The sequence below is a fragment of the Candidatus Chlorohelix allophototropha genome (genome assembly GCF_030389965.1).
Classification (GTDB): domain Bacteria; phylum Chloroflexota; class Chloroflexia; order Chloroheliales; family Chloroheliaceae; genus Chlorohelix; species Chlorohelix allophototropha.
In genome coordinates this window covers 922,745-980,415 of record NZ_CP128400.1, presented here as the reverse complement: position 1 = coordinate 980,415, position 57,671 = coordinate 922,745, and the positions used below count along the sequence as shown (strand labels likewise).

Genomic DNA, 57,671 nt, shown 5'->3' with positions numbered 1-57,671 from the left:
CCTTTGATGAGGCTGTAAATGCTCTGGATGACGAACTGGGAGGAAGGTTGACTCTCAAGTACGCAGGCCCACTTCCGCCGTATAATTTTGTACATTTTAATCTTGGACTATAGGAGTATCAAAAGATGGGACTCATAACCGGAATTGCAAGTAGCCCCTACAAAGGAGTAATGTTTGTACTTGAGCAGATAAGAAAGTCGGTAGATCGCGAACTCTACGATGAGACTGTCTGGCAGCAAAAACTTCTTGATCTCCAGATGCGCTATGATTTGGGTGAAGTAGATCAAGCCGGCTATGAGGCTCAAGAGCAACAGATTATGGAACAACTGGACCTTATTAACTCTCTTTGGTTCGGTGAAACCGACGAAGAAGAGGAAGAGGACGAAGAATATGACACCGGCCAGTTCATTCACAACAACTGATACAGCCCGTTATGTGTTCGGACTAATGCTCGGTACCGCATGCCCCAAATTGGTTGGGTTTGGGGATGCCCCTCTAGAAATAGTTTTTGAGCAAGATGGTATAAGCGCAGTTGGTTGTGAAGTTAGCTTGGATGAATTTGGACAGGATGTGGTTTCCGAGCGTATGGAGGATATGGATTGGGTTGGCGAAATTGCGACAATCCACTTTGCCACATGCGATAAGATTTTCCAAGAGTCCAAAAATTTCTTGCCCTTCCGCCTGTTCACCGTTTTTTCTTCACCACAAGCTGTACAAGATTTATTGACGGCTCGCTTCAAGGATTTCCAGTCAGAATTCCAACGATTAGAAGGTAAAGCAGAATTTGGTTTAAAAATCTGGGCCAAAGAAGAATGGCTGGATACTTTTGCCCTTCGTAATGACAAGAATTTGCAAACTCTCTACGCCCAAACTAACCAGAGTGGCGGAAAAAGCTTTTTCTCTGCCAAGAAATATGAATTGGCTATGGCAGAAGCAAAGAAGAAATTGGCTCCACAACTGGGGCAACGCCTAGCAGGCACTTTGAAGAATGTTTTTAGTTTAAGCCCAGAACAGATGAAAACTCTTTCTTTACCTGCTGTAGGTGTAAAAGGTTTCCTGCCTTTGATTAATTTATCCTTGTTGCTTGGTCGTGATCGTCTCGAAGAATTAAAGCTGATGGCAGAACGACTCGATCGGGAAGCGCTGGGAGGCGGTCTGGTGGAGGCGATTGGTCCTTTGCCCCCCTACTCCTTTATCAATCTGGGCGAAGAGGCTATGTAATGGATCCTCAAATATCATCCCCATTTGATTTTTGGTTGGCGGAGGAGGTTCTGGGGCTGCCTTTGGTGGACGAAAATCAACCACCTGATCCCAAAGAAGAAGTAACCTTACTGGAACTGCTCGATAAGCTCTTGACCAAAGGCGTAATATTAAGTGGTGACCTAACCTTATCTATTGCAGGTGTAGATTTACTTTACATCGGTTTGCGGTTAATGGTTTCTACTGCCGAAAAGGCGGTCAGCGTTGGGGCAGTACGTATGAAAAACGGTCGAATTGTATGAAGCTTGAGATCAGGGCTATCAGAATGAAAACAAGCCAAAACCCGGCGCTTCCAAGTGGTTTCGGGGGTGTTGCAGCAGGTGACCTGATGGCTTTGGTAGAAGTTATTACTCCTGATTTCGACCTGACCGATATTGGGCGATTGCGCCGTTATCAGATGGCTATTAACGTATGGTGGGATAACGGCAATAATGCAATCCTGCCGGTACGAGCCGGTTCGGTTTTTGAAGGACCGGAAGCAATAGGCAAGGTGTTACTTGAAAACGTCGCCGATTACAAAAGCAGTCTTGTAAAAATCGGTAACAAGTTGCAGATGAGCATCAGGTTTGCCATGCAAAACAAGAAGGAGGCGGAACATGCCTTCGTTTCCGGGCAAAATCGTGGGCTGGATTATATGAAATGGCTATCTCAACGGCAGGCGCATGAAGATCAGCAATTAGTGTTGATCGATGCAGCGGTGAAAAAGCTTTCGAAGCTGGCGGTGGATTACCAATATTATACCCCTACACCCGGGGCTACTTTCGCAGAAGCATCTTTCCTTTTACCGCAAGAGAGACTTGCTGATTTTAAGGATATAATTGGAAGTTGTGAAATACCCGTCGTTGTCACCGGGCCTTTCCCGCCTTATGACTTCGTCTGAGGATAATATTAATGAATAATGAATTGTTGATCGAATCGTTGGCAGAAGAATTGCAACAAACCGTCAACGACCATCTAAAAAACGATAAAATCGCGCGGATAGATGCGTCACCAAATGATGTGGAACAAGGGCTAGCCAAACTGGTACTGACTTTAATTGAACTATTGCGCCAGTTATTGGAACGGCAAGCAGTCAGACGAGTAGAGGGCGGTTCCTTGACCGATGCTGAAATCGAGCGAATGGGTGACACCTTTATCCGGCTCGAAGCACGCATGAAAGAATTGAAAGAAATATTCGGTTTACAGGATGAAGAATTGAACCTGAACCTGGGCCCGCTGGGCAACTTACTTTAGATCGGAGATACTCCTATGGCAGTTCAAAGTGGCATTCAAACAACTAACTTGGCAGATATTCTCGAAAGAGTACTTGATAAAGGAATCGTAATAGCGGGTGATATCACAATTGCTTTGGCTCAAGTCGAATTGGTTAGCATAAAAATTCGCTTGGTGATAGCCTCTGTAGATAAAGCAATGGAAATGGGCATTAATTGGTGGCAACAAGATCCTTTCCTTAGTGCAAATGCAATTACACCTAAACAATTGTCCGAAAAAGAAGAAGTGGTGCCGGCGGAATAATTGGTGTGAGCATAGAAGAGATAAGGAAGTAGCTTATGTCAGAAAATAAAAATACCGATAAATTTAGTTCTTTTGATCCAGATTCTAATGATTCTGAAACCGAATCACCGCGCGTCTCTCGCAATTCACGTCGTTCCTCCGGTAGCTCAGCAGGTGGCAATATAAATATGGGTGGCTTTTTCAAGGGGCTTGGTGAAATTGCCGAACGTCTTAGTGAAGTTGTTGAAAAAGCAGAGGAACTATCCAGAAAAGCCAAAGAAGCCGAAGCCAGTGGAAATGAAAGTGGTGGCGAATTAAAATCCGAATTCAATAGCAAGGGCTTTGTGGTAAAGTGGGGCTTCAATAATTCCACGTTGGAAGATAACCCCGGCGCAGCTAGACCTTTCGCCAGTCGCCCGCCTGGTTTTGCCAGCCGTCCGCCTGCTCGTCCTGCTGCTACGCCCGGATATACAATTCCCGCTAAGGATAAAGCAGGGCAGCGCCCAAATCCAAATAATGCCAACCTTACTCCCGTTGCTACCGTCCGAGAGCCGTATATAGAAATACATGACGAGACAGCAGAGGGTCAGATTGTAGTAATTGTGGAATTACCGGGTGTGGCGGAAGAAAAAGTTTACTTTGAAATTCATGATGATATTTTGATAGTGCAAGGTGAAAACACGGATTGCCTCTATGAAAAAGAGGTTATGCTTCCGGCTATGGTAAAAGCTGAACCTGTTAGTCAGAAATATCAAAACGGATTGCTTGAGCTCAGATTAAAGCGAGTCTGAACCCTATAGCCTATAACTGTTGTAATATCAAAATACGGTTTTAACCGGGTTTTGCTAAATTTCGGGTGGCTAAAATGAACGAGACTTCCGACCAAGTTGACACACTAAGTTTGCGCGTAGCCGAAGCAGCCTCAAGAGATACGGGTCGTACTATTGCCAGAGTAGACCCCGATGAGATGAAAAAACTTGACCTAGCTATCGGTGATGTTATTGAAGTACGAGGAACTCGTACCACTGCTGCTAAGGTTTTGCCCGCTTTTGCGGCAGATCGAGGCAAGAATCTGATCTTAATTGATGGGCTGGTTAGAGCTAACTGCGGCGCAACGCTGGATGGTAGGGTTACTATTCGCAAAACCAGCGCTACACCTGCTAAAACCTTGATATTAACTCCCCTGCCTGATTCATCCTCGCCCGATGCAAACAATCAGAATGTGCAAGGGCAGCTTTATATGAAGCATACGCTGGAAGGGATTGTAGTAAAGTCCGGCGATTTGCTGCGGGTTAATTTTCTAGGTAGTCGCTTTCAGGAATTTGTAGTGCAAGAAACGGTTCCAAAAAGCGGCGCACTGGTGATTGGACCTGCCACTGCTCTAAAATTTAGCACAACTCGCGACGAAACACGCACTCGCCCGTTGCGGCGTTCTGGTTCAGGCGTAACCTACGAAGATATTGGCGGCTTGTCAAAACAGCTATCGCATATCCGGGAAATGATTGAGCTTCCCCTCAAATATCCTGAAGTATTCGACCGTTTGGGCATTGAACCACCCAGAGGGGTTTTGCTATATGGGCCTCCCGGTAGCGGCAAAACCTTGATTGCGCGCGCGGTTGCCAACGAAACATCAGCGCACTTTATAAGCGTCAGCGGACCGGAACTGATTCAGAAATTTTATGGGGAAAGCGAAGCCAACCTGCGTAAGGTCTTTCAGGAAGCAACCTCGCATGCTCCCAGTATCATCTTCCTTGATGAAATTGATTCGTTAGCGCCGCGCCGGGAAAATGTGCAGGGTGAGGTAGAAAAGCGCGTAGTCGGACAGTTGCTATCCCTAATGGACGGGCTACAGGGGCGCGGGCATGTGATGGTAATCGGCGCTACCAACCTTCCCAACAACCTCGACCCAGCTTTGCGCCGTCCCGGTCGCTTTGACCGTGAAATTGTCATTGGAGTACCGGACAGACCCGGTCGCCAAGAAATTCTTGAAATATATACTCGCAGTATGCCGCTTACCTCTGAAGTTAACATTGGGCGTTTGGCATCACTCACGCATGGGTTTGTAGGGGCAGACCTTGCTGCTCTTTGCCGAGAAGCGGGGTTGAGTGCGGTACGGCGAGTCATTCCCGACATGGAAACCGCTATACCCTACGAACAGTTCGTCAATCTGAGCGTGTCGATGGAAGATTTTCTCAGTGCCTTAAAGGAAATCGAACCATCTGCTATTCGTGAGGTTTACACTGAAGTTCCAGATGTGACATGGGATAGAGTCGGTGGGTTGGAAGACATAAAGCAGGCGCTACGGGAAGCGGTGGAGTGGCCGCTGATGTACCCGGAATATTTTGCAGAAGCCGATACCAAACCGCCACACGGTATATTGCTATCCGGGCCTCCCGGTTGTGGTAAAACATTACTGGCGCAGGCGTTGGCAACCGAGAGTGAAGTCAATTTCATCTCGATAAAAGGTCCAGAGCTATTAAGCAAATGGGTCGGGGAAAGCGAAAAAGCCGTTCGCGAAATTTTCAAGAAAGCCAGACACGCTGCGCCTTGTATAATCTTTTTTGACGAGATCGATGCAGTTGCACCGGTACGAGGGGCGCGGGTTAATGATAGCGTTGCCGACCGCGTAGTAGCGCAGTTACTCACCGAAATAGATGGTATTGAACGGGCTGCCGGTTTGATTATGATTGCGGCAACCAATCGTCCTGAAATGCTCGACCCTGCTTTGCTACGACCGGGGCGTTTCGATGTCAAGCTAACGATTGGGTTGCCAGATGCGCCTTCCCGCCGCAAAATATTGCAGGTACACACCGCCCGCAAACCGCTGTCCGATTCCCATCTAGTAGAGAATCTGGTATTGCTTACCGAAGGGTTGGTTGGTGCAGAAATTGAAGCTCTATGCAACCGCGCTTCGCTGAACGCAGTACGGCGTGCTGTAGATTTGCGTGTAATTGCCGAAAAAGCGGCTAGGGAAAACGGCACTGAAGTTGACAACACCCATATTAAATTGTTATTAACAGCAGAGGATTTCCAAATTGCGTTAAAAGAAATCCTGGACTCAAAAAATCATTCTTCTCATAACGAATAGTTGAGGGACTGCTAATTGCTAGAAGGGGATATAACACAAGTAGGGGAAAGCGGTGAAAGAGTCAATACCCGTTCCTTATGCAGAAGGAATACGTGTACTTAATCGTACAAAATTCGAAAAAATATATGCGGCGTTCAACCAACAATACCATGGCGATAAATGGCTTGCTCGGCAGCATTGTTCCGAACTTGATACTGAAATTGCCTTTGGGGTGAGCTTCAACTGGAAAGAATATCTTACTTTTCTGGTAGTTAACATTTATGCGGAGTTTGGGGATAACCCTGCGTTGGCATGGGAAGGTCTAAAACGCTGGAACGCGCAAATCATTGAGAAAGTGGCACAAAAATTTATTGCCAGTGGCGATTATCAATCGCTCAATTCTTTTAGAGAGAAAATCCGACTTTTGGAAGAAAAGCAGATGCCTTTTGGTTTCAATAATTAATGCTGATTGAGTAGAATTATAGTAACCTTCAAAAATTACTTGCTGTTTCTTTCAAATAAATTACAGGTAGCTTTTCAGGATGAACCGGCAAATGGTTCATCCTGTTTGGTTTTCGTCGGTGTTACCTTTTCTCGTAACGCGCTACATTATGACGTTGACGTAGTGAAATATGCGTGTTATTATTAATGTTGTGTAAACCTGCGGGCTTAAAACACCAGCAAGTTTATTCTTTTTTTGACTTGAACAACTTGTTTACTAGTTTACCCTCTCCTAACCTCAGCTATCGCTCTGGTCCCCGGAAGGGTATCTTGGTTTTAGATCATATCTTTTGAAGTTAAAAGTTATGCAGAGTACCAACTCGTAGTAGAGAAGTTACTCCGGCACTAAACGGTAAATTATCAGATTGATTAACCGTTATGCCAATACTGTTAACTATCAGCAAAAAATTTGCCGAAAGGAGTTTTACTATTAGCAAAAATCTTCGCGTGAACGAACGTATCCGCGTACCTGAAGTTCGCGTTATTGATGAGAATGGAGAGCAAGCCGGCATTATGCGTACCCGTGACGCACTAAGCATGGCACGACAGCGAAATTTCGATCTGGTAGAAGTTGCCCCTAACGCTCAACCTCCTGTATGCCGTCTACTCGATTATGGTAAATATCGATACGAACAGACCAAAAAAGAGCGCGATGCCCGCAAAACCCAGAAAGTTATTACTGTAAAAGAGATCAGGCTTGAGCCTAAAATAGCAGAGCATGACCTTAAAGTGAAAGCTCGTTTGGCGCGTGGCTTCCTTGAAGATGGCGATAAGGTTAAGATTACGGTACGTTTCAGAGGTCGTGAATTAGCGCATACCGATATCGGTCAGGGTTTGCTGGAACAGCTTATTGAAATGTTAAAAGACATTTCTACTCTGGATCAGTCGCCTCGGATGGAAGGAAAATCCCTTACCATGATTATGGCTAGGGCAGCCAAATCGGAGAAGCCCGTTCGCCCAGAAGGTGCGCCGCGCTCGGCTAATGAAGCGGGAACTCCACCCACTTCCGCTGCTCCGGCTAATGTCCCCGCACAGACACCGCCTACCGTTCTTAAATAAGAAGTTAAATTAAAAATCACAGGGAATACCAATGTTATTCCCTGTGATTTGATTCTGTCAGGCATATACTCCGTATCAGCTTAAGCCTAACTTGTTTTTTCCCAGAAACTATTGAGAGTTTCAATGAGGAGTTCGGGAACTTCCTGCATGGGGAAATGCCCACATTTTGCCAGTTCCGCGTAGTGTGAGCCGGGAGTCATATCCACGAAGGGTTTTACAAACATTGGAGGCGCTACCTGATCGTATTTCCCTGACACATATAGGGTAGGGGAAGTGATTGCCGGACAGACTTCTTTGAATTTCACGGTGTAACCGCTCCAAAGAGTTTTCTCAAGCGTTCGGTTATCGCTACATATTACATCGTTCATCACCACTTCAGCTTCGTGTTCGGCTAAAGGGCGATAAGTGTAACGACGTACTGCAAATTTTCTGGCACGTTTGTATCGGCGCAAAAGGGGTTTTACCGCTATAATCAGCCAAACCATTACCCAGCTAATCCACTTGAAGATCAGGTGAATCCAGTTGTGAGGGTCGTAGTATGCTCCACCGATCACTACCAGCCCGCTGACTCGATCGGGATAGCGTGCTGCAAAACGCATTGCTACCACTCCACCCCAGCTATGTCCTACTAGCCGTATCCGTTGCAACTTTAAATGATCTAGCAGCGCCAGTAAATCTCCCATGTAGCGTTCAATGCTAAAATCGGCGCGTTGTGATTCTGCTTTGCTATCGAATTGTGAAATCCCGAAACCGGGCGCATCATAGGCAAGGCAGGTTATGCCTCGCTGACAATTGTCTTCAAAAAGGGACATCCAATCATCTTGGCTACCAGCCCAGCCATGCACAAAAACAAGGGGGTCGGCAGAGTCGTCCCCCTTAAAGAAGCGATAGCGTATGTTTACGCCTTCTCGTCGGAAATTATTAATTTCTATTTCGTCCCAGCACAATTAATGCCCCCAACGCTCCAGATACCAGACCTAGCCAGAAACCTTGTGTGAAATTGTTGTTTTTTTTGGCTTTATATACACGGTAAGGACGCATATAATTAGCTCCTCTTGGTGAAGAGGGCGGAAACTGCTCCACGCACTGCTGCCAGCAAGGACGCGAGGCGTACCATTGGAGAAACTATTCCCTCACCTACATAAACAGCTGTACCCCGCGCCGTATCGGCGGCTTCGTTGACTTTATCGATTAGCGGGCTAACTTTCTCGCGGGTGAGGTTGTTAAGCACCTGTATCAGGGCGGCTAGTATTGCTACAAGCGCGGTAACGGCGATTAGTAAGCCGCATGCAAATACCGACATCATACTTAATGATACATAGGAGAGTTTTCGCAGAAAATCGGTATCAACCCAAATTAACACCGCGACAAGAGCTGCAATTAATGCGACTACCGCTATGCCACCGAATATTGCGACTTTTTTCATTCAGAGAATGCTCCTTGTGATTTCGTTCCCACTTTTATTTGAGGCTTTATTTTACGAGCGGATCCAACCTTGCAAAAATAACGGGCTTAGTATAGCATAATTTGTATTGGGATGTGCAGGCGCAAGCTCAACTATACACTAACTTCCTCAAAAAAAACTGCCCCTTGGGAGGGGCAGCCAATGGGATAAGCTAATCTTTTTTAATCTCTTCGGCTTCTTCGATTTCTATCACATCGATTGCATCAGTATAGCTTGTAGTTCGCCCTGTCATTCGTCTGAACACCTTCAGCCCATCATTGAGCCAGACATTGAAATCGCTTCCCCATGGTACAAGGGTTTTGAAGATTCCGAGACGATTGACCGAATTAAGCAACCCTGTTGGTCCCATCACAACATGGTCGAGGGTAACCCGAATAGAAAAGCTGATTAAATTACCTTCCAGTACAGTTTCTCCTTCGGGTGTACCCCGTAAGAATTTGAAGAAAAGACGGCGCAATTCCTCAACGCGCGTTAAAACCACCACGCTGGCATTCGGATTGTTGTTATCAAGTCCCACTTGGCAACCCAACCGCATACCCATTTCCAACCTACCGGGGGTTAACCACGCTTTTTCCGCCTCGCTGAGAGGGGAAAGGTTCTCTGCTCCGGAGATAACTCGGCATTCACAGGTTGAGCATGCTCCGTTGCCATTGCACATAAAACCTATATGCGACCCGTTGCGTCGCGCTATATCCAGTAGAAGATCACCTTCTGCGCCTTCGAACTCTTCATCATTGATTACGACTTTAGGCATAATTGGCTCCTTTATCAAATAAAATAAGGATTGCGCCTTACTTGTTATTGTTTTAATACAAATTAAGGCTTCCATGTTGAATGGATTTCGATATTAGGTTAGAATCCACACACTATAGTTTAAGAAAGTGTGAAAAAATGTCAAATCTGATTGAACGTGATGCAGAATTGGAAATTATACGCCGAATTGCTGGTGCGCAAGGGCAGCCTCGCTTGTTGTTAATTCTGGGCGAAAGTGGCAGCGGCAAGAGCGCTTTGTTAAATGAAGCACGCGCCGCCGGTTACTTCGGCGATTCTCGTTATTTTGGCAGTAGTGTCAATAATATTGAGGCTTTGTTGGATGAGATTGATCGCACCGAATATACACGTATAACCGCACAGGCGCGTGAGGTTGAAATTAAAGTGGAATTGGCACAGGTCGAGCTAACCTTGCCCGATCTGACTGCCTCAGACCCATTTGAGCCACGTTTACGGGCGGTTCAGGCTATTCCCCCGGAAGCTCTGCATTATCTAATACGCAAGCTTTACAATTCCTATGATATGTTCGGGCTATCGGAAGATGCGGCGTTGTTTGTCAAAACCGGGCTTGAGCATTTGCTGCAACTGAATGCCAATAATTTGAATCAGTTGCGTGCTTTTGTGAGTAGTAAATTAAAGCCCCACCTTAGCGAGGAAGAATGGATGCTTTATCTACGTCCTGCCGAAACGATGGCGGGGGCGCTTGGTAAAATGCTCGCTGCTAAAGGACGGAATATTCTGTTGGATAATTACCACGAATTCGACTCAGCCCGTTTGTTAGCGCAAATAATCGGCAATGGCGAGCTTTTCTGGGCGTTGGTGGTAGAAACTGAGCCGACATGGGTTTCTAATTTGCCTTCTAATGTTACTGTCGAACGTCTCAGTCTCTCTGCGCTTTCGCAGGAAGGTTTCGATGCCTATCTTGAACAACGCAAATTAGCAAAACCAAACTCTGACGAGGTGTTGCGGCTCTATAAACTGGCTCAAGGGCTACCGCTGGCGCTACGCTTGGTGGCTGATCTTCAGTCTAAAGGCATCTCGTTGGTAAATTTGGAAGCAGCAGCAGCTAGAACTCCTACCAATTCGTTGGAAGGCATTTTCCTTTATTTTGTGGAGGAAAGCGGGCTAATTACTGCATCTCAGAAATCCGCTTTGTTTGCGCTTGCACTCCTGCGCCATTTCCATCCTGATTTTGTCGAGGATTTTGCCTCAAGAGCAGAAGCCGCCGGGTTTCCGATTACCCCTGAGACATTAACGCAATTGGATAGCGAATATCTTTGGCTTTGGGATAGCAGCGCGAACAGTAATAGCCTTTGGAAACCGCTCCATCCTGCACTAAAAGCTGCGTTGCAGAGATGGTTGATGGTGGAAAAGCAAAGGTTCAGTCGTCCGGTTCAGGAAGGCGTGATTGAGTCAGCCCGCAACGCTATAATGGTGCGGCTAACCGCTCACGAACACCAATTGGTAAATCAGTCTGATGATAATGGCAGCCTTTCCACTCGCGCCCGTGACTCTAAATGGGGCGAATTGGTGCTAGATATGGCTTATTATCGTTGGTTGCTGGATGAAGCGGTAGGTTGGCTCTTTGCTCTTCCGCGCGCCCTAATGGCTTTAGCTTATAACCCGTCACTGGCGCAACGTTTCTATGACTTAGCGTTGAGTATTTCCTACTCATTCTATACTGAAGGGCGAGAGTTACTGCCATGTTTGCGCGTACTTCTGGCTGAAAATTACACTATTACTTCGCCCCGTTCTGTTTTTGAGGAAAAACTCAAGGCGCTTGAGGTATTGGAGAGTTTGACTACTACAGAGCGGGGGCGTTGGTTCAAGCAGGAAAATTTGGGGTTGCGGCAGGGTGGCAAGGGTAGCGGAGAGGCAGAAATTCGGGGAATCCTGCGTTGGTTACAGGGTTTTGTACTCGAACAAGCCGGGCAGTATGATCGTGCTGCTTCGCTATATGAGAGTGTGCTATCTACCAACGTAACGATGCCGGAACTGAAAAAGGTCGCGGCGCGCTCCGGGCTTTACATGGTGTTGCGCTATCGCTTGAAAGGGGCGAAGGAATCTGCGCTCAGTGCGCTGCTGCGTACCGTTGAGCTTGATCCAAGCCTCGAACAAGCCTACAAGATATTGTTGTGGCAAGGTATTATCATGAACCGCCCCGATGTTATCTTGCAAGCGGTGCAGGGTCTTGGTAAAACTGAAGGAGCAGCCCCACAGCTTGATTTATACAGCGCCTTTGCGCTTTGGTTACAGGGACGCTTGCCCGAAGCGTTGAGCGCGGCGCGTGCTTACAAAGGTCAGGAGGGTCAGCAATATTTCAATCGCCTGATAGGTTTTGCGGAACTCGAAGCAAATCCAGAAGGGCTTGAACAAATACTTGCCGAACTGTCATAAAATATTCTCAACGGGGAGAATAAAAACAACTCATTGTGGAGTAAAGAGGCAACTATGAAATATTTGAGCGATCCAAGAACGGTAGCGGTGGTGGGTGCGCCACTGGCGTTGGGACAGGACTTGGCGGGGGTAGAAGATGCCCCTACAGCTTTACGCGATGTGGGGTTAGCACAAGCGATTCTAGAGCTAGGCTGGCAAGTTAACGATGCGGGTGATTTGCCTTTTGACCTGCCCCATCACCGAGAATCTGATATTGGTCAGGTGACTTTGGGCAAAGTAAAATACGCCCATGAAGTGGGAACTGCTTGTCACCTTCTTTCTGAAAGAGTGGCTAGGGTTGCCAGTGAGGGTAAATTCTGCCTTACGCTTGGCGGTGATCACAGCATTGCAATGGGTTCGATTAGTGGCGTGGTTAAGACGCGCCCGGATGTGTCGGTAGTGTGGGTGGATGCTCATGGCGATTTCAACACTCCCGAAAGCTCGCCTAGCGGTCACTTACATGGCATGCCGCTTGCCGCTTTAATGGGCAAAATTAATCCCGGTTCAATGCCCGGTTTTGATTGGCTAACGCAATTGCTCAAGCCCGACCATGTGACTCTTATCGGGGTGCGTTCGATTGACCCAGAAGAGCGGGTTTTGCTACGTGAATCCGGCATCAAGGTTTTTACTATGATGGAGGTTGATCGTTACGGTATCGGTAGGGTGATGGAAATGGCGCTGCACGCAATAAACCCAGACGGCAATCGCCCAATCCATCTTAGCCTCGATATAGACGCGCTTGACCCTTATATTGCCCCCAATACCGGCACTAAAGCGCGTGGTGGCTTGAATTACCGTGAGGCACACTATATCTGTGAGGCGTTGGCGGAAACGGGCGCATTAGTCTCTATGGATTTGGTAGAAATCAACCCGCGCTTGGGTTATCTTGAAGATAGGCACAATCTCGCGCAGGGTGGCACTACTTTGCAAGAGGATGCCACCGTTGAAATGGGCATAGAGTTGGTGGCTTCGGCGCTTGGCAAACGGATACTCTGATTCAGGTGCTTGAAAAGTGCAAGGGACACTACCTCCGGTGTCCCTTTAATTCGCCCCAAGTTTACATAACACTATTGCCAAACCCGTATTTTTCATCTAATGTTTCCTTTCCTCATCTCAAGTTTCGTTGACACATAAGTTTTTACGTAATAATATTAGCAGGCTTATTATATAAACTTGTGACCAATCATAAAACCCTTATGCTCTTAAATTGGCTTATTTAAAGGAACCTTCCTAATGTCTGACTCTGGTACATCTGCTATTCAAGAAGTTGCGGCTAATCTCTACAAAATAAAACTTTCCATGCCGTTTGAACCTTACCATATCAATGTTTATCTGCTAAAAGGCACAAACCGCCTCGCGTTGGTGGATACAGGTTTGCCAATGGCGTGGGAAGATTTGCAGCAAGGCTTTAAGGCGCTGAATATTCCTTTTGAACAGTTAACCGATATTTTTCTGACTCACTACCATATCGACCATATCGGTGCGCTTTCTTCGCTGCGTGAAGCTGCACCGGGCGCAAAAATCTTTTTCCATCAGCTTGACCATGACTTCATGCGCTACCGTACCGCGAAGCCTCAAGAGTCAAATGAGGCGATGTATAAATGGTTATTGCGAAATGGCGCGGCTGATCTAGGTGGTGATCCTGCCGGTTTTCCCATTCAGATGGTAGAGTTAAAGCCCGGTGATACTTTGGTGGAAGGTGGGGAGAAAGTCAGCTTACGGAATGAGACTGATGGCTGGGAAGTAGTTTGGACACCCGGACATACTAACGGTCATTTCGTGTTGTACAACCGCGAACAGCGGTTACTTTTATCAGGTGATCATCTTTTGACTACCATCAGCAGTAATATCGGGCAATATCCCGGTTCTCGCCCCGACCCACTGGGTGATTTTATGAGTTCGCTGGATAAACTTGCTGCTCTGGAGGTCGATGAGATTTTACCCGCACATGGGCATCCCTTTGGAAATCATCGTCACCGTATCGAAAATCTGAAGCTACATCATCGCCATCGTATGAATAAGATCATAGCGGGGTTAGAGCATGGTCCACTCACTGCTAAAGGGGTAGCACATACCATCTGGGGCGATCGTCTGAAGGGCTTCAACCGTTATCTGGGCTTGATGGAGGTTCTTTCCCATCTTGAGCGTTTGAAACTAGAAGGTCAAATTTTAGCCGAAGAGCATGAGGGCGTAGTATATTACCGCCAAAATTGAACAAGGCGGCTTGAGAGAATAAAATTAACATGCATTTTCTGAAAACTTTGCTGCCCTACCTCGCCCGGTATAAGGGCAGCCTTATTTTGGGTCTTTTTGTACTCCTGGCGACTGCCGGTATCAGCCTTACCCAACCCTACTTAATGCGGTTAGCCATAGACAGCTTACAACAGGGCAAGTTTGAACCCATTCTTAGCTTTATAATGATCGGTTTGGGCTTACTGCAACTGGTACTGGGCTTTTTGCAACGCTGGTCGATCAATCGTAACGGGCATCAGATCGAGGCTGACATCCGCAGCGACCTGTTTACCAAAACTCAAAAGCTTGATCGCTCTTTTTTCGATGAAACCAGTATTGGCGACCTGATAGTAAATAGCACCTCTGATATAAGCGTCCAGCGCAACCTGATTGTACAGGCTACCATAAGTGGCTTTAACACTCTTTTTCTTGGCTCAATTGCCCTCACGCTGATGTTCCTGCAAAATTGGCGACTGGCGTTGGTCGGTCTGGTTTTCCTGCCGTTTATGGTAATTGCTTTCGCATATGTCACCAAGCGTATGGACAAGCACTACCGCGCCGCACAGGATCAACTGGGCGAGGTCAGTAACCGGGCGCAAGAGGTATTCGCGGGTGTCAGGGTGGTAAAGGCTTACAATCGTGAGGGCGCAGAGTCGGCACGATACACCCAAGAAAGCCAAACCTATCTGGAAGAAACCATGCGCTATGCACGCTGGAACAACCTACTGATACCGATTATCTCGCTTACCATCGGCTTGACTACTGCGTTGGTTTTATGGGTCGGTGGTCATGAAATTGAGGCAGGTCGCCTAACTATCGGGCAATTCGTACAATTCAATGCTTATCTCTTGTTGCTGGTTCCGCCGCTCACCAACTTTGGTCAGGTGCTTGGGTTAGCGCAAGCCGCTTCTAGCAGTATGGCGCGTTTGCAAACTATTTTTCTGCGTCAGCCTAAAATCTCCGACCCTCCCAAGCCGGAGACACTTGCCGAACCTAGAAATAAGCGGGGCGAGATAGAGTTTCGGAATGTCGGTTTTCGCTATCAAGATCGCTGGGTTTTGCGCGACGTAAGTTTTAAGGTAGAGTCGGGAAAAACCGTAGCGGTAGTTGGTCCAACTGGCTCAGGCAAGAGTTCGCTTTCAGCGCTGGTAGGGCGCGTATATGATCCCCATGAGGGCAGTGTGCTACTGGAAGGGGTGGATGTGTCCCATTTGCCGCTAGAGACCTTACGGCGCGAAATAGCGTATGTGCCACAGGAGACCCTGCTCTTTTCTCTTTCCTTGCGTGAAAATATTGCCTTTGGTAAGGGCGATGCCGAGCATAACGAAGTTCTGTCGGCGGCGCGTTTGTCGCGACTCTCTCAGGATTTGCCCCAAATACCGGGCGGCTTCGATGCGCTGGTGGGCGAACGTGGCGTGACACTTAGCGGTGGACAGAAACAACGCGCTTCTATTGCGCGTGCCCTTCTGCCCAACTCCTCCGTAATTATTCTGGACGATGCGCTTAGTAGCGTAGATGCACGCACTCAAAACCGGATTGCCGCCAATCTTAAAACTCTAACTGCACAAGGACGTACTACTCTGCTGATTACGCAGCGTCTAACGCTGGTTAAAGACTCGGATTGGATTGTGGTGCTGGATGACGGACGGGTAGTAGAGCAGGGCAAACATGCCGAGCTAATTGAAAATGACGGGTTATATGCGCGGATGTATCGCCGCGAAATGACCTTGGGCGCGAATAATTTCCTAGATGATGACGCGCTGGCAGCTACCTTGCATGGTACGGATACCGCTGATGAAACCCCTGCGCCTGCTCTTCCCGGTAAAACCGCCGCAGATCGTGACCGCAAACTTCGCGAGGATAGCAAAGGCGGTAAACTTCTCAAGAAAAATGTTAAAAGCGAGGGTGATGAAATCCTGAGCGTGGATTATACAGGTGGTAGGCTCTCGCGCTTATTGCAGTATGCTTTCAAGTATAAAACACTGTTATTGTTAGCTACTCCGGTAATCATCGTGGGGTCTTTGCTGGAAGTGGTCGGTCCGTTGTTAAGCAAAACCGCTATCGATCAGTATATTGTCCCCGGCAAGCTACAGGGCTACGAAATCATCCTGTTGCTATTCATCCTTGCCACCGTAGCGGGTTTTGTAACGCGCTACCTACGCGCCTACTTGATGCAAAAAGTGGGGCAATTTGTGGTGCGCGACCTACGGGTGCAACTCTTTAAAAAATTGCTATCGCACTCGCTCGGCTTTTTCGATCGCTATCCGGCGGGCAGCCTGATTGGGCGTTTGACCAGCGATATGGACGCTATCAATGATCTGCTAGGGCTAGGGGCAGTGGCAATTGTTGCCGATGTAGTGGCGCTACTTGCTATTCTTATTACTATGTTCCTGCTAGATTGGCGCCTTGCGCTGGTCAGTTTGGCAGTAATGCCGATTTTATTCTTCGTTTCTTTTTTCTTTCGGGGAGTGATGCGCCGAGCGTGGCGCGACTCACGCCGTAAGTATTCAATATTGGTGGGCTATCTAGCAGAAAACTATGCCGGTATGCTAACGGTGCAACTATTTAACCGCCAACCTCTCAATTATGCCCGTTTCAGCGAATTAAACGATGATTATTACCAGAGCAACCGCTATATTGTATATGCCAACGGAATATTTCTGCCGCTGGTGGCTTTCCTATCTAACTTCGCCAGCGCGTTGCTCATTTTAGTAGGCGGTTGGTTATTTACGTCAGGTAGCACAGTGACTTTTGGCTTACTGGTAGCTTTCCTGCAATACACCGAACGCGCCTTCCAGCCCATTCGCGACCTTGCCGAGCGTTACACTTCGTTTCAGGCTGCCAGCACCAGTAGCGAGCGCATTTTCGGTCTGATGGATATGCCAAAAGAAGTGAACGACCCTGTCAACCCGCGCCCTTTGGTGGAAGATCAGCGTACTTTAGCGCAAGGTTTAGAGTTGCGCTTCGAGCATGTACTCTTTGGCTATAACCCTGAGTTCCCGGTAATAAAAGATATGTCTTTTACCATCAAGCCGGGCGAAAAAATAGCCATTGTCGGGGCAACCGGAGCAGGAAAAACCAGCATCGTGAGCTTGCTAGGGCGCAACTACGATATACAGCAGGGCAGCATTACCATCGGTGGCGTGGATATTCGTGAAGTAACGCAGGAAGATTTACGCCAATACCTCGCGCTGGTGCTACAAGACCCGGTGCTATTCAAGGGAACAATTGCTGAAAACATCAGGCTTGGAAACCCACATCTTACCGATGCTGAAATGCGACATATCGCCCATCAGGTTGGCGCAGATGCTTTTATAGATAGCCTTCCCGGTGGTTACGATTATGCCTTGCAGGAACGCGGTGCGAATATTTCGGCAGGGCAACGCCAATTGTTGAGTTTTGCCCGTGCCATTGCCTACAACCCGAACGCGATTTTGATTCTGGATGAAGCCACTTCTAGCGTTGATACCGAAAGCGAGGCGATTATTCAGGATGCGCTCAGGAAGTTGCTGGAAAAGCGCACTGCTCTGATTATCGCGCACCGCTTGAGTACGATTCGCGATGTTGACCGAGTGATTGTAGTCGAGCGGGGGCAGATTGCCGAAATGGGTACGCAAGAGGAATTGATTGAGAAACGGGGTATCTACTTTCAGCTTTACCGCAATCAGGTCGAACTGGTTGGTCAATAAATAGCAGTGCGAGCTATTAAAGACAAGGGGCTTATGCCCCTTGCCTGAAGGAATTGATCAATCGTAACGCAGCGCATCTATGGGGTGGAGTTTTGCGGCGCGTCTAGCCGGGTAAATTCCAAAGAATAAACCCACTGCAATTGCAAATCCAACTGCCATAAACATCACCGAGACGTTTACCGCCGTGTGGATAAAGGTGGCATTCACAATTTCTGAGGCAATTACTCCTAGCACTACCCCGATAAGCCCCCCGACAAAGCACAACGTTATGCTTTCAATGATAAACTGCAGCAGAATATCAAAGGGTTTCGCGCCGATGGCTTTGCGAATACCGATTTCACGAGTGCGCTCGGTTACGGTTACCAGCATAATATTCATGATGCCAATACCACCGACGAATAGCGAAATCGAAGCGATTACTATTAGGAAGGTGTTAAGGGTGTTTTGCTGGTCGCGCGCTGCTTGTAGTTGATCTTGCTGGTTGGTGATAGTGAAATCATCCTGAGTGCCCTGAATCTTGTGTAGGTCTCGCATAGCCAGTGTGGCTTCCCCGATGAGTTTCTCCACATTATTAGCGCTACTGGCTTTCAACACGATGCTGTCCACACGCTTGCCGGTGGTAGTTGCTCCTTGGTTGCGTGCGCCGAATAACTTGGTTTGTGCGGTAGTTATCGGCATATAAACTTGGCTATCGACCGAGCCAAAGCCCGTACCACCTCGCGCAGTCATAACCCCCACAACAGTAAAACTGGTGCGGTTGATACGAATTTGCTTGCCAATCGGATCATCGCCCTGGAAGAGGGTATCGGCAATGCTGGAACCAAGTACCACTACCGTGCTGTTACTGCTTACATCGGCATCGGTAAACCAATCCCCACTGGAAAGGGTCTGGTCGTGTACCGTAGGGTAGCTTTGGGTAGTGCCGATAATGCGTCCATTAGCGTTTAGCGAACCGAATACGATTTGCCCACCGTTATTAAGCTCCGGGTCAACTCCGGCTGCTGCTGTCAGACTGGGGTCAGCAGCGAGGTTGAGATAATCTTCGTAGGATAGAGTTTGGTTAGCAGCTCCGGTAGCAATACCTAGAAAAGATTGGTTGGATGGGCTAATCGTGATAAGGTTTGTACCGGCGCGTTGTACTTGCGCCAGTGCATTCTGGATAGTTCCCTCACCGATACTTTGCAAGGCAATTACCGACCCCACCCCGATGATAATGCCCAACATGGTCAGCATAGAACGCATTTTATTACTGACCAAGTTGTATAAGGACATTCTTATTGATTCAATTATATTCATACTTCAGGCTCGTCATTCGACTTATGGGTTGGTAATTATTTTAATAAAGCCGCAGCAGGCTGATAAGCCAATTTCTGATTCACTACCGGTATATCACTCTCGATTACGCCATCGCGAATACGCACAATTCGGCGGGTGAATGCTGCCACATCCGGTTCGTGCGTCACGAACACAATCGTCATACCTTCGTCATAGTTTAGCTGCTGAAAAATGCTCATAATTTCCACGCTGCTTTTGCTATCAAGGTTTCCGGTTGGTTCGTCCGCTAGAATAATTGAAGGGTCATTTACCAACGCCCGCGCAATAGCCACGCGCTGTTGCTGACCACCGGATAGCTCTTTAGGCTTATGGTGCATTCTTGTGCCCAAGCCAACTGCTTCCAATGCTGCTTCTGCCCTTTCGCGTCTTTCGGCATTGTTAAAAGCGCCGGTATAAAGCATAGGTAGTTCCACGTTAGCAAGCGCGGAGAGCTTTGGCAGCAAGTTAAAACTCTGAAATACGAAGCCGATTTTCCGGTTTCGCAATTCAGCAAGTTGGTTTTCATTCATATCGGCAACTTCTTCTTCGTCAATTTCGTAGCTGCCGCTGGTAGGTTGGTCAAGCGCACCCAGAATGTTCATCAGCGTAGATTTACCGCTACCACTGGGTCCCATAATTGCGATTAACTCACCGTCTTGTATGTTGAAGGTAACGCCCCGTAGGGCGTTGACCTCCACATCTCCCATCCAGTAGGTTTTAGTGATGTTATGAATGCTGATCATACTTAACCACCAATCCTTCCACCGCCGCCGGGAATAGCGCCACCTCCGAATGGGTTAGCCCCATTGTTGGTGGTGGTTCTGGTAGTAACTGTCACGGTTAACACTACCTTGTCACCCTCTTTCAGGTCACCACTGGTTACTTCGGTGGCGCTATCGCCCTGCAAGCCGAGAGTTATGGTTTTGTTTACGGTCGCGCCGTTAGCATCCTGTACCTGCACATAACGATATGGTCTACCATCGGTTCCTGTGCCAGTTTTGATGGCGCGGGTAGGTACAGAGAGCACTCCGGCTTTAGCATCCAAACAGAAGATAACGTTAGAAGTCATACCAATTTTGGGCTGTACTTGCTGCTGTTGGTTGCCGCCACCAAAGGAGGGGGTGAAGCCGCAGAAGCCTAACTGATTGCGTAGCTGAGCAGTTTGCGCTTGGAACTGCGCGGGTACTTGTCCGCCAGCAGCACCGGGTATTTGTCCACCCGCCGCACCTTGTCCGCCAGCAGCGCCAGTACCCTGCCCACCTTGCCGTCCTTGACCACCGGCAGTAGTTGCGCCGGGAGATTGCGCCGCTTCAGTAGTAGCACCTGCCGCCCCTGTTGTAGCACCTGCCACAGGAGTACCTGTCGTTCCGGGGCGACCTTGCCGTAGATTCTGTTGGATTGCGGCGAGATACTTCTGATACTGGTCAGGGAAAGCGTCCTGAAGGCTGTTCTTGCCCTGTGCATCCATCGTTACGGTGACGAGGTAGGAGACAACATTGCTTTGAACCACAGCTTTAGGCGATATAAAGGTGACTTTCCCGGTAAAGCTACGATTTGCGATTGAGTCGAAGTTGAGGGTAACACCCATACCCAATTTGATTTTGGCAATGTCCGACTCACCTACGTTGACATCAGCGTGCAGTTCCGAAATGTCAACAATTTGCGCGGCAGTAGTGCTTGCACCCACTACCTGACCGACCACCAGCGGCAACGAAGAGATGATGCCATCGAACGGCGCAACAATTAAAGCATTCGCGAGTTGCGTTTTCGCTTTATCCACATTGGCTTGTGCCGAATCTACTTGTGCTTGTGCCACTGCCAGATCGCTAGGGGTAGTGCCGTTTTTCAGGTTTTGCAAAGTCAGTTCCTGAAGTTTAACGTTAGAATCGGCGATTTCTATATCGCTGGCAGTACCGCCTGATGTTAGCTTGGCAAGGTTGGCAATCGCTGAATCGACTGAAGCCTGATCCGAAGCAATTGTAGAATCGGTAGGGGTTAGCTTGACTAGACTTGCCTGAGCGTTGTTTAGCGAGGCAGTAGCCTGATCAACCGCAGCGCGGGCGGTGGAAATGTCAGAAGCGAGTGGACCTGCCATTACCTTGTCCAATTGCACCTTCGCGTCGTCGGCAGTAGACTGCGCGTTACGAATGCCGGTATCATAGCTTACTTTTGCATCATTCAGTGCTATATCAGCACGATTATATGCACCCTGTGCATCTTGCAAAGCGCGTTGGGCAGTGGTTTCTTTAGTGATGTCAGCATCTTTTACACCCGATTTGAGTGTACCATCAGCATTGTGGTTAATATTATAGATAGAGCTATAGTTATCCTGCGCGTTTTTCAAAGCATTCAAAGCTTGGTCGCGGGAAACCTGAGCATTCACTACCGAGGTGTAGAGGTTACTTTTAGTTTTATCGAGGTTTGATAGTGCTTGCTGGTATTTTACTTGTGCTGCCGAGATTGTAGCAGCATCGGGTCCTGCCAGTAAGGCATCCAATTTTGCCTGCGCCGAACTCAAGTTTGCTTGTGCTGAGCTAACCGATGCTTGAGCCGCCGCTTTGTCATAGTCGCTTCCGCCCTGTTTGTCTAGCGCTAAGCGTGCTTTAGCCGATTCAACTTGGGATTTTGCGCTTTGAATATCAGTAGGCAGAGCGTTGCCGCTGCGGGTTTTTTGCGCCGAAATCTGAGCCTGTTTTAATTGCTCTTGTGCTTTCTGCAAATCAATATCGGTAGAACCAGCTTTAAGTTTATCATAATTTGCTTTGGCTGAACTCAGGCTTGCCTGCGCGGTTGTAACCGCTGTTTGCAAATCTTTATCATCAATTTTGGCAATTACATCCCCTTTTTTGACGGCATCCCCTTGCTTTGCAAGCACTTGCGTAACGGTTCCACCAGCGCCAAAGGTTAACGCAAGGTCTGCTTTAGCTTGCACCTGTCCGGTGGAAGCTACCGAAAGCCCTACTACTGAGCTTGCGCTTACAGTGGAAGTTTGAGCGGGAATAGCATTGGAATTTTGGGAGTTATTAAACCAGATGAAATAGGAGGCTGCGCCTGCTCCAGCTAGTACGACTAGTGCCACGAGCCAGGGCCATACTTTGCGTCGTTTGCGTTTGGAAACAGGCTTACCCAACCGCGAAATTCTCTTTCCGGCAGGCTCACCACTATCCGCACCGGATGTTGCAAGTTCGCCGGGGCGTTTAATGTCAGCGTTGGAGGCAACTTTCTTGCCACCTTTAGTCGTTTCTACTTTTGAAGCTTTTGTTTCGGGTACAATACCCTTTTCCTCATCCATTAAAAAATCTCCTCGAAATTACCAGAAATACTAAGGCTTTCGCTTCAGGTAAGAGGTTTAAGCCCCTTAATTATATCCCAGAATCGTTTTACTGCTCCAGCCGTAAGTTCTAAAATATAAAAAGCAGTTATTGCTTGCCACTGTAAATAATAACAAGACTATGTTAAAAAAAGGCATAAATTTACAAAGCATTTGCAAAGGATAAAATAAAAAAATAGTAAAAAACTGTAATTATTCAGACCCCCTACACCGATATGTTGTAGGAAATAAATTCAAAACTCTATATAGGGTAGATCATTATCAAGATTTGATCTATTTAGTAGGTTTTTCAAGATTATCATATACCTAAAATAGGGTATTCTATACAATATATTGTATTTTCGAAACACTCAAATCAATATGACGTATCTGAATAGTTACCCAAAATCTTACCAAAGGAACACTTTCTCCCTGTTTCAATTCCTCAATCGGAATAAGAGAGATTTTTACGACCTATGCAGTACCACTCTCGCAAGCTGTGTCTTCTTTTCTTCAGAATTTGTGTTGGGTCTTGCCATCAGTTTTTGCTCTTCCTCTTTTTGATTAATTAATCAATTAGTTAATTAACCAAATCCCACCTTACTCCCAACCAAATAAGTTGTCAATAGGGTTCAGGCAAAATTTATTAGTTAAACATTTGATGCGGATAGAGCGGAGGCAAAGGCGGAAAGGGAGTGCAAGTGATGTCTCCTTGACCTCTTTTAGCTTTTTTGTGGTGGGCGCAAAGTGGAGAATATTTCGCAGCATCGGGTTTAACAGTAGGCATAAGACAGCCTGTTAAACCTCGATATGCAAAGCTACAAGGGGTTAGTAGCTAATTTTAACCTGTACTACCTTCAAACGGTCGGCGCGTAGAGCTATTTTTTCCTGAATCAAGCCCACATACAACACGATGCGTTGCTCATTACGGTCTATTCGGATTTTGCCTGTAACCTCGGCTTCCTCACCGGGCATCAGGAACTCTTTGCCAAAACCCCAACGCCAAGGATAGCGTATTGCTCCCGCGCTGTTGTTCGCTTCGAAATCCACGCCGATGCGCCAGAATCCGGCTTTCTCATCATAATTGCCGTTCTCGATGCTACTATACACTTCGCGAGAACTGTAGCTGAAACCGCTATAAGGACCTTGTGAGCGCACCGGAACTTTGCCAGTATTCTTGACTTTGATGTGCAAGGTCACTTCGTTTCCGCTGATAATCTCTTCAGGACCTATATCAACCGAAGTTACGGTTACGCTGGGCTTGCCGCCGCCCTGCACCTCAAGGGTGCTGCTACGTCGCGTCACCTGCCCGTAAGCATCCGCCGCGGTAATTGTGTAAGTATAAATGCCATCAGGCAGCGGGTCACCTTTGAGGTCGCGCCCATCGAAAACCAGTTGGTCTTCTTGCGCAGGCTGGTTTTTAATTGTTTTCAGCACTTTGTTAAAGCTATTTTGCCCTGAAATCGAAACCGTCACGGTAGCAGGGCGTGAAGTGCGCCAGTTCAAAGTCGTTACATCGTCCAGCGCATCAAAATTGGGACTGATAACGGACGGGTAGGCGGAGAGGTTGCTGATTTCAGGTGCGCCCTCGTTGGAGTTGCCGCTCAAACTCAATTGCCCTTGCGCAGAATTGCTTTGATTTCCAGAAGTAACCGCCAGTATATAACGGTAATTGCCGTTGGGTAAAAGACGATGTTGTGGCAACCCGTTCTCATCCAAATCAACCAGCCCGTTCAGGATAGTGGTGTAGTTACCGGGAGGACGCGCCTCATTCTGACGTATAAGGTAGCGGGTGTTGCCAGAACCTTCTAAGGTAAGACTAACTTGCGATGGTTCATTAATTCGGTAGCTTAGATTCACCGTTTTAGGTGCGCCAAGCCCATCCACCGCCAGCACGGGGCTATCCAGCGATATATCGCTGAGAGGGGTGGAATCACCACCGGCACAGGCGGCAAGTGCCAGTAAGGTTAAACCACATATACCCGTTAAAATAAGATAACGTATCACAGAAGAGCGGAACAAGGGGTAAACAACCTCCATGCATCGTTTTTACCATAACCGCATGGCAGTTTAGCACAGGCATAGATGGGCTGCAAACCGCACCAAAATTTAAGGGCGTAGTTCTGAATTACAACAATCGGTCAGGAACTTCAGATAGACGATTCGCTACCGCCGGACTCATATTAGTGAAAATTTCCAAACGGTCTTCTTCTTTTAGTAGCTGCAGAATATCTACAGCGCAATCGGGTCTTATGTTTTCCAGCACTGATGCCGCAACCTTCGGGCTTAAATCCTCCACGATTTCGGCGCCAAGCTCTGGGGGTAATTCCTCTAATAGAGGCACCAGATAAGCCACGCTCAACCCTTCTAGGTGTTCGTGCTCGATGTCAAGGCGCGCTTCGGGTGCGCTACTGGTCAGATATTCCACATCAGACCAATCCAGCATTTCATCATCCAACGCCAACAACCCGCCTTTTTTCGAAAGAAAGGGTATAAGGCGTAGTAGCCGAGCCTGCAGGGACACATCTACTGCAATTAGCCAGATAACTGGTTGGTTGCCAACTATGCTAAGCACTAGGTCATTAGCATGTACAACTCTTCGCCCTTGCAAATCTACCAAAGGTTTATCGAGTATATCTTCATTTAGCAAAGCTTCGCCTGGGAAACGCTCAAACTTAACAATCTCTTTGACCGAGACAGATAATTTTATTTCTTTTTCACCAAATGATTGGACTTGCCGAAGGGGAATCCACCATTCCTCATCATCCTTCTCGGCTACCAACCCCGTTAGGTGAGGATGGGGTTCCTTTAGTTGGTTATTCTTTCCCGCCGGGTTTAAACAAACCGAAAGGTCTTTCAGAGAAGCTATTTCTTTCCCCGACTTATCTAGGACTGGAGTATCAAGAAGATGGCTTAACAATACTAATGGCATATGCTAGGTAGCTGACCGGAACAAGCCAGCAAAAGTATAGGTACTTATAATCATTGTATGTTTGGGAATAGAATTAAGTCAATAGATTAATGATATTCTAATATTAGATCAGGTTATGATGCTACTACCCTACAGAATGAAGGGTTAGAATCATAGATAGCACAGGCTAATTAGTAGTGTTAGAGTTGAGTAATAATCGTTTTTTAACACATTGATTTTAAACTCGTTACCAATATTTAATTGTGAATTTTACCACAAGGGGTTGACTAATACCATCGAAAATGTTATAAATAACTTGATAAGGTTATTGATTTACTGATCGTTACATGCATATTTAGTAGTTGTTCCCGCTTTCCTATAAGGAACAATTGTAACTATCGGCTTAGTGAAAGGAGTCATCCTTTTATGGATGCAGACCGTAGTAACTTGGAAGACTTTGGGAAAACCCAAGGTAAGGAGGTAAAGGTAGCGTAACCTTTAATATTATTGGCTTCACCTCCTTTTATCTCTTCTGCGCTATTAGCGCATTTACCTTCCGTTATTTCCCGCATTTTCTTCCACATGCTACTTAGTTTTTCAGCCTGCACCCTCTTGGTTCGTTAATTAACATTGCAGCACAACGGGTATTACAGGTAAAAAGAATAGCTCTAACTCCCTAGATCGTTTCTGGGGATAGTCGGTTCTTGGTGCAATGACGCATTGGAAATTACCGTGTTGTTTTGCGCTGCTTATCGGCTCTCCTGAGTAGTCTCTATCAAGCGAGAGGGCGAGCAATACGCTTAATTAAGTAGCAATGTAAGAGGAAAAATGGATTTACTATCTGAATTTCAAGCAGAAGGAAGAGGTGAAGCTATGACCATAAATGAAAACGTCTCGTTGATTGAGCCAAATGTCTCCGTCGCTCGGAGCGCTGTGCTGGATGAGGCACATCTGGGCGACATCAAAGGCGCGTTGGGCACCATCCGGGTGAACGATACCACCCCGCGCCGCTCCTTGAAACAGAAAATCCTGACCATGTTGGCAATCATGGGACCCGGCTTGATCGCGATGGTGGGCGACAACGATGCTGGTGGAGTTGCGACCTATTCCCAAGCAGGGCAGAACTATGGAACCAGTCTTTTATGGGTAATTGTTTTACTCATCCCGGTTTTGATTGTTAATCAGGAAATGGTTGTTCGTCTCGGTGCAGTCACAGGCGTAGGGCATGCACGCTTGATTCTGGAACGCTTCGGTAAATTCTGGGCGGCTTTCTCGATTGGAGACCTGTTCCTTCTAAACTTCCTAACCATTGTAACTGAATTTATCGGTATTGCGATGGCGTTGAGCTTTTTTGGAGTTGAGCAAGCTATTTCGGTTCCGGTTTCAGCCGCTTTGCTGATTATTATGGTGATAACCGGCAGTTTCCGCCGCTGGGAACGTTTTATGTATCTCTTTATCGCACTTAACCTGATTTTAGTTCCGCTATTGATAATTTTCTGCCATCCTTCAGCCGGACAGATTATGCATGATACATTCATTCCGGGTCTTGAGGGTAAATTTGATTCAAAAGCTTTGCTGTTGATTATCGGAATCGTAGGTACTACGGTTGCACCTTGGCAACTATTCTTCCAGCAATCCAATGTAATTGACAAACGCATCACCCCGCGCTGGATTAAGTACGAACAAATGGATACCTATATCGGCGCTTTCATTACAGCTTTTGGAGCCGCCGCCCTGATTATTGCGGCTGCCTTTGCCTTTAACGGAACTTCTTTTCACGGACAGTTCAGTGATGCCGGTGCAGTAGCCAAGGGCTTTGCCGATGTATCCGGTTTCTGGATGGGCGCGATGTTCTCAATCTTTTTGCTTAACGCCTCTATAATTGGAGCCGCCGCCGTTTCGCTGTCCACCGCTTATGCCTTTGGCGACACCTTTGGTATTAAACATTCGCTGCATCGCAATTTCAAGGATGCGCGGCTATTCTATGTGCTTTATGCAGGGTTAGTAATAGTAGCGGCAGCAATAGTGCTAATCCCTAATGCCCCTCTTGGGCTGATTACTATGGGTGTACAAGCTTTAGCCGGATTGCTATTGCCCAGCGCAACGGTCTTTCTACTGCTGCTGTGCAACGACAAACATGTGTTAGGTCCATGGACTAACCCGACTTGGTTAAACGTTATTGGCACAGTTATAATCGGGGTACTGATGATGCTATCATTTGTGATGGCAATAACCACAGTTTTCCCGGAAATTGATGTAACCATCCTTTCGCTTATTCTGGCGACAATTCTCACCGTTGGGTTGCTGATCACTGGAGTAATCGCCTTCATCAGTCGGCAGAAAAAGAATGAAGGTATGGTTAGAGAGCCAAAACTAGATAAAAATAGCTGGCGGATGAGTCCTTTGAATAGTCTGCCTAAACCAATCTGGTCAACTACTAAGAATCTGGCAATGCTTTGTATGTGGGGCTATCTGGGAATGACTGCAATTGTGCTGGTTTTCAAGGTAATCAACATGGCGATCGGCGCTTAAAATAGTTGATTTATTTAGAGGGGGAGAGGTACAAAACTTCGCCCCCTCTTATTATGCCTTGAAATCAAAAAAAGGACGCAGTTACCCACGTCCTTTATAAAGCTACTGTTTATCGCATAACTTGAGGTAGCGCTTTCATCACCATTTCTACCGTAACTTCCTCAAGGTTAGCCGCACGCGCTTCAGATACGGCAGCTTGCCTTAATTTATCACTGGCAGAAATACGCGCTACCCAGGGAACTTTCTCAAGAAGCTGATCGAATATTGCCTTTGCCTCATCGCGCCACTTCAACTCGCTGAGTTCATCCAGTTTCGCCGAGTGCTTTTCACCTTGCGCAGGCGGGGCGGCATTTGCGGTAGGGCGCATACCGCCGGGTCCTGCCGGTAATCCAGTAGCATCTCGCCGTTCGCGCGGCAAAATATCAAACAACACATCAAAAATTGCATTTGTGACAAGCTGAATCACATACACCGCCCCCATATAACCCATATAGGGCGTACCAACCGAACGGTTGATAAACGGTACGGGTAAAGCCGCCGGGATAAAACGGGCAGTCAATCCTGCTTCCGCCATATAAATCCGCTCATTCATACTGCCCATCACTACGGTAGGGCGTTCTGCCTGTAAGCGATTACGCAGCATATAATTATTGGTATCGTTGGATTTCTGGCGATTGATAACCGTACCGATTTCCATGCCAAGTTCATCGCCTAAAAATCTGGTCAAGCCTAGCGCATAACTTTCATTGGCAATAATGGCAAGTTTGGTAGTATTGTAAAAGTCCTGTGGCGCGCCAAGCCAAATGTCCCAGATAGGCAGTAGCGTTTCGCGCTTTTCTTTTGCCACAAAGGCTTTTGCCTGTTCTTCGGTGCCGAGTAATTTGCCGAGTTGCAAAACAAACTCGGTAGTTTCTTGCATCCCGAACGGCGCAAACAGATAGGGTTTGCCCAATTCTTTTGCCAGCGACTCGCCAAACTCACGGTACATCACCACGTTAACCGCCGACTCATCCAGCCTGTCCATATCGGCGAACTTTGCGCCAAAGGGAAAACTGAAATACAGGTCGCCACCCGCGCCACGCACCAGCCTTTCCAATTCATGCAAATCGGCATAGCTGTTAAAGCAACTGTAGGTTGAACTAATGATATTCACTCGGTGAGTGGGAGTGCTGGCAAAATTGGCGGGCGGGGATTTTTCGACCAATCCGGCAGCAATACGGCGTTTGCGTTCTTGATAGAGCCATAGCAATGAAACATCCCGTGCCTTCCATTCGTCTAGTTCAAAAGCGCGACTGCTAAAATAAATGACATCAGGATGTTTGCGCTGCAAGCTCATAACGTGGTCAGCCCCGATAAGCTCGCTTTCCTGACTACTTACCACGATGAGATGCTTCTTTTGCCCGGCGCGTTCCTCACGTTCCTTTACGCGGCGAACCGCGTCCATAACCCTACGGGTAGTGCCATCTAGCGTTACTTCAACCTCGGTGATATTGCTGCTGGCGAGGTTGCCGATTTCAGGCAAAGCATCGGTATAGTTAATGGTCGCGGTGGCAGGCAGGCTGTAACAACCTACCGGGGCATCCACCACCACCTCCACGTCGCTCATACAAGTAAAAGTAAACATTGCGCCCCAGTAGCCGTTGGAAACGGGCGTATCCAGCGGGATATTGGGCGCTTTTCTGCCTTCTTCCTCGCCAAAAATGCGACTGGCGCTGGCACGGATATGCTCACGCTGGCTTTCTTCGCCTTTCACGGCTTTGCGGCGGGTGAAAGCGGCGTTATTTTCATCAGCGTCTTCGTAGCCGAGGTCTTTAGCAGGTTTCTGAGGGGGGGCTACCGGAGCGGGCGTTGCCGACTTTTTGGTTGTCCAGAAGTTGCTGACTCCGGTGTTAGCAGGAGTGAATCCAATTTCAGCTTCGCCAATATCCTGTTCCATAGGGTCGTTAGATACTTTGGCAACTGCTTTAGGTTTAACACCATTAGCGACAACGGGTTTGGTTTTTACGGCTTGGGTTGTTCCCAAATTCAAAGCATCTTCATCCATTGGGTCAAAATCAGCGGAAAATGGGTCTTTATTCGGCATGAGTGAATTGCCTTTCTTTCTAGTTGCGAATTGGTACGAGGGCGCATTTTAACGCCCTCTTGCCCTTACTGTTTCAGCGAAATCGGCTCACGCACGCCCACTTCAATAGCGGCATCCGCGAAGAAATCGCGCATAGCGGTATAGCGGTTGGTTTGGCTGAGAATTAACTTCATCTGTTCCACTAACGGGCGTACTCCACTGGACAATAGCAGCGGGCGCGCGGACACTATATTGGTGAAATAGACCGAAGGAATACCGCGCCGTTTGGCATGCGCTTCAAGGTTGCTAGAACCTATACACAGGTCAGGTGGGTTATTGAGCAATTCTTCAATATCGTCCTCATGTCGCTTGCGGAAAATCACTTTCACGCCGCGATCAGCTAACCACTCGGCATCCTCTTTGGTTCCTGCTCCGGCTTTCACACTAGTTGAAACAAAGGTGACGGTTGCACCCGCTTCAATCATCAGACGGGCAAAGAGCAATTCGCCTCCCTCATAACCGGCAATCATAATGCGCGTGCCGTCCAACCGACTTTTCTCAAGCTCGTCTGCCACTTTATTAGCTTCGTCATTGGCAATATCGCGCACTTCATGGGCGGGAAGCTCCAAAAGACGACCCAGATTCATGAACCAGCTAAAAGTGCCTTCTGCCCCTACGGGTGCGCTGTGCAAAATCTTCAAGCCCTGATCGCGCAGTTCGCGAGCGGTGCGGTCGTAGAAAGGATGTAACAACGCCCCGACTTTAGCTTTTGGCGCATCATAGTAAGTGGAAATTTCCTTGCTGGGCAAGGCAGCTTGCATTTTTATACCGAGGCGGCTTATTGCAATCTGCAATTGCACCGGATCGGTGGGAAACACTTCCCCGATAGAAACTAGCCCATCTTGCGCGGAAGCCACACCCGCTGCCTCATTGTTCTCGCCAATACGCTTGAGAATCTGGCTGATTGCCACGTCCTTAGCTTCGGCATGAGTTGGCACGCTATAAGCCGGAACGCGCATCGGTATAATTTCGGTTTGCCCGATACGGCGCGGGATAAGCTCAAGATGTAAGCCGGAAGTTTCAGGAGTACACAAGGACATTACCGCAATCATGCGCGGGTTTTCATGGGATACAACGTCTTTTACAATATCAATCACTTTATCGGTTAGGTCGCTTTGTACCAACTCACGCGGTGTAAGCGAAGGAGACACGATTGGCTTGTTGGCAGCATAAAAGTGGGAGACAAAATCCAGCCCATAGAGGCAACCCACCGCCCCTACCAGTACCGGCACAAGCCCTTCGATACGCATTGTAACGCGCAACGAGCCGAAAGCCGGACACATGGTAGCGCTGTGCATACTGCAATCGCCTTTGCCATTTCCAACATTTTCACCCTTTGCAGCGAGATTGATGCTGCGCCCCGCTTTTAAATCATCCAGCGGCTTATCGGACATACAGAAGCTCCTTCCCTGCGGTTTCGCGGCTTACCAGTTCATCTAGGTTTGCGCTGCGCAACTTGCCGCGCGCTTTCTGGCGAAACATCTTGTAAAACTCTTCAAAATCTAGCGGCTTTGGGATTACCGCTTCATGCCTATTGATACTTTCTATAAGTTGGTCAACTGCGTCACGCATAGCGGGAATTTCCATAACTTCAAATGCATCTTTTGCCATTACCGCTTCCGGGATAAACGGCATATTCGCCAATACAGGCACTCCAATGCGATCTGCAAATTCTTGCGCTACTCCTGTACCATCATCCTTGTTGATAATAATGCCTAGCACACGGCTCTCGCTACCTTCTTCAGCGTAATGCGCTACCGCGCGACTGACATTATTTGCCACATAGAGCGATTGCTGGTCGTTGCCTGCCACGATGATAATTTCACGGGCGATACTCCGCGCAAAGCTCATTCCAAAGCCACCACATACCACGTCACCCAAGAAATCCAACAGCACTACATCGAAATCCCATTCAAAAAGCCCTAGCTTTGCCAAAGTGTCAAAGCCTAGCACGATGCCTTTGCCTCCGCAACCGCGTCCGGTTTCAGGACCACCCAGTTCAGCGGCATAAACGCCGTTGCGCTCGAAAATAACGTTGCCCGCGCTCAGGCTTTCGTCATCACCGTTTTCATGGAACTCGCGCCAAACTTCGAGAATGGTGGGAAGAAGTACACCTTTGAAGAGGGTGGCAGTTGAGTCGTGTTTGGGGTCGCAACCGATTTGCAGCACGCGGGTGTCGCGTTGTACCAAGCGCACACTTATACATGAGGAGAGAAAGCTTTTGCCGGAGCCGCCCTTACCGTAAACTGCTATTACTCTTTGCAACATCTAGAGTTAGCCTTTCTATGTATATTTATAGCGGGTAGCAGCTTGCTACTACTCGCTTAAAGTCGATCCCTTTGCAGGGCAAAGTTAATCTAGTGGCTGGTACCCCTGAGTCAGCCAAACAGGATAATTTTGCGGTTTTTTATTCAATGGGGTTAATCTGGTTAGTAGGTTAACATATATGAGCTAATATATGAGTATTACAAACTACAGAAAATGGGGCGATTCGAGGTAGTTCAGACTGCGAAGTAGCGGTAGTCAGAAGCAGATTGGGCTTCTGCAACGGCTGATCTTATCTCTACTTCGGTCATAGTTAGAGCGTAGCCACGCGCATTTAAATCGTAAGGTGACTGGATGCGGTCGAATGAACTCTGCCGATAGATTAAACCAAGTTTCGAGAGCGCTGCCAAACAACGATCGGCATGGGCTGGCGCGAGGCTGTAACGACGACGCAGCAGCGAATATAGCTCAAGAGTGCTGAGATTGCCATATTTATTCAAAAGGTTGAGCGCCTCAGCATAAATAGGAACGAGGATACCGCAATAGCCCTTACCCGCATTTGGCACGAGTGCCGCACAATTATAGGCTTTGGCTTTGCTTTTTTCGAAAATTCGCTCGAAAGCCCATTGCAAATCGTCAGCAAGCCAATGCTCATCACCCACCAGATAAACCAGCCTTTTTTCAGCGCCAAATTCTCCGGCTAATACCCTTTCCAGCAATTTTGGACCAAAGTATTCCCACGTGGGAGCTTCCATGTTGGCAATGCCTTTTAGATCAAGAGCAATAAGGGTACGATAGGGTAATCTCGCGATTGTTTTTTCGAGGATACTACAAATCTTCTGTGCTTGAATACCAGATACACTTGCCCCAAAAAAAGAAGGGTCTGAATCAGTATTGATTAATTCCAGTAGCGGAATACAGGCTATATTCCATCCGGGCAAGCTAGGATGCCGTGCGGTGGTATTATGCAAGGCAGCCATAAGGCACCTCCAGACTACAACATTTCAACTACGTTCAATTCGATTGAAGTAGCACAAAGCCACTTATCGTCTTAATACTATAAGAATAACTCTTATTCATTTTGAGTGCCAGTTCATGTTATGGGAAATAAGTAGTGGGCGAGCGTAGGTAGAAGTCCTAAGTACCACACCCTTACTCTTCTTTCTTGACAGCCCACAGAAAGTAGCTATCATACCCTTAGTGTTTCAATTCTATAATTTGTTCTTGATAAGGAAAAGCGATAATATTCCATGAAAGTTGGTTATTTAGGACCTGCTGCTACTTATACTAATGAAGCCGCTTTGAAACAATTCGGCAGCGAAGCTGAGTTAATTCCGATGCGTACCATCGCCGATGTCTTTCTAGCGGTAGGAAATTCGCAGCTTGATTACGGAGTAGTGCCGGTAGAGAATACGCTGGAAGGCGGCGTTACCTATACACTGGATATGTTTGGGCGTGCTGATCTGGATGAAATAATGATTTGCGCTGAAATCATGCTCCCGATACGCAGCCATTTGATGGTAGCGCAGAACGGACCCAAAAGTCTCAATGAGATTAAAGTGGTGCTTAGCCACCCACAGGCGCTAGGGCAAGCGCGAGGTTGGTTACAGAATAACCTGCCTAACGTTGAAATAGTAGAAGAAACCAGCACCTCACGTTCTGCCGAATTGGTAGCGGGTAGAACCGATGCAGCAGCAATTGCCCCGATTCTCTGCGCCGAAGCCTACAACCTGAAAGTGCTTGCTTCCGACCTTCAAGACGCTGATTTCAACCAAACTCGCTTCTTCGTAATTTACAAGCATCGCCCGCGCTGGCCTATGCCCGTGCTTAACAATAGCGATGAGGGTGTGCCAATTACCGCCATCATGATTTCAATAAAAGACAAGGTCGGAACTTTGCATGCCGTCACCGATATTTTTATGCGCTATGATATTAATTTGGTGCGCATCGAGAGTCGCCCAAGCAAGCAAAAAGCATGGGATTACGTATTCTTTATCGACCTACAAGGACAACCCGGACAACCGCACGTAGCTAATGCGCTGCACGAACTGGCTTCCGAAACTACATGGGCGAAAGTTCTAGGCTGGTGGAATCGGAGCAGCAAAGTATGAGTGGCGATTGGGAGTTTCCAGAGTTCAGACCACCCACCCGTCCTCTACGAGATTACGCTCAGATGGTTACCGAGCTTGAAGCGCAAGGTAATATTCAGGGATTGTTGGAAATTTTAGAGGGTGGTTATCCGGGAGCTACCCGCCGCGCCGCCGCCCGCGCATTAATTTCCACTGCCGGTAAACCGGAAAGCTCGGCAATATTGGCGCTACTGACTAAAGAAACCGACCGAGGAGTGAAAGTCAGCCTAGTGGGTTGTCTTGGGAAAAGCGGGGATGAAGCAACACTCCCTGCTCTGACAAATGCTTTGAAAGATTCCGAGCCAATGGTAAGAGTAGAAGCCGCCGCTGCTCTTTCGCGGTTTAACTCCGAAACCGCTTTCAAGCTCTTAGTGGACAACTTGCAGCGGAAAGACGAGTCGGACGATTATTTAGTCAGGCAATATAGCGCCGATGCGCTCGGCAAAATGAGCGACCGTCGCGCTGTTCCAGCCCTTATCGCGGTTCTTAAAGATGAGAACAGCCTTGTTAAAGCTGCTGCCGCCACTGCCCTAGGCGAACTAGGTGAGCGTACTGCAATTACTGCACTGGTACGCGCCCGCCATAGCGACTCTCACTTACTCGGCGCTGATTGCGTCGAATGCACCGCAATAGATGAAGCCCTACGAAAGCTCAACCGGAAACAAATTCCCTGATAGTAGAGGCGAATAGCGTAGGGTCGCGCAATGCCAACATACTGCCGGGTGGAAGCGCTACCGCCTGCGCGTGCGGTACTAACCTTTTTGTATCCTCAATGAATGGCGCAAACCGCTCGTCAGCATCGCCCGATACAAGCAGAGTCGGGATGGTGGGCAGGATCAGTGGCAGGCGACTCGCTTCAGGATAGCGCAAAACTGCTTCAACCATTTCGTAAGCGCGGGGCTTGCGCGAGATAAAATCCATAAAATAGTGGTGGAAATTCTCAAAAGGTAAATGCTGCCAGTTCGGATAATTGCGCTGCCAGATTTCGGTCAGGTGGCTGCCATCCTCACTGGTTTTAAGCGCCCCGTAATAAACCGGGTCATGGCGCATTGTTTCTCGCGCCGCCTCATCAAACCAACGCGGCAACCCAAACAAGACAAGTTTTAAGACCCGCTCTGGATAACTTGCGGCAATTTCGCAGGCAAGCGCCGCCCCTGAACTCGCCCCTGCAATGTGAAATCTAGCTATCCCCAATTTATCCAAAAACTTAAGTAGCTCTATCGCATACCTTTCCAATTCCCATTGGCGAGGAGGATCATCGGATTCACCATTTCCGGGCAGATCGGGCGCAATTACCCGGAAACCGTCGGCAAGCAAGGGCAATACCTTGCTATAGCTACGCGATGAGAAATAGGTTTTATGCAAAAGCACCAGCGGAATACCTTGCCCTGCCGTCCGGTAATGAATCTGTCCCCAATCCAGCGAGATAAAACCGCGCGTTATAGTAATTTCAGGAGATTCCAAAGTGTAATCCTTGCCCTTAATGCTTAAAAAACCGGATAATAGTTAGTAAATGATTTGATTTCGAGGATAAATAGTAGCATATAGCTATTTTAGTAGCTTTTATCATTGCCGACTTCAATTTTTCTAGCTAAAATACTGCAAGTTTATATTGAATAATGGAGGTAATAGATGCCCTTTCAACCTGATATTGTAGTCGAAAATCAGAATCCCATTGTGACTAACGGTTTAAGTAAATTAAACGGTTATCACGCCGTACCCAATGAACCCAAGAATACCAGTGCACAACCTACTAACGCTGCGGTAACCCAAAGCGGAAGTTACCATTGTCATTCAGTCCAACTGAGTATTGAAACTCAGATAGATATTCCAAATTTCACGGATATAACCGAAGCTGTACGCCAGGTAGTTACCCAGTCCGGCATCCGCATGGGTACTGTTACGGTTTATTCAAAACATACCACCGCTTCCATCGTCATTAATGAGAACGAACCGCTGCTATTGATTGATATGTGCCAGCGAATCTCCAAGCTCTTCCCATCGGATGAGTATTATCGCCACAATGATTTCAGCATTCGTACCCATAATATGAATCCGGGGGAAACTCCTAACGGTCATTCACACTGTCAACATTTGGTGCTATCTACCAGCGAAACTATTCCGGTGGTGGAAGGTCAAATGACTATCGGACGTTGGCAGAGCATTTTCCTAGTAGAACTTGATCGCCCGCTGCCACGCACTGTGTCGGTAATGGTTTCCGGTATTTAGAAGTAATTTTATATTCTGACAATAAGCAGACCTAGCATAATCCCAATAGGTAATCCGTATCTAAAACGATTTGCCAAGGTCTGTTTTTTCTGGTATATTATTAGCCGTTGTTTCGGGCAGTTAGCTCAGTTGGTAGAGCGCCACGCTTACACCGTGGATGTCACAGGTTCGAGTCCTGTACTGCCCATTTTTTGTGCCATCTTCCCTAAATAGCCCCTTTCACAACCCTAGATTTTAGAAATACACATCAATAGTAAAAATCTATTTACCTAATATTACACATCCATTTTCTTTTTTCTAGAAAATAAGCCTTCTTTTGATATAATGAAATCCTGAAGTAATACTGAAGCCGGGATGTAACAGGAGAAAGTTAATGGCTAGAACCGTAATCGGGTATTTTAATAATCTAGGACAAGCCGAACGTTTCGTTAAACGAATGTTGGAAGATAACTATGCTCCCGAATTAATAAATCTGATTCAAAAAACAAGTGATGATGAAAAGCCTTCTTTTGATAATACCATCGAAGCTGCGCCTGTAGCCGAATACCGGGAGGCCATTTTTGAAGCGGACATTACCGAAGAAGATGCTGAATATTATCAGGCAGAGGTAGAAAAGGGCAAAGTGATTGTGGCGGCGTTTATACCTACCAATCCAAGCAAAGGTAAACTCTCGGAAGAAAAACTAGGGAATAAAATCAGTGACACGATGCGCACAGCCGGAGCCTACGACCGAGAAATTCGCCAAGTTTTTAGCAATCGGGGTATGACTACTTACCCACAGAATCGTTATACCGATCCTGCTGCTTTGCTAAACTCGAAAGATCGAATTTATCGAAGCGCTATTTCCCTAAATCAAGATCGCTCAAACGTATTAGGTGTTTCCAATTCTGAAACGATTGAACCCGAAGCGGGTGGACGAGAAGTGGTTAGCGGCACGAGCCTTGTTTCGCAGTTCGCCAGTGCAGAAGCGGAATTGCTGCAAAAGAGCTACGATAAAGAGGCAGAAAAACTAAATTAACAAGTATTTAAATGTTCATCCGTACAATGTCGCCATCAAACTACTGCACGGAGAGCAGCTTTGTGCAATGGCTTTTCCAGCCAAAAAAACAAAGTCGGTAAGAAGTTCAATGAATCAGAGAATATATAAGGAGTTTTTTATGAATCAAGGTATAAAGACAATTATCTATCCCGTCACAGATATAAATCGGGCAAAGCAGTTTTATAGTGTACTTTTAGAGGTCGAGCCGTTTGTGGATTCGGAATATTATGTTGGTTTTCAGGTTGGAGATCAGCAAATAGGGCTAGACCCTAATGGTCATAAAGAGGGAATGACAGGCTACTTTCAAGTAAGCGACATACATAAGAGCTTGCAGGCGCTGTTAGATGCTGGCGCACAAATACTCGAAGAGATCAAACATGTCGGTGGGGGAAGGCTGATTGGATCAGTCAAAGACGTGGATGGGAATATCATCGGGCTAGTACAGGATGGAGTACAACAAGCGTAAAACACATTATCAAAAATAAAAAGGCGGGATAACCCCGCCCTTTTTTATTTCAAAAATAAACGCGCGATTGAGATTAGCTGCAAGCACAAGAACGTGAGCTAGCTTTCCCGGCTCCATCAGCGGTATCAAAAGAACTACCGCAACCGCAGCTTGAAACTGCATTCGGATTGTGTACAGTAAAACCCCCACCCATCAGGCTGTTGACAAAATCAATTTCAGCGCCATCAATATATTTTTGGCTGAAAGAGTCGACATACAGTTTAACGCCGTTGAGTTCGGTGATCTCATCGCCATCGCGGATTTCGTTTTCCAATACCATCTGGTATTGGAAGCCGCTGCAACCGCCGCCTGCTACAAACACGCGCAAGCCAAGCGTAGAGTCGTTTTCTTCTTCAATAATCTTTTTCAATTGATCTGTCGCCGAATCGGTTAATGTTATCATCTCCAGAGACCTCCCAAATCTTAAAAACAAACTTGTGTTGTTATAAGTTAACTTAAATATCTATAATGAACAGAACCCGATCGGGCTCTCTACTTTAATCATGCCTTTTGGTACAACATTGAAGTTGGGCTATATTGTCACGATTGTGTCAGGCTTAATTATACCTGTAGGCTTTGGCTTAGTCAATACAATTCCTACCAATTCGATAGGATTAAGTTGAGTGTGCTATAATTGAAACACAATTTAATTATAGTGAAATATAGCCTGAGCTACAAAAAAGAGCCATGTCAAGAAGAACAGAACAAGTTGCGGAGATGATAAAAGAAATAGTCAGTACGTTGATTCAGCGCGAATTGCGCGATCCGCGGCTTGGCTTCGTTACCATTACTCGCGTAGAAGTAAGTCCCGACCTCAAACACGCTAAGCTATTATTTAGTGTTATGGGAACTGAAGAAGCTAGAAAAGACACCTTTAAGGCGCTAAAAGGCGCTAGCGGTTACCTACGACGCGAATTATTTCACCAATTGCAGATGAAGTATGTCCCAGAACTTCATTTCGAGTTTGATGGTGGCATAGAGCATGGTGATAAAATTCAGCGTATTCTGCAAGCTATAGAACAAGAAGAAAAACAAAACCAACCCCCAGAAACGAAAGAATCCTAGAATCAGGAAGGAGTCGGCAGCGTGGAAGCAAAGATCGGCGTTATCGGCGGTAGCGGGCTGTACCAAATTGAAGGTTTAGAGGACATTGAAGAGTTTTATCCCGATACACCTTGGGGCAAACCAAGTGATGCAATTACGGTTGGAACACTAGAAGGACAAAGAGTGGCTTTTTTGCCTCGTCACGGCAAGGGACATCGCTTTAACCCTACCGACCTTCCAGTACGTGCCAATATCTATGCCTTCAAGATGCTAGGGGTAGAATGGATAATTTCTATCAGCGCAGTAGGGTCATTGCGTGAGGAAATTGCTCCGCTTGACCTTGTTATCCCCGATCAGATATTTGACCGCACCAGCCTACGCCCTCGCACCTATTTTGGCGACAATTTGGGTATCGTAGCACACGTAACCTTTGCCGATCCCTTCTGTAATACGCTTAGAGGTATTCTGTACGAAGCCGCTAACCAAACCGGAGCGCGTAAGGTTTACAACAGTGGCACTTACGTTTGTATGGAAGGACCGCTTTTCTCCAGCCGTGCTGAAAGCAACTTCTACCGTAAAATGGATTGCGATATTATCGGTATGACTGCTTTGCCAGAAGCAAAACTCGCCCGTGAAGCTGAAATCCATTACGCGGTGGTGGCTTGCTCCACCGATTACGACTGCTGGCACGAAGGCGAAGAGAGTGTGACTATCGAGATGGTAGTCAATAACCTGACCCAGAACGTGGGACGCGCCAAGCAAATCATCCGCCTAGCTATTCCAAAAATCGCAGAACTAATTCAGGCTGGTTGTGGCTGCGATAACGCCCTTGAAAATGCCATTATGACCGACCGCAGCAAAATCCCTGCCGCCTCGATTGAGAAGTTAGGTTTACTGGTCAACAAATACTTGTAGATGCTGGAAAAACCGCCCATTGGGGTAGAACTTGACCGCTCTCGTCTAAAACCTTTAGTGGTGGCGGGAGCGGTTGCTTTCATATTGATACTACTGCTAGTACTCACCCCCGGCAGCCTCAGTGAAAAATATCTGCTTATTTGCAGCGGTTCTTGCGCCCAACGTCCCGCCCATACCTATTATCTTGGCAACCAAAAATTGCCGGTAGAAGCTCGGATGGTCGGTATTTTCTGCGGATTCCTACTCACTTGGATATTTCTATGGTTCATCGGGCGCACCCGCGCCGGAAAACTCTCCAGATGGAATATAAATCTATTGTTAGGGCTGATGGTACTGTCTATGGTACTGGATGGGATTAATGCCACCTTCTACGATTTTGGCTGGTTTCATCCCTACCAACCCCAGAACTGGCTTAGATTATTAACCGGTACGATGAGCGGTATCGGATTAGCAGGACTTGTTTACCCCCTTTACAATTTCGCAATTTGGAAATTCCCGTGGAAAATAGCCCCATTTCAGAAATGGGTTGAATTCGGCGCGCTCCTTATATTAGGCGCAACGCTGATGGTATTGGTAATGTCGGGCTGGGACTGGCTGTTCTTGCCACTAGCTACGTTAACAGTGCTAGGCGGACTGTGGATGATGAGCGTCTTTAACCTGCTCATTTATGTTGTGATGGCACGCCGCGAAAATCTGTATCGCGATTCTTGGGACGTATTGCCTACTTTGGTGGTGGTTTTTCTGTTCAGCCTAGTTGAATTTGGTGCAACTGCACTAGTTCGTCATCTTTTTCTCGGCGCTGCTCCCTACATGTGAAGTTAAAGCCCTAAAATTGATAAATGGTCACACAAAAGTACCGAATAGTTACATAAAACCTTGACAAGGCACAACCTGACAAGCGATAATACTAAACAGGACTCTGTGCGAAACGTCAAATTTCTTCACCTTAAAAAGGTACTCGAAAAAAGTAATTATGAGCTATTATTCGCCTAGACATGGCGGAAGCTCTTCGCCTAAATCCGACTCTCCACAGCCTGATTTCGAGAATAATCTGGCTGAATTTGAGTCTGCCTTCCAAAAGTTTGTGGCAGAAACCGACCCCGGTTTCGATTTGAGTCTCTTGCGCTTCAATTTTAACCCTTTTGTTTCGGAAAATACCCAAGCCCAAATTGCTAAAGCCTGGTATCCTACCAGCAAGCAAGAATTGGAAAAAACCATAACGCTGGAAGGACCAACTCAACTTAGCGCTCCGGTATTAGGAGAGCATGTCAGGTTAACCGGGGATATTCGGGTAAAGGGGAACGTGATAGGCATAAAAAGCGTATCAGTTGGCTCAAATTGCGTAGTGGAAGGTCATTTGATTTCGGGTGGTAGCCTACAAATCGAAGATGGCAGCCGGATTGAAGGCACAGTATCGGGCGAAGAAATCGTTATCAACGGATTGGTAAAAGTGCAAGGACCCGTAGTGTGCCGAGGTGAGTTTAAACTAAACGGTACTTTTGAGGCACAATCCTTGGTAGCAGTTAAAAATATTTCGTTGCAGGGTAGTGAAAAAGATTATTTAAAACTGGAGGCGCACAGTCTATTTGTGCAAAACGGCGAAGTAGATGCGCGTATTTCGGTAAAATTGGGACATAGCGGACGCTTGGCAGACCTATCCAGTCAGCTATTCTACCTGTCACGCGCCGCCGACGGGACATTCAGGCTGGCACGCGCTCCTAGCCCCTATCAGGATGGGGTGCGTCCGGCGCAGGGGACCATTATCACCATTCTCAGTGACGTTGAATTGGAAAAATTGCTGGCTGAGCTGGCTACACTGGAGAGATAACTGGCTATGACCCCCTCTGAGCCTGAAATAACTCGCCGTGAGGCTTTTGCCGTGTCCAATGCTGGAAACGAAGAAATTCCAAGTTGGGATAACGTGCCAAATGCAAATAACTCGGCAATGCCGGGCAACCTCAACAAGCTTGCCTCGGATAATGATACTCAAGTATTACCAGATGCCACCTCCTTTCGTGGTTTGATCGATGGTACTGATAATTTCCATGACGAGCAACAGCTCGATGCTGCTATATTGTATTCCGAATATGATCGCTATCGCCGAACTTGGTGGGAAACACGCCGTTGGTTTATATATCTTTTCGCTGCCCTCACTCCCCTATTTTTAATTGCCGGGTTGATAGGTTTACTAACTAAAAATAACGTCTCTAATCTGTTCTTGATTGGGGCAGTGATTACTTTCGTGCTGCTGGTAAGTGCGATTGCTTACGCTTGGTTCACCTTGCCGCGAGTTGTATCGTTCGGTCGTTTCTATCGACGTTTTGTAAGCATCCAACTGGATAGTGGCGGCTCGGTTTGGGTTGACCCTACTATAGCTGTGCCGGATTTCCCCGGACTACGCGATAATTTCTTTGCACTCTATCGTGATAGTGATGAACTAGGCACCAAAATGAAACCGGATGATGAGGAGGAAACCGGACGCAAGAAGCGCACCCTAAACGAGCTTAGTCGTCTGATCGCTCCTTTGAAATCTACTGCCAGTATGGCGGCAACTACGCCTTACATCCAAGCAGATAAAACGCTGGTTTTGGATAAATTCTGGTTACAAGCGCTCGATGATAAAGATATCGTCGAAATTTCGCACCACACTATGCCAGTGCCACCACAAGCCGGAGAAATTGAACATCTGGAATTATTGACACATGAGGTTGAAGATTATTCGAGCCTAGACGATGCACTTGCGCTTGGTCAGGAAGGTATTACTACCATTCATAACCAGATAGCCGCCAAAGTCGAGGATAATCTTGAGCTTGTAGCCTCCGAAATCCAACAATGGCATGACCATGCAGAACGCGAGAAATCATTTAACCAGAGTTTGCTTTCACGTTGCGAACTGGTAATTGTGGCAGCTCGCGAAGGCTTTGCCAGAGTCGAGTCTGCGTTGGAAGTAGAAGTGCGCCCGGCAGTACAAAGGCTGGATGCCGAATCGGCTTTTTACCGCTCGCAGGTGCAGCGTTTCTATACCACCCAGACTGAATTGCTGGAAGGTGAACGAGATGGCACACTCGCAACCCTTGATCGACAACATCAAGAGCTAAGCAGCGGGTTGGAAGAGAGACAGGACGAGCAGCGTGTATTACAGGCTGAGCTAAAGCGTCTGAACGACCAGCGCGTGCAATTGGATAACTCTACCAATACCCGCTTTGAAAATCTCAAACAATTGCTGACTGACCTAACCGAACGCAGTTACAGCTTGCCTACCATATTGCATTTCCGAAGCGATTACGGTGTTCCCCCCTTGGCACAGGAAAGCGAAGAAGTTTTGCGCTTACTAACGCAGTTAAGAGCCGATGCACGCCTGGCAACCAGCGATGTCAATGACGCACTAAACCGCTACGCCCGCCTACGCTTTGAGCCGCTGGATGAGTTGGGGCGGTTGCGCCAACAGATTGGAACCGGCACCAAATGGCAATCCACTCAATGGCTTGGCAGCCTAATTAATTTCCGCAATAGCGGACAGTTGCTGGCTATAGCAGGGGAAGTAGGCGAAGCGGTATCGGTTTATCTCGATTTCAATGGGGAATTTGAGCGGCTTAATCGACAATGGTGCGGGCTGGAAGTTGCAGTTCGGGAATTGGGTGCAACCGCTTATAACAACCAACTTGCCGATGCACAACGTCACCTAGAAGGGCTTGAAACCGCCCTGAGCAGTTTGCATAGTAGTCTTGTGATGGCTCCGCATAGCCCGGAAATGTCGCGCCCTGCCACTTTCCAGAACCTATATAATCTTGCGGCTGGCTTGCAGCGTGAATTGGACGAACTAGGCGGCTTAGCCGGGACAATTGCACGCACTCAAGAGCGGTTGAGCGAACTTGAAGCGGAATTATCCCAACTCGAAGCTCTGCTGAGTCAAAATGATGAGGAAACACGGCGTGTTCAAGATGAAGTTGCAGCAGCAATAGCGGAGGTGCAACGCAAGCATAATCTCATTCTTGCACGGCTGGAAGAGCTAAAAGTCGAGCGGCTGCAAAAGATAAGGGAACATATTACCGCTTTTATCCAGACCAGAGATGCAGAAATAGCACATCTGGAATTGGGTTTGCGCAGTATGCAGGAGCTTTGCGATATCTCGGAAAAATTTTTGCAAAAACATCTGCGCTTGTCACATCGTTTGCTGGAAGAAGCAAACTCGTTACGCCAAAACCTTGAAACTAACATTTCCGGCATAGTGCGCGAGTTTGAACGCAGTGTACGTGGCGACCGTGCAGTACGCCACACCAGCGATATGTATGTACCCGCATGGTACATCCAGTTGATTGTACATCCCGTTTGGCGCAAGAAAATCTTGGGATTCGCAAATTGCTATTCGGAGATTGCAAAACAAGAGACCCCAAAAGATTCTATCTGGCGTTTCCTTTTCACCAACCGCCCCGCCGTTTTCTTCCAGTTAACCGAAGATAGCGAGCTAGAGAAGCTTTTGCAAGTGAATCATATGGAGTATCCCGCCGGTGAGATAAATATCTCGCCTCATACGCTCGATTGGCTGGTAGAAAACGATTGGATTAGCGGTTGGGTTACCAACTTATATCGCGCTAAGAAATAAATTATATTTCCTGATAATAGATTTGCACTATAGGCTGAGTGATTAGTTTCAGCCTTTTTTCATTAGTTTTTTATAACAGTTCAACCAGCCTCGTCAACTGAGGCTGGTAGACTAAAATAATGACGCTAGAAGAACAGTTAACACAACTTCAAATCAACTATGCCCAGCTTGAAGCTAAAGCAGCTTCCCAAGTTACTGGTCTGAACTGTTCCAAGTTTTCTCCTCTTTCAAAAGCTCTTGGACTACTTCGGCTTTAAATGTTGAGGAATAATGTTTTCGCTTGCTCATTTGCTTGTCTTTTCACACCTTATTTCTCTTCGCTTTTTTATCCAGTTTATAGGGTACATTCATTATATTCAGGAAGCCCGCTTAAAAATCCACCAACTTTTTGGGATTGTACCACTTTGAGATAAAGTACTCAACGTATTGTAATTATAGGTACTATTTTGGTGGGAGGTGGGGGCGGTGCATTATCACGCCCTTGATTTGGCATAATCGTGAGCGGGTTGCTGAAGGGAGTTTCAGTAGGTAAGACTATCGTTTGGGTTGGGTTGGGCAACTGGCGAGAAGTTACAGGGTGCGATTGCTCGCTTAAAAACATAACCAGCACGATTATAATCAGCGCCAGCATTATCATTATCCCTACCAGATAAAAAGCAATTAATTTATCGCGCCTTGCCCAAAGTAATAGTCTTCCCAATTTATTACCCTAATTTGGTTTGTAAGCCTGTTTGATCAGTCGGGCTATTTCGACAAAAACTTCCTCACGTTTGTTTTTATCTACACCGGAAAGAGGGTTGGACGCGCTATTAACCGCTTGATACTCGTAAAGGGTTGTACCTTCCAGCATAACCGGTCTGAGTACCACTTGAAGGATAAGCGCTCCATCATTCTGTGCGGCTTTCAACAGCGTCGGTAATTCTTGATCATTGATAAAATCGGAGGCAAGGAAGTCGGAACTAACCAGCAATAAAGCCACTTTTGCGCTGGATAAAGCTTTCTTGATTTCATTGCGCCACAAATTACCCGGTTTGATCTGGGTATCGTCCCAAATAGGAATGCCCATGCGTTCCAGCGGTACCAGAAAACTTCGCAGTTTTGCCAACCACTCCGCGTCTTTGTGACTGTAGCTGATGAAAACTTTATCGCGCACAGGTTGTGCGGAATCTGTAATGACGGCAGGAGTCGTTGGTGGTGGTGTAATTACTGCTGATGGTTGGGTGGTTTCCGGTACAGTTATGGTTGGTGTTGCCCCCTCTATCGCTGCTATGCTGTTTTCAACCGGAATCAAATCAACCTGCGCAGGCTGCGTTTCGACAATATTCTTCGGAAGAATAAAATTAATCAGTGTACCGATATCCTCATCTGAAACGTTGGAAATAGCCTTTTCAAAAGCGGTGGCGAACTCACTGGCTTTGGTGTATCGATCAGACGGTTGTTTAGCCAAGGCTTTCTCGATTATTTCTTGCAGAGCAGAAGGCAAATCGGGTTTTAGCTGTATAAGTATGGGAATTGGGGCAGTTTTGTGACGCATTTCAAGCTCAGTAACTTTGACTCCATGCACGCGCGAACCATAAGGTAATGAGCGTGTTAGCATCTGGAAAGTAATTATACCGAGGCTGTAGATATCGGCAGCCGGACTGACATTGACGAAATCGGTAAATTGCTCAGGAGCTTCATATTCGGGCGTTCCCGCGTTGGAAACCGGCAGATCAAGTTCAGGGTCTTTTGCCAGCTTGAAATCTGTCAGCAGTAGCGTTCCATCTTTATCTAAAAAAATATTATCAGGTTTAAGATTCCGATGAATTATGCCCAGTTTATGCGCAAAATCCAACCCCTCCGAGGCTGCTTTTAGGAATGTAGAGATGGTCTTTAAATCGAGACCTTGCTGTATGCGCCCGGTCAAATCCCCTGCCGAGGCATACTGCATAACCATATAAACTAACCCGTCCTGCTCTCCAAAATCATCGATATTTATTACATTCTTGCAATTACGAGTTTTATTGAGGATTGTAAATTCCCGCTCAATGAGCTTTAGTTCACCCGGTTGGGGTGCGAGAATAATTTTAACGGCAACTTCGATGTCAGGAATTCGGTGATGGTGCGCATGCCATATTTCTTCGCGACCACGTTGGAAGATTGGTCCTACCAGTTGGTAATTTCCAAATTGATAACCCGGTTGTATCTGACTTGGTGCTGCCACAATTTACCTCTATCTATTTATAAAACACCAAAGATAGTTCTTAATTCGTCAACCAGTGCGTTAAAAGACTGCCGCCATTCTGATTCGCTCATATCAATAAGATATTTATCGTTTACTCGCTGATATTCGCTGAGTATGGTTAATTTTACCGTACAGGGGCTAATTAGGAAATACTTCAACGCCACGCCTTCTGCTTTTACTGCATTTAACAGTCCGGGTAGCTCAACCTGATTGATGAATTTCGAGATAAGAAACTCTTGGCTTACCAGCATAATTGCCACGCGGGTTTTTGCCAGCGCTTGGTTTATTTCATCTCGCCATAAGTCGCCCGCATCTATTTTTTCATCTGACCACCATTCCACCTCTTTTTCGAGCGAAAGGTGTTTCAGGAACATCTCAATTCGTTCACGCCATTGTTTATCCACGTGCGAATATGAAATAAAGATAGATGTTCGGGCGGATTGGGCAAGGTTGGAGATTTTGGCAGCTTTGGCGGGCGGTTGTTCGGGCAACTTCCCGGTGCTAATCAATTGTTGGCTGAGACGGGCTATTTCGGCGAAGATTCTTTCCCCTTCAGCCTCACGCTCGTTTTTGGTTCTGAATTTGTTCAATGGCTTGGGAGGCTTGGCGGTAAGTTTAACCAGATAAGTTTCATTCAAGCCCTCATCCTCAAGTACCACCGGATCAAGCAATACCGTCAGGGTTTGGATGCCTTTTCCCCGCGCCTCGTTGAGAAAATCGGGCAGCGTATCGGTAGTGGTATCATCGGTGGGCTTCATTAACTCCGAAGACATAAGGCTATGACTGGATAATAGAATTATTGCGTCCGCCGATTTAAGGTCTATCGCAAGCGTACCACGCCAATTTTGGATTAGCTTAGGTTTTTCGTCATCCCAATATCTTATCTGGGCTTTGGGATTGAGTGAATCGAGATGGGTTTTCAGCCGTTCCAACCAATGCCCATCGTCCTTTTGGCTGTAGATTATCAATATTTCAGGTTGGCGACTGGGAAAGGCTATAGGAATATCCGGCGGCTTGATTCCAAGCTGATTATTGATAAACTCGGTCAGCAAAGAAACATAATTTTCTAGCAAATTATTGCGCTGCATCAGGGTATCGGTGTGGGTTAGTAAGGACTCTACTTGCCCTTTAAGTAGAGAATTTAGCAATACCAATTGTGCTTGCGGTTCATTATTGATATTTTCCATCAAACCTCGGCAATGTTAGCTATCTTTTTAAGGCTTGATCGATTGCTCTGGCAGCGTTCACCAGTACTTCATCTTGTTCGTACTGCCTGAGACCCGAAAGGGGTTTTTCAGGTGAATTAATTGCTTGAAACTGATATAGGGGAGTATCGGTGAACCTTGAATAACCGATAATCAACGGCAAAATAACTGCACCTTCTTTTTCGGCGGCAGCCAATAATCTAGGAGTTTCTTCGCTGTAAAAATCGGAGGCGAGAAAATCGGCGCTGATAAGCATTACAATGACTTTTGCTCCGGTTAGGGCTTTCTGGATTTCCTCACGCCAGCGCATACCGGGTTTGATTTTTGTATCATCCCAGATTTCCAGTTTGCCTTCACGCTCTTGCGGCACAAGATGAGTTTTCAACCGCTCTAACCATTTTGAGTCACGCGGGCTATAGCTGATGAATACTTTGGAACGTGCCGATTTAGCAGTTTCGCTAGCGGTAGTAGTGATATATTCGGCAGATTTTTCTGATGGAGATGCTGCAATAGGGGCTTTTGACAAACTGGTAGGTTCGAGTTTGGCTTCGAGTTCAGCAATAATTTTTTTCTTGTCCTGAATCTGGATTTTGATATGGGGGGGTGCAAATAGGTCGCCAAAAGCAGCTAATTGTTCTTCTAGAATAGCCAGGTTGCGTTTATGCATTTCTAATATGCGTTGTGTGGATTCGCGCTCGTTCATTACCCTTGCTCTCCTATCAGGGTGTTTTCAGGAACCGATGTCTATATAATAAATTGCAAAGCCCCCGGCTATAGTGAAGCCGAATTTTTTATAGAGGTTTATCGAAATCTGATTGTCTTCGCCTGTCCATAATTCGGCACCGGTAGCGCCCCGCGCCCGCCCATGTCGCAAACCCATGTTGAGTAGCAACTTACCCAGACCTTTTCCGCGCCATTGTGCCGAGACTCCCAGTGGCTCAATCTGCACAATATCACCATGCATTGTTGTCCAAATAAAGCCGGCAGGTGAACCATCCTCGTTTTCAAGTAAAATTACATCATCATCCTGAAAATCAGGTCCTTGCGCTGCTGTTACATCTTCCAATGAATAGGGCTGGAAACGAGGCTGATCTTGGAAGGCTAGGCGATGATACTCAATGAAGGCAGCTTCGTCACTATCCCGCTTGAAAGTCTTAAGCCGGAAACCCGGAGGAACTTCAACTGCCGGAATTCGGTCTAAGTTATCCAGTTCCATGTGTATATCACAATGCTGAAGGCTAAAACCTGATTTTATCAGAAAAGATTTGATTGCTGTGTCGTTGAGTTCGATTCGCGCAACTACCCGGCGCGCCTCGCCGGTTTTTGCTTGTAATTCGCGGAGGGTTTCTTTGAGCAAGGCTGTTGCGAAACCCTTGCGTTGATATTCCGGCAAGATTCCACCGGTAAGGCTATTATAATTGGGTAAACCGGGTACGGGCGGCGTAACGGCGTAGCCCACCGCTTTGCCTTGCACTTCTATAATAAACGCTACCCCGCCTCTTTTTTGAATCTCTTCGAGGTAATTCTTCCAGTCACTTTCGGTTAGCGCCATTGTCTTACGCAGCACAGAATCAAGAAATGCTACCAGTGAAGCTTCGCTGGCGCTGGTATGGCGCACTTTAAAACCATCGTGTGCTTTACCCGTTTTGGTCACCTCAAACCTCAAAAAAGGGTGCTTTTCAGTGCAGCATAGTTCGATTATATCACACCTATCTGTTATAATTTAATGGTAATTAAAATATTTGGCAAAGGCTGGAGATTGATGGTAATAATATCTGAGGATGATGGCGAAAGATTACATAAGGTACTGGCAAGAGCAGGTATAGCCAGCCGCAGAACATGTGAGGAGATGATAACTGCCGGTAGGGTAATGGTAAACGGTAAGATTGTTAAAAAACTTGGCACAAAAATTGACCCTGCCACCGATAAAGTTACAGTTGATGGGTTAGCGGTTTCGATAAAGCCGGATAATGCCCCGCAAAAAATATATATAGCTTTGAATAAGCCCGTTGGTTATCTCAGCACCGTTACTGACCCGCAAGGTCGCCCCACCATTATGGATTTGGTTAAGTCAGATCAGCGTCTTTTCCCGATTGGTAGACTCGATGCGGATACCGAAGGGCTTTTGTTGCTGACCAACGATGGCACTTTTGCAAACGCTTTGATGCACCCACGCCATAACGTGGAAAAAGAGTATATGGCTTTGCTGGAAGGTTTCCCGCGTATGACCGAACTGGCAATTCTTAGACGCGGGGTGGACATCCCAATAGAAGATCACGAAACAGGCGAACATATTATGTATAAAACCCACCCGGCGCAGGTGGATTTTATTCGCCGTGAAGGCTCTAATACGCTGGTTAAATTTGTTCTGACCGAAGGCAAAAAGCGCCAAATCAGGCTGATGGCGGAAACGATCGGGCATCCAGTGTTGCAACTTACAAGGGTGAGTTTTGGAAGCTTAAAACTTGGAGATTTGGTAGTCGGCAAATCTCGCCGTCTTACTGCCGGTGAGGTGAAAGGTTTGCTCGAACTGGCTGCCGGCGAGAAAAAGCTGAGAGTTGAACGAGTGGATGAACCCGCAACCGGATTTGGGCAAACTCCCCGTTATGGCAATCGCACCTCTTCGCAGCCTATCTCGCAAGAACGCTTTCCAGCTCGCGCTCCAACTCGCAGCCCCGAACGTGGCAGTGGACAAGCACCATGGCGCAAGCCCGAAGGAGATAGCGAGAGAAGAACGGATAAAGTGCCGGAACGTGGTGTAAGTCGCCCATTCGAACGCAGAAGCGAGCAAGCACCGTGGCGTAAGCCTGAAGGCGATAGCGAGAGAAGAACGGATAGAGCGCCGGAACGAGGTGCGGGTCGTCCGTTTGAGCGAAGAAGTGAGCAAGCCCCATGGCGTAAGCCTGAAGGCGATAGCGAGAGAAGAACGGATAGAGCGTCGGAACGTGGTGTAAGTCGCCCCTTTGAACGCAGGAGTGAGCAAACACCGTGGCGCAAGCCTGAAGGCGATAACTCGTCGGAACGAGGCGCGGGTCGTCCATTCGAACAAAGACGTGAGCAAACCCCATGGCGCAAACCCGAAGGTGATAGCGAGAGAAGAACCGACAGAGCGCCAGAGCGTGGTGCATCTCGTCCGTTTGAACAAAGACGTGAGCAAACCCCATGGCGTAAGCCCGAAGGTGATAGCGGGAGAAGAACCGACAGAGCGCCGGAACGAGGCGCGGGTCGTCCACCTGAACGCAGAAGCGAGCAAACGCCATGGCGCAAGCCCGAAGGCGATAACTCGGCGGAACGTGGCGTAGGTCGCCCACCTGAACGAAGGAGTGGTCACGCCTTTTGGCGTAAACCCGAAGGTGATAATGAGCGAAGAAGAAATGGTACACCGGAACGAAGTCCACGTCAGGACACAGGTCACAGTCCTGAACGAGGGAGTGGGCGACCACCTAAATATGGTACAGGTCAACCCTCTTATCAAGGTACTGAGCGTGGTACGGGGCGACCTCCTGAACGGAGAGGTGGACAAGCGCCGCGGCGACCCATTGCTCCTCCGGGTGCGGCGCGCAACGGGACTGGGCGCAGACCCGATCGTAAAAGCTAATATACTTAAATAGGAGAACTTTTCTTCGTGACTCGACGCTTACAAATTGCGATTGATGGTACTGCCGGGGTAGGAAAAACGACTATTGGGCAGATGCTGGCAAAAGTGCTGGCTTGCCCATACCTTGATACGGGCGCGATGTATCGGGCAGTATCATTATTAGTGTTGAGAACCGGAACGCTACCTTCAAATGTACCGGAGATGGAACGTCTGGCACAAAACCTCAACTTTGAAGCACGGGATGCTACTTCGCAGGAAGCCGCTGACGGGCGGCAATATACCGTGTTGGTGGATGGAGAAGATGTTAGTCAGGCGATTCGTGACCCACAGGTGGAAAATATCGTTTCGCAGGTGGCAGCGATTCCAGAGGTTAGGGTTGCGTTGGTGCAGAAGCAGCGTGAAATGGCAGAACGCGCCGGAACTATCATTATGATTGGGCGTGATATTGCCAGCGTAGTGTTGCCAGATGCCGAACTTAAAATCTTTCTGGATGCTTCTCCCGAAGTAAGAGCGTTACGCCGCAATCGGCAAACTGGAAACGGGGAAGAGCAAGCGCGCCGCAATCTAGAGCAGCGCGACAAACTGGATAGTCAGCGGGTGGCTTCTCCGTTGGTGGTAGCGCCCGGTGCAATTGTAATTGACACCGATAACCTGAATCCTGAGCAGGTTTTGGAGCGGGTTAAGGCTGAAATAGCGAAAATACTCGACTGAAAATCAGGGTAGGGTATGCTGAAAAAGGTGTGGCAGAGAATTAAATATCCGGCGCAGAAGATTTCACACCAGTTGCTTTATTATTTTAACTGGTTATTAAAGTTTCTGGTGGTATTTGTCGTAAGCGATTGTACCGTTATCGGGCGTGAAAACATGCCGCGTCAGAAAACCGGCGTGTTGGTTACAATTAATCATATGAGCATGTGGGATTTACCTTTTGCTCAAAACATTATGCCCCGCCCCTATTTCACTATGACCAAAATCGAATTTCTGAACTTGCCGTTTATCGGCGGTTTGGTGAGGTTGATGGGCGCTTATCCGGTTAGGCGCGGCAAGCCTGATCGTCAGGCTCTGCAATTCAGTACCGAGCTATTGAAAAAAGGTGAACTGGTTCTGCTATATCCGGAGGGACACCGCAGCGATGATTACCAGCTTATCGAGGGACATAGCGGCGCAGCGTTGATAGCTATCAGTAGCGAAGCGTTGGTAGTTCCGGTGGCTGTTACCGGTACTGAATTTATTGTTCGCAAGAGGCGTGGTATTTTTTCTCGCCCCAAAGTGGTAGTAAGAATCGGTAAACCCTATCACCTTTCGCGGATAACTCCAGATGGTCGTAAAGCCAGCCTTGAAGAACTTACCGATCAGATGATGTCCAAAATCGCCGAGTTAATGCCTCCTGAATATCAAGGCTACTATACCCCCGCTAAAGTGGTAGAACGGCAAGCGCAATACCAGCGCGAAGCTTTAGAAGAACGTGCCCGTCGCGCTAATTCCAGAAACATTAAAAGCCCGGTGGAAAAATACGAGGGTTAGCATGGAGTTCAGGGTTGGCATACTTACACTGAGCGATAAAGGTTCAAAGGGTGAGCGGGTAGATACCAGCGCACCGGGTTTGCGCGATTTATTGACCGAGAAATTGGGCGATTCCTTTCGGGTAGAAGCTTACGAAATTATCCCTGATGATCGGCTGACAATCGAAGCCAAACTGAAAAGCTGGTCGGACGAATTGCGCCTCAACCTGATACTGACTACCGGCGGCACGGGTGTTGCGCCTCGTGATGTAACGCCGGATGCCACTCTAAATGTAATTGAGAAACAAGTACCGGGTATGGCAGAAGCAATGCGCTATGCCAGCCTACAAAAAACCCCTATGGCAGTTATTTCGCGGGCGGTTGCGGGCATTCGCGGGCAAACCCTTATCATAAATCTACCCGGAAGCCCTAAAGGAGCGCGCGAATCGCTGGAAGCAATTCTAGCGGCTCTACCACACGCGCTGGAGAAAATCTTGGGCGACCCGGCAGATTGCGCTCCAAATCCGTAAAAAGCCATGAGATTTCGAATTGTGTCAGTTGTCATACTTCTTATGGGGTTGTTGCTGACTGCCTGTGGAGATAGTGTGCAACCGTCTATCACCACGAATCCTGCTACTACCACGCTCAATCCGGTTATTTCTAGACCGATTACTACTACTGCAAACGTTAACCCGACCACGCTAAGTTCTACTACGCCCATTGTGTCATCGGGTAAATTGCCTTGGCAACCTGCTATTCCTAATCAGACGATTACGCGCCCGAATCTGTCGCAGCAAGAAAAAGCAATGTTACCCGCTTATAGTGGCGATATTAGGCTGCCGCAGAACCAGACCGCCCCGATTTATAACCTTGCGCTACAACTTGACATAAATGGGGAAGTAGCAAGCGGCTCGGCCAGCGAACAATTATTTTTCACCAACGATACCGGAACAACGCTGGATAGCCTTTACCTGTGGCTGTGGGCAAACGCGCCAAATGACCCTACTTATCGCAAGCCGCTTGAGGTTTCAAATGTAAGAGTGAACGGTCTATCGGCTGTAACTTCTCCGGCAAACGGAGGCGCACAACTGAAGGTAAACCTCAATAGCTTAAGTCCCGGCGCTACAGTGGTGATAGAGCTAGATTTTACCCTTGATTTTCCGCCACCAGGCAAATACGAATATTTCAAATATGATGCCGCTAATCAGCTACTTTCCCTGACCTTCTGGTATCCACAAGTGGCGGTTTACGATACTCGGTATGGTGGTTGGGATAGCCACTCTTATAATGTGCAGGGTGATATTACTAATTCAAGGGTTTCCTTTTTTAACTTGTGGCTGACCGCGCCTGTTGAAAATGTGGTGGTAGCTAACGGTAAAATACTCGATGCCAAAGATAATGGGGATGGCAGTCGCACTAGTTGGATTGTTACCGGACCGGTGCGCGATTTGGTGGCTACGCTTAGCCCACGCTACCAATCGGCTACCCTTAAAGCGGGCGAAACCTTAGTTACCGGGTACTATCTAGAGCGCGATAACGTTTGGGGCGAACGTGCTGCTGGCTTCGCCGCAAATGCGTTGCTAACTTATAACGACCTATTCGTGGTATATCCCTATGCTGAGTTCAAGATGGCAGAAGCGCCGCTTGCAAGTCTTGGCGGTTTTGAATTTCCCACCATGATTCTGATTACTCCACGCTATTATAATGATTCGGCTGCCCTGAGTCTGGAATATGCCGTAGTCCATGAAACCGCGCATCAATGGTGGTATGGTTTGGTGGGTAGCGATCAGGTGCAGGACGCATGGCAGGATGAAAGCCTGACTCAGTATGTACCAATATTTTATTTCGAGCGTTTCAAAAGTAAGGCTGAAGGGCAGCGTATTGTGAGTTTATATATGCTCAACGGCTTTCGCAATCTGATAGATTCAGGGCAGGATGATATTGTGGCGCAACCCGTTTATGCATGGAAGGATTTTAACCTGTATCTCCAATTGGTTTATAACAAGGGTGGGCTATTCTATCAAGCTTTTCGTAAGGCTTATGGGGATGAAGTATTTCTCCGCTTTACTCGTACCTATCTTGAACGCAACCGCTACCGTTTTGCTGCTCCCGCCGACCTCCTCGATGCTTTAAAGTTTGCTGCCGGAACCAGACAGGAAGAAGCTATAATCGAGCTTTACCGCCACTGGATGCAAGCAAAAGAAGGCGCACAGGATCGCTAGAATCTGTTTTTTAAATTTCTCTTGACAATATTAGATATTATATATAATATCTAAAAATCCCTTCGCTTGCAGGGTTATAATTTTCAGGAGTATAGGTAGTGGAATACAAAACCAGTAAAATAGGCTTGAGCGCATTGGCGCTTGGGCACTTGACCGTTGACATGCAAACCAGTTCGTTGGCGGTGATGATCCCTTTTCTTTACGCTACTTTCAAGCTGGATTACGGGGCTGCTGCTCTGATTATTACTCTTAATAGCCTCACCTCTTCTTTTATTCAGCCGCTATTCGGAATATTGAGCGATAAAAAACCACTGGCATGGCTACTGCCACTTGGTTGCGTAATGGCAGCGGTAGGCATGGTACTGGTTTTGTTCATGCCGGATTACTGGTTGGTATTGCTGGCGGTGATATTTAGCGGGCTTGGTTCAGCGGCTTACCATCCGGAAGGCTCGCGCAACGCCAATTATGTGAGCGGACCTAACAAAGCAACCGGGGTTTCCTTCTTCTTTGTAGGCGGCAATCTCGGTTTTACGCTCGGTCCGATATATCTCACTTTTATGGTGGCAATATTCGGTACTCCCGGCGCGTTGGCTTTGCTCATACCGGGCGCAATCGGCTTTCTGGCTCTTTTGCGTTTGCAACCGCTGCTTTCCCGTTACCGGGCGGCGGCTGTTGCGCGTCAAATAGGCAAGAAAAAAACCAGAGTGATAGTATCGAATGGGCAGAGCGTGCGGGTTACAATGGCAATTTTGATGGGTGTTATCAGCCTCCGCTCGGTTATTCAAACCGGGATGGTAGCCTTCATCCCACTCTATTTTGTCACCCAAGCGGGTGGCAAGGAATACGGCGCATTTCTGCTTTCCGCTTTTCTTTTTGCGGGTGCAGCGGGTACGCTATTAGGCGGACGCTTAGCCGATACCCTCGGCACTCGTACAATTATGATCGGCTCGATGTTAATTACCTTTGCCACTTTACTGGTATTTCTTAATTCAAGCGGCTTTATTCAGGTAATTTCGTTGGCGATTGCAGGCGCTGCGCTTATTTCGGCTTCCTCGCTCACGGTGGTGATGGCACAAGCGACTATGCCGGATAATATCGGGTTGGCATCCGGCTTGACTCTGGGTTTAGGTTTTGGTGCAGGCGGGTTAGGTGCCGCAGCGTTAGGCAAATATGCCGACTTTGCCGGGTTGGGGCAAACCTTGTTTGTGATTGCGCTTTTGCCGTTAGGGGTAATGTTTCTTAGTTGGCTATTGCACCCGGAGGAAAAAGAACCACAGGTTGTAACGCCGGATCAGGTTTCCGCATCGGTACGAGGTTAAAATGAGCGAAACGGTGCGCTATTTCCTCAAACGGGATTATATAGTGGAACAGTTGCGGGCGGCGATAGCCAGTGGCGAATTACAGCCCGGTCAAAAGTTGCGGCAGGAAGAACTGGCGGCACGTTTCCAGATAAGCAGCACGCCAGTGCGCGAAGCCTTGCGTTTGTTAGAGGCGGAAGGCTTGGTTACTTCGGTGCCGCATCAAGGTGTGTTTGTAACACGCCTGACTGCTCAGGAAGCGGTTGAATATTACCGCTTGCGTGCCTTGCTTGAAGCCTATGCCGCCAAAGAAGCGGTGGTACGTTTGAAAGGCGATGATTCGCGGCGAACCCGTTTGCTAGAACAGCTTGAAGAAATTCAGCAAGGTTTGAACCACGCTATAGATAATAAGAATATAGAGGAAGCAGCGAACCTGAACCGCACTTTGCATTTGCTCTTGTATGAGGAAGCGGCAATGCCTTTACTTAAGCAATTGATTACCGACCTATGGAAGCGCATGCCCTTCCATAACATCTGGTTGGGAGCGTGGCGTACTGCCGAAATTGAAGCTGAACATCGCGAATTATTGGAAGCGATAAGGTCTGGCGACCCTGTAGCGGCTGAACGTATTACACGACTTCATATCGAGCTTTCGCTGGAGGTATTTCTTGCCAGTACCGGAGAAAATCTAACAATTGCTGCCTCAGAAAAACCAATCGAATAGCAAAGG

General features: G+C 47.4%; 52 protein-coding genes and 1 tRNA gene (1 of these 53 cut by a window edge). 34 read left to right on the top strand and 19 right to left on the bottom strand.

The annotated features are described in order from the left end of the window. From OZ401_RS16875 to infC, 11 genes are all read left to right on the top strand, one after another. Positions 1-113: the end of a GvpL/GvpF family gas vesicle protein gene (locus OZ401_RS16875; RefSeq protein WP_341471614.1), read on the top strand. It extends 673 nt beyond the left edge of the window; only the last 113 of its 786 coding nucleotides appear in the window; its start codon lies beyond the left edge, outside the window; its stop codon occupies positions 111-113. 12 nt (positions 114-125) lie between these two features. Beyond that, positions 126-422, top strand: a complete 297-nt coding sequence (locus OZ401_RS16870; RefSeq protein WP_341471613.1) for a gas vesicle protein GvpG — start codon at positions 126-128, stop codon at positions 420-422. Next, positions 391-1,221, top strand: a complete 831-nt coding sequence (locus tag OZ401_RS16865) for a GvpL/GvpF family gas vesicle protein (protein ID WP_341471612.1) — start codon at positions 391-393, stop codon at positions 1,219-1,221. Before OZ401_RS16870 ends, OZ401_RS16865 begins: the two co-directional genes overlap by 32 nt. Next, positions 1,221-1,502: a gas vesicle protein GvpJ gene (gene gvpJ / locus OZ401_RS16860; RefSeq protein ID WP_341471611.1), complete on the top strand. Its 282-nt coding sequence runs from the start codon at positions 1,221-1,223 to the stop codon at positions 1,500-1,502. The genes OZ401_RS16865 and gvpJ overlap by 1 nt, the downstream gene beginning before the upstream one ends. Positions 1,503-1,525: 23 nt before the next feature. Beyond that, a complete protein-coding gene (locus tag OZ401_RS16855) occupies positions 1,526-2,140 on the top strand; it encodes a GvpL/GvpF family gas vesicle protein (RefSeq protein WP_341471610.1) in 615 nt (204 codons plus the stop codon). Positions 2,141-2,151: 11 nt separating this feature from the next. Beyond that, on the top strand, positions 2,152-2,493 hold the full coding sequence (locus OZ401_RS16850) for a gas vesicle protein K (RefSeq protein WP_341471609.1): 342 nt from the start codon (positions 2,152-2,154) through the stop codon (positions 2,491-2,493). A gap of 15 nt (positions 2,494-2,508) precedes the next feature. Then, positions 2,509-2,775, top strand: a complete 267-nt coding sequence (locus OZ401_RS16845; RefSeq protein ID WP_341471608.1) for a gas vesicle protein — start codon at positions 2,509-2,511, stop codon at positions 2,773-2,775. A gap of 35 nt (positions 2,776-2,810) precedes the next feature. Then, complete coding sequence (locus tag OZ401_RS16840) at positions 2,811-3,545, top strand: Hsp20/alpha crystallin family protein (RefSeq protein ID WP_341471607.1); 735 nt, start codon at positions 2,811-2,813, stop codon at positions 3,543-3,545. A gap of 74 nt (positions 3,546-3,619) precedes the next feature. Then, positions 3,620-5,842, top strand: a complete 2,223-nt coding sequence (locus OZ401_RS16835) for a CDC48 family AAA ATPase (RefSeq protein WP_341471606.1) — start codon at positions 3,620-3,622, stop codon at positions 5,840-5,842. 52 nt (positions 5,843-5,894) lie between these two features. Then, complete coding sequence (locus OZ401_RS16830; RefSeq protein ID WP_341471605.1) at positions 5,895-6,284, top strand: hypothetical protein; 390 nt, start codon at positions 5,895-5,897, stop codon at positions 6,282-6,284. A 416-nt stretch (positions 6,285-6,700) separates the two neighbouring features. Next, positions 6,701-7,381 carry a translation initiation factor IF-3 gene (gene infC / locus OZ401_RS16825; RefSeq protein ID WP_341471604.1) on the top strand — a complete coding sequence of 227 codons (681 nt, stop codon included), beginning with the start codon at positions 6,701-6,703 and terminating at the stop codon, positions 7,379-7,381. Positions 7,382-7,467: 86 nt separating this feature from the next. Here the strand turns inward: infC and OZ401_RS16820 are convergent, their stop codons facing one another. The 3 genes from OZ401_RS16820 to OZ401_RS16810 all read right to left on the bottom strand — a co-directional run bounded on the left by OZ401_RS16820 (position 7,468) and on the right by OZ401_RS16810 (position 9,600). Beyond that, a complete protein-coding gene (locus tag OZ401_RS16820; RefSeq protein WP_341471603.1) occupies positions 7,468-8,328 on the bottom strand; it encodes an alpha/beta fold hydrolase in 861 nt (286 codons plus the stop codon). Positions 8,329-8,426: 98 nt separating this feature from the next. Beyond that, complete coding sequence (locus tag OZ401_RS16815; RefSeq protein ID WP_341471602.1) at positions 8,427-8,807, bottom strand: hypothetical protein; 381 nt, start codon at positions 8,805-8,807, stop codon at positions 8,427-8,429. Positions 8,808-8,997: 190 nt separating this feature from the next. After that, entirely contained in the window at positions 8,998-9,600 is a 603-nt protein-coding gene (locus tag OZ401_RS16810; RefSeq protein WP_341471601.1) for a 2Fe-2S iron-sulfur cluster-binding protein, read from the bottom strand. Between the two features lie 137 nt (positions 9,601-9,737). Here OZ401_RS16810 and OZ401_RS16805 point away from each other — a divergent pair, with 137 nt between their 5' ends. From OZ401_RS16805 to OZ401_RS16790, 4 genes are all read left to right on the top strand, one after another. Beyond that, positions 9,738-12,014, top strand: a complete 2,277-nt coding sequence (locus tag OZ401_RS16805) for an ATP-binding protein (RefSeq protein WP_341471600.1) — start codon at positions 9,738-9,740, stop codon at positions 12,012-12,014. A 54-nt stretch (positions 12,015-12,068) separates the two neighbouring features. Next, positions 12,069-13,049: an arginase gene (rocF, locus tag OZ401_RS16800; RefSeq protein ID WP_341471599.1), complete on the top strand. Its 981-nt coding sequence runs from the start codon at positions 12,069-12,071 to the stop codon at positions 13,047-13,049. 237 nt (positions 13,050-13,286) lie between these two features. Further along, positions 13,287-14,267, top strand: coding sequence for an MBL fold metallo-hydrolase (locus OZ401_RS16795; RefSeq protein WP_341471598.1), 981 nt, complete (start codon positions 13,287-13,289; stop codon positions 14,265-14,267). Positions 14,268-14,296: 29 nt separating this feature from the next. Further along, a complete protein-coding gene (locus tag OZ401_RS16790) occupies positions 14,297-17,974 on the top strand; it encodes an ABC transporter ATP-binding protein (protein ID WP_341471597.1) in 3,678 nt (1,225 codons plus the stop codon). 57 nt (positions 17,975-18,031) lie between these two features. On the opposite strand, the gene OZ401_RS16785 is transcribed toward OZ401_RS16790, so the two are convergent. The 5 genes from OZ401_RS16785 to OZ401_RS16765 all read right to left on the bottom strand — a co-directional run bounded on the left by OZ401_RS16785 (position 18,032) and on the right by OZ401_RS16765 (position 25,530). Beyond that, on the bottom strand, positions 18,032-19,270 hold the full coding sequence (locus OZ401_RS16785) for an ABC transporter permease (RefSeq protein ID WP_341471596.1): 1,239 nt from the start codon (positions 19,268-19,270) through the stop codon (positions 18,032-18,034). A gap of 35 nt (positions 19,271-19,305) precedes the next feature. Next, positions 19,306-20,031 (bottom strand): ABC transporter ATP-binding protein, encoded by a 726-nt coding sequence (locus tag OZ401_RS16780; RefSeq protein WP_341471595.1) that lies wholly within the window; start codon positions 20,029-20,031, stop codon positions 19,306-19,308. 2 nt (positions 20,032-20,033) lie between these two features. Further along, positions 20,034-22,580 (bottom strand): efflux RND transporter periplasmic adaptor subunit, encoded by a 2,547-nt coding sequence (locus tag OZ401_RS16775; RefSeq protein WP_341471594.1) that lies wholly within the window; start codon positions 22,578-22,580, stop codon positions 20,034-20,036. Positions 22,581-23,426: 846 nt separating this feature from the next. After that, positions 23,427-24,620: a FlgD immunoglobulin-like domain containing protein gene (locus OZ401_RS16770; RefSeq protein ID WP_341471593.1), complete on the bottom strand. Its 1,194-nt coding sequence runs from the start codon at positions 24,618-24,620 to the stop codon at positions 23,427-23,429. Between the two features lie 106 nt (positions 24,621-24,726). Continuing rightward, the gene (locus OZ401_RS16765; RefSeq protein WP_341471592.1) at positions 24,727-25,530 is read right to left on the bottom strand and encodes a magnesium transporter MgtE N-terminal domain-containing protein; all 804 of its coding nucleotides are present in this window, start codon (positions 25,528-25,530) and stop codon (positions 24,727-24,729) included. Between the two features lie 852 nt (positions 25,531-26,382). Between OZ401_RS16765 and OZ401_RS16760 the strand changes: the two genes are divergently transcribed. After that, complete coding sequence (locus tag OZ401_RS16760; RefSeq protein WP_341471834.1) at positions 26,383-28,041, top strand: Nramp family divalent metal transporter; 1,659 nt, start codon at positions 26,383-26,385, stop codon at positions 28,039-28,041. A 109-nt stretch (positions 28,042-28,150) separates the two neighbouring features. On the opposite strand, the gene OZ401_RS16755 is transcribed toward OZ401_RS16760, so the two are convergent. From OZ401_RS16755 to OZ401_RS16740, 4 genes are all read right to left on the bottom strand, one after another. Next, positions 28,151-30,124, bottom strand: coding sequence for a nitrogenase component 1 (locus OZ401_RS16755; protein WP_341471591.1), 1,974 nt, complete (start codon positions 30,122-30,124; stop codon positions 28,151-28,153). Positions 30,125-30,189: 65 nt separating this feature from the next. After that, a complete protein-coding gene (locus OZ401_RS16750) occupies positions 30,190-31,557 on the bottom strand; it encodes a nitrogenase component 1 (RefSeq protein WP_341471590.1) in 1,368 nt (455 codons plus the stop codon). Then, positions 31,547-32,431, bottom strand: coding sequence for a nucleotide-binding protein (locus OZ401_RS16745; protein ID WP_341471589.1), 885 nt, complete (start codon positions 32,429-32,431; stop codon positions 31,547-31,549). Before OZ401_RS16745 ends, OZ401_RS16750 begins: the two co-directional genes overlap by 11 nt. Positions 32,432-32,664: 233 nt before the next feature. After that, positions 32,665-33,408, bottom strand: a complete 744-nt coding sequence (locus OZ401_RS16740) for a hypothetical protein (RefSeq protein WP_341471588.1) — start codon at positions 33,406-33,408, stop codon at positions 32,665-32,667. A gap of 270 nt (positions 33,409-33,678) precedes the next feature. On the opposite strand from OZ401_RS16740, the gene pheA reads away from it, so the two are divergent. Both pheA and OZ401_RS16730 read left to right on the top strand, forming a co-directional pair. Next, positions 33,679-34,539, top strand: coding sequence for a prephenate dehydratase (gene pheA, locus OZ401_RS16735; protein ID WP_341471587.1), 861 nt, complete (start codon positions 33,679-33,681; stop codon positions 34,537-34,539). Next, entirely contained in the window at positions 34,536-35,231 is a 696-nt protein-coding gene (locus tag OZ401_RS16730; protein ID WP_341471586.1) for a HEAT repeat domain-containing protein, read from the top strand. The genes pheA and OZ401_RS16730 overlap by 4 nt, the downstream gene beginning before the upstream one ends. On the opposite strand, the gene OZ401_RS16725 is transcribed toward OZ401_RS16730, so the two are convergent. Further along, positions 35,209-36,021: an alpha/beta fold hydrolase gene (locus OZ401_RS16725; RefSeq protein WP_341471585.1), complete on the bottom strand. Its 813-nt coding sequence runs from the start codon at positions 36,019-36,021 to the stop codon at positions 35,209-35,211. The two genes, OZ401_RS16730 and OZ401_RS16725, sit on opposite strands and share 23 nt — an antisense overlap. A 168-nt stretch (positions 36,022-36,189) precedes the next feature. Between OZ401_RS16725 and OZ401_RS16720 the strand changes: the two genes are divergently transcribed. The 4 genes from OZ401_RS16720 (at position 36,190) to OZ401_RS16705 (ending at position 38,291) form a co-directional block, all read left to right on the top strand. After that, the gene (locus tag OZ401_RS16720) at positions 36,190-36,786 is read left to right on the top strand and encodes a secondary thiamine-phosphate synthase enzyme YjbQ (RefSeq protein WP_341471584.1); all 597 of its coding nucleotides are present in this window, start codon (positions 36,190-36,192) and stop codon (positions 36,784-36,786) included. Between the two features lie 114 nt (positions 36,787-36,900). Then, positions 36,901-36,973 (top strand) — tRNA-Val (locus tag OZ401_RS16715). Between the two features lie 186 nt (positions 36,974-37,159). After that, complete coding sequence (locus OZ401_RS16710) at positions 37,160-37,804, top strand: hypothetical protein (RefSeq protein ID WP_341471583.1); 645 nt, start codon at positions 37,160-37,162, stop codon at positions 37,802-37,804. A 139-nt stretch (positions 37,805-37,943) separates the two neighbouring features. Beyond that, on the top strand, positions 37,944-38,291 hold the full coding sequence (locus OZ401_RS16705) for a VOC family protein (RefSeq protein ID WP_341471582.1): 348 nt from the start codon (positions 37,944-37,946) through the stop codon (positions 38,289-38,291). 73 nt (positions 38,292-38,364) lie between these two features. On the opposite strand, the gene erpA is transcribed toward OZ401_RS16705, so the two are convergent. After that, a complete protein-coding gene (erpA, locus tag OZ401_RS16700) occupies positions 38,365-38,733 on the bottom strand; it encodes an iron-sulfur cluster insertion protein ErpA (RefSeq protein ID WP_341471581.1) in 369 nt (122 codons plus the stop codon). 284 nt (positions 38,734-39,017) lie between these two features. Between erpA and rbfA the strand changes: the two genes are divergently transcribed. The 5 genes from rbfA (at position 39,018) to OZ401_RS16675 (ending at position 44,892) form a co-directional block, all read left to right on the top strand. Beyond that, positions 39,018-39,395 (top strand): 30S ribosome-binding factor RbfA, encoded by a 378-nt coding sequence (gene rbfA, locus OZ401_RS16695; protein WP_341471580.1) that lies wholly within the window; start codon positions 39,018-39,020, stop codon positions 39,393-39,395. A 21-nt stretch (positions 39,396-39,416) separates the two neighbouring features. Beyond that, on the top strand, positions 39,417-40,289 hold the full coding sequence (gene mtnP, locus OZ401_RS16690) for an S-methyl-5'-thioadenosine phosphorylase (RefSeq protein WP_341471579.1): 873 nt from the start codon (positions 39,417-39,419) through the stop codon (positions 40,287-40,289). Further along, positions 40,290-41,105 (top strand): DUF2085 domain-containing protein, encoded by an 816-nt coding sequence (locus OZ401_RS16685; RefSeq protein WP_341471578.1) that lies wholly within the window; start codon positions 40,290-40,292, stop codon positions 41,103-41,105. A gap of 157 nt (positions 41,106-41,262) precedes the next feature. After that, complete coding sequence (locus OZ401_RS16680; protein WP_341471577.1) at positions 41,263-42,117, top strand: bactofilin family protein; 855 nt, start codon at positions 41,263-41,265, stop codon at positions 42,115-42,117. Positions 42,118-42,123: 6 nt separating this feature from the next. Continuing rightward, on the top strand, positions 42,124-44,892 hold the full coding sequence (locus tag OZ401_RS16675; RefSeq protein WP_341471576.1) for a hypothetical protein: 2,769 nt from the start codon (positions 42,124-42,126) through the stop codon (positions 44,890-44,892). 418 nt (positions 44,893-45,310) lie between these two features. On the opposite strand, the gene OZ401_RS16670 is transcribed toward OZ401_RS16675, so the two are convergent. From OZ401_RS16670 to OZ401_RS16650, 5 genes are read right to left on the bottom strand one after another with little or no spacing between them, the layout of a single operon-like run. Then, positions 45,311-45,592 (bottom strand): hypothetical protein, encoded by a 282-nt coding sequence (locus OZ401_RS16670; protein ID WP_341471575.1) that lies wholly within the window; start codon positions 45,590-45,592, stop codon positions 45,311-45,313. A 9-nt stretch (positions 45,593-45,601) separates the two neighbouring features. Next, entirely contained in the window at positions 45,602-47,095 is a 1,494-nt protein-coding gene (locus OZ401_RS16665; protein WP_341471574.1) for a protein kinase domain-containing protein, read from the bottom strand. A 17-nt stretch (positions 47,096-47,112) separates the two neighbouring features. Next, positions 47,113-48,303 (bottom strand): toll/interleukin-1 receptor domain-containing protein, encoded by a 1,191-nt coding sequence (locus OZ401_RS16660; protein ID WP_341471573.1) that lies wholly within the window; start codon positions 48,301-48,303, stop codon positions 47,113-47,115. 19 nt (positions 48,304-48,322) lie between these two features. Next, complete coding sequence (locus OZ401_RS16655; protein WP_341471572.1) at positions 48,323-49,024, bottom strand: toll/interleukin-1 receptor domain-containing protein; 702 nt, start codon at positions 49,022-49,024, stop codon at positions 48,323-48,325. A 27-nt stretch (positions 49,025-49,051) separates the two neighbouring features. Then, positions 49,052-49,975, bottom strand: coding sequence for a GNAT family N-acetyltransferase (locus OZ401_RS16650; protein WP_341471571.1), 924 nt, complete (start codon positions 49,973-49,975; stop codon positions 49,052-49,054). A gap of 108 nt (positions 49,976-50,083) precedes the next feature. Between OZ401_RS16650 and OZ401_RS16645 the strand changes: the two genes are divergently transcribed. The 7 genes from OZ401_RS16645 to OZ401_RS16615 all read left to right on the top strand — a co-directional run bounded on the left by OZ401_RS16645 (position 50,084) and on the right by OZ401_RS16615 (position 57,665). Next, the gene (locus tag OZ401_RS16645; protein WP_341471570.1) at positions 50,084-51,919 is read left to right on the top strand and encodes a pseudouridine synthase; all 1,836 of its coding nucleotides are present in this window, start codon (positions 50,084-50,086) and stop codon (positions 51,917-51,919) included. A gap of 27 nt (positions 51,920-51,946) precedes the next feature. Further along, positions 51,947-52,630, top strand: a complete 684-nt coding sequence (gene cmk / locus OZ401_RS16640) for a (d)CMP kinase (protein ID WP_341471569.1) — start codon at positions 51,947-51,949, stop codon at positions 52,628-52,630. A 27-nt stretch (positions 52,631-52,657) separates the two neighbouring features. After that, positions 52,658-53,443, top strand: a complete 786-nt coding sequence (locus OZ401_RS16635) for a lysophospholipid acyltransferase family protein (protein ID WP_341471568.1) — start codon at positions 52,658-52,660, stop codon at positions 53,441-53,443. A 1-nt stretch (position 53,444) separates the two neighbouring features. Then, positions 53,445-53,951, top strand: a complete 507-nt coding sequence (mog, locus tag OZ401_RS16630) for a molybdopterin adenylyltransferase (RefSeq protein WP_341471567.1) — start codon at positions 53,445-53,447, stop codon at positions 53,949-53,951. 21 nt (positions 53,952-53,972) lie between these two features. Beyond that, positions 53,973-55,643 carry a M1 family metallopeptidase gene (locus OZ401_RS16625; protein WP_341471566.1) on the top strand — a complete coding sequence of 557 codons (1,671 nt, stop codon included), beginning with the start codon at positions 53,973-53,975 and terminating at the stop codon, positions 55,641-55,643. Positions 55,644-55,741: 98 nt separating this feature from the next. Further along, positions 55,742-56,962 carry an MFS transporter gene (locus tag OZ401_RS16620; protein ID WP_341471565.1) on the top strand — a complete coding sequence of 407 codons (1,221 nt, stop codon included), beginning with the start codon at positions 55,742-55,744 and terminating at the stop codon, positions 56,960-56,962. Between the two features lies 1 nt (position 56,963). Beyond that, positions 56,964-57,665 (top strand): GntR family transcriptional regulator, encoded by a 702-nt coding sequence (locus OZ401_RS16615; RefSeq protein WP_341471564.1) that lies wholly within the window; start codon positions 56,964-56,966, stop codon positions 57,663-57,665. Positions 57,666-57,671: the final 6 nt, after the last annotated feature.

Coding starts and splice junctions, on each gene's coding strand:
- OZ401_RS16855 (WP_341471610.1), top strand. CDS start 1,526: ATGAAAACAAGCCAAAACCCGGCGCTTCCAAGTGGTTTCGGGGGTGTT.
- OZ401_RS16815 (WP_341471602.1), bottom strand. CDS start 8,807: ATGAAAAAAGTCGCAATATTCGGTGGCATAGCGGTAGTCGCATTAATT.
- OZ401_RS16850 (WP_341471609.1), top strand. CDS start 2,152: ATGAATAATGAATTGTTGATCGAATCGTTGGCAGAAGAATTGCAACAA.
- OZ401_RS16680 (WP_341471577.1), top strand. CDS start 41,263: ATGAGCTATTATTCGCCTAGACATGGCGGAAGCTCTTCGCCTAAATCC.
- OZ401_RS16710 (WP_341471583.1), top strand. CDS start 37,160: ATGGCTAGAACCGTAATCGGGTATTTTAATAATCTAGGACAAGCCGAA.
- OZ401_RS16675 (WP_341471576.1), top strand. CDS start 42,124: ATGACCCCCTCTGAGCCTGAAATAACTCGCCGTGAGGCTTTTGCCGTG.
- OZ401_RS16615 (WP_341471564.1), top strand. CDS start 56,964: ATGAGCGAAACGGTGCGCTATTTCCTCAAACGGGATTATATAGTGGAA.
- OZ401_RS16755 (WP_341471591.1), bottom strand. CDS start 30,124: ATGCCGAATAAAGACCCATTTTCCGCTGATTTTGACCCAATGGATGAA.
- OZ401_RS16765 (WP_341471592.1), bottom strand. CDS start 25,530: ATGCCATTAGTATTGTTAAGCCATCTTCTTGATACTCCAGTCCTAGAT.
- OZ401_RS16805 (WP_341471600.1), top strand. CDS start 9,738: ATGTCAAATCTGATTGAACGTGATGCAGAATTGGAAATTATACGCCGA.
- OZ401_RS16790 (WP_341471597.1), top strand. CDS start 14,297: ATGCATTTTCTGAAAACTTTGCTGCCCTACCTCGCCCGGTATAAGGGC.
- OZ401_RS16810 (WP_341471601.1), bottom strand. CDS start 9,600: ATGCCTAAAGTCGTAATCAATGATGAAGAGTTCGAAGGCGCAGAAGGT.
- infC (WP_341471604.1), top strand. CDS start 6,701: ATGCCAATACTGTTAACTATCAGCAAAAAATTTGCCGAAAGGAGTTTT.
- OZ401_RS16835 (WP_341471606.1), top strand. CDS start 3,620: ATGAACGAGACTTCCGACCAAGTTGACACACTAAGTTTGCGCGTAGCC.
- gvpJ (WP_341471611.1), top strand. CDS start 1,221: ATGGATCCTCAAATATCATCCCCATTTGATTTTTGGTTGGCGGAGGAG.
- OZ401_RS16740 (WP_341471588.1), bottom strand. CDS start 33,408: ATGGCTGCCTTGCATAATACCACCGCACGGCATCCTAGCTTGCCCGGA.
- OZ401_RS16870 (WP_341471613.1), top strand. CDS start 126: ATGGGACTCATAACCGGAATTGCAAGTAGCCCCTACAAAGGAGTAATG.
- pheA (WP_341471587.1), top strand. CDS start 33,679: ATGAAAGTTGGTTATTTAGGACCTGCTGCTACTTATACTAATGAAGCC.
- OZ401_RS16840 (WP_341471607.1), top strand. CDS start 2,811: ATGTCAGAAAATAAAAATACCGATAAATTTAGTTCTTTTGATCCAGAT.
- OZ401_RS16660 (WP_341471573.1), bottom strand. CDS start 48,303: ATGGAAAATATCAATAATGAACCGCAAGCACAATTGGTATTGCTAAAT.
- OZ401_RS16685 (WP_341471578.1), top strand. CDS start 40,290: ATGCTGGAAAAACCGCCCATTGGGGTAGAACTTGACCGCTCTCGTCTA.
- OZ401_RS16730 (WP_341471586.1), top strand. CDS start 34,536: ATGAGTGGCGATTGGGAGTTTCCAGAGTTCAGACCACCCACCCGTCCT.
- OZ401_RS16745 (WP_341471589.1), bottom strand. CDS start 32,431: ATGTTGCAAAGAGTAATAGCAGTTTACGGTAAGGGCGGCTCCGGCAAA.
- rocF (WP_341471599.1), top strand. CDS start 12,069: ATGAAATATTTGAGCGATCCAAGAACGGTAGCGGTGGTGGGTGCGCCA.
- OZ401_RS16785 (WP_341471596.1), bottom strand. CDS start 19,270: ATGAATATAATTGAATCAATAAGAATGTCCTTATACAACTTGGTCAGT.
- mog (WP_341471567.1), top strand. CDS start 53,445: ATGGAGTTCAGGGTTGGCATACTTACACTGAGCGATAAAGGTTCAAAG.
- OZ401_RS16780 (WP_341471595.1), bottom strand. CDS start 20,031: ATGATCAGCATTCATAACATCACTAAAACCTACTGGATGGGAGATGTG.
- OZ401_RS16760 (WP_341471834.1), top strand. CDS start 26,383: ATGACCATAAATGAAAACGTCTCGTTGATTGAGCCAAATGTCTCCGTC.
- OZ401_RS16775 (WP_341471594.1), bottom strand. CDS start 22,580: ATGGATGAGGAAAAGGGTATTGTACCCGAAACAAAAGCTTCAAAAGTA.
- OZ401_RS16750 (WP_341471590.1), bottom strand. CDS start 31,557: ATGTCCGATAAGCCGCTGGATGATTTAAAAGCGGGGCGCAGCATCAAT.
- OZ401_RS16655 (WP_341471572.1), bottom strand. CDS start 49,024: ATGAACGAGCGCGAATCCACACAACGCATATTAGAAATGCATAAACGC.
- erpA (WP_341471581.1), bottom strand. CDS start 38,733: ATGATAACATTAACCGATTCGGCGACAGATCAATTGAAAAAGATTATT.
- OZ401_RS16720 (WP_341471584.1), top strand. CDS start 36,190: ATGCCCTTTCAACCTGATATTGTAGTCGAAAATCAGAATCCCATTGTG.
- OZ401_RS16705 (WP_341471582.1), top strand. CDS start 37,944: ATGAATCAAGGTATAAAGACAATTATCTATCCCGTCACAGATATAAAT.
- rbfA (WP_341471580.1), top strand. CDS start 39,018: ATGTCAAGAAGAACAGAACAAGTTGCGGAGATGATAAAAGAAATAGTC.
- OZ401_RS16645 (WP_341471570.1), top strand. CDS start 50,084: ATGGTAATAATATCTGAGGATGATGGCGAAAGATTACATAAGGTACTG.
- OZ401_RS16795 (WP_341471598.1), top strand. CDS start 13,287: ATGTCTGACTCTGGTACATCTGCTATTCAAGAAGTTGCGGCTAATCTC.
- OZ401_RS16865 (WP_341471612.1), top strand. CDS start 391: ATGACACCGGCCAGTTCATTCACAACAACTGATACAGCCCGTTATGTG.
- OZ401_RS16845 (WP_341471608.1), top strand. CDS start 2,509: ATGGCAGTTCAAAGTGGCATTCAAACAACTAACTTGGCAGATATTCTC.